Source organism: Myroides odoratus (assembly GCF_965118575.1).
Classification (GTDB): Bacteria; Bacteroidota; Bacteroidia; order Flavobacteriales; family Flavobacteriaceae; genus Flavobacterium; species Flavobacterium odoratum_B.
Window position 1 is genome coordinate 115,343 of sequence record NZ_CBCPHW010000004.1, and the last position, 57,671, is coordinate 173,013.

General features: G+C 34.6%; 54 protein-coding genes (2 of these 54 running past the window's edge). 34 read left to right on the top strand and 20 right to left on the bottom strand.

What is annotated here, in order from left to right; all coding sequences use genetic code 11:
- The 3 genes from ACMHJ2_RS04560 to ACMHJ2_RS04570 all read left to right on the top strand — a co-directional run.
- A protein-coding gene (locus ACMHJ2_RS04560) for an MFS transporter (RefSeq protein WP_413511778.1) crosses the window boundary here: on the top strand, positions 1 to 269 show its 3' portion. Its footprint begins 1,129 nt before the window's first position; 269 of the gene's 1,398 nt are visible here — the last part of the coding sequence; its start codon lies off the left edge, out of view; it ends in the stop codon at positions 267 to 269.
- A gap of 319 nt (positions 270 to 588) precedes the next feature.
- Positions 589 to 1,143, top strand: a complete 555-nt coding sequence (locus ACMHJ2_RS04565; RefSeq protein ID WP_413511779.1) for a Crp/Fnr family transcriptional regulator — start codon at positions 589 to 591, stop codon at positions 1,141 to 1,143.
- A gap of 64 nt (positions 1,144 to 1,207) precedes the next feature.
- The gene (locus tag ACMHJ2_RS04570; protein WP_413511780.1) at positions 1,208 to 2,428 is read left to right on the top strand and encodes an MFS transporter; all 1,221 of its coding nucleotides are present in this window, start codon (positions 1,208 to 1,210) and stop codon (positions 2,426 to 2,428) included.
- A 188-nt stretch (positions 2,429 to 2,616) separates the two neighbouring features.
- On the opposite strand, the gene ACMHJ2_RS04575 is transcribed toward ACMHJ2_RS04570, so the two are convergent.
- Positions 2,617 to 3,165, bottom strand: a complete 549-nt coding sequence (locus tag ACMHJ2_RS04575; RefSeq protein WP_413511781.1) for a dihydrofolate reductase family protein — start codon at positions 3,163 to 3,165, stop codon at positions 2,617 to 2,619.
- A 78-nt stretch (positions 3,166 to 3,243) separates the two neighbouring features.
- Here ACMHJ2_RS04575 and ACMHJ2_RS04580 point away from each other — a divergent pair, with 78 nt between their 5' ends.
- From ACMHJ2_RS04580 to ACMHJ2_RS04590, 3 genes are all read left to right on the top strand, one after another.
- Positions 3,244 to 3,372, top strand: coding sequence for a hypothetical protein (locus tag ACMHJ2_RS04580; protein ID WP_413511782.1), 129 nt, complete (start codon positions 3,244 to 3,246; stop codon positions 3,370 to 3,372).
- A 387-nt stretch (positions 3,373 to 3,759) separates the two neighbouring features.
- On the top strand, positions 3,760 to 4,437 hold the full coding sequence (locus ACMHJ2_RS04585) for a response regulator transcription factor (protein ID WP_413511783.1): 678 nt from the start codon (positions 3,760 to 3,762) through the stop codon (positions 4,435 to 4,437).
- Between the two features lies 1 nt (position 4,438).
- Positions 4,439 to 5,719 carry a sensor histidine kinase gene (locus tag ACMHJ2_RS04590; protein WP_413511784.1) on the top strand — a complete coding sequence of 427 codons (1,281 nt, stop codon included), beginning with the start codon at positions 4,439 to 4,441 and terminating at the stop codon, positions 5,717 to 5,719.
- Between the two features lie 105 nt (positions 5,720 to 5,824).
- Here the strand turns inward: ACMHJ2_RS04590 and ACMHJ2_RS04595 are convergent, their stop codons facing one another.
- Positions 5,825 to 6,259, bottom strand: coding sequence for a hypothetical protein (locus ACMHJ2_RS04595; RefSeq protein WP_413511785.1), 435 nt, complete (start codon positions 6,257 to 6,259; stop codon positions 5,825 to 5,827).
- Between the two features lie 302 nt (positions 6,260 to 6,561).
- On the opposite strand from ACMHJ2_RS04595, the gene ACMHJ2_RS04600 reads away from it, so the two are divergent.
- Positions 6,562 to 7,011: a PepSY-like domain-containing protein gene (locus ACMHJ2_RS04600; RefSeq protein WP_413511786.1), complete on the top strand. Its 450-nt coding sequence runs from the start codon at positions 6,562 to 6,564 to the stop codon at positions 7,009 to 7,011.
- A gap of 14 nt (positions 7,012 to 7,025) precedes the next feature.
- Positions 7,026 to 7,904, top strand: coding sequence for a PepSY-like domain-containing protein (locus ACMHJ2_RS04605; protein ID WP_413511787.1), 879 nt, complete (start codon positions 7,026 to 7,028; stop codon positions 7,902 to 7,904).
- Between the two features lie 146 nt (positions 7,905 to 8,050).
- On the opposite strand, the gene ACMHJ2_RS04610 is transcribed toward ACMHJ2_RS04605, so the two are convergent.
- On the bottom strand, positions 8,051 to 9,175 hold the full coding sequence (locus ACMHJ2_RS04610; protein WP_413511788.1) for a helix-turn-helix domain-containing protein: 1,125 nt from the start codon (positions 9,173 to 9,175) through the stop codon (positions 8,051 to 8,053).
- A gap of 112 nt (positions 9,176 to 9,287) precedes the next feature.
- Positions 9,288 to 10,028 carry an AraC family transcriptional regulator gene (locus ACMHJ2_RS04615; RefSeq protein WP_413511789.1) on the bottom strand — a complete coding sequence of 247 codons (741 nt, stop codon included), beginning with the start codon at positions 10,026 to 10,028 and terminating at the stop codon, positions 9,288 to 9,290.
- A 1,417-nt stretch (positions 10,029 to 11,445) separates the two neighbouring features.
- Between ACMHJ2_RS04615 and ACMHJ2_RS04620 the strand changes: the two genes are divergently transcribed.
- From ACMHJ2_RS04620 to ACMHJ2_RS04640, 5 genes are all read left to right on the top strand, one after another.
- Entirely contained in the window at positions 11,446 to 11,811 is a 366-nt protein-coding gene (locus ACMHJ2_RS04620; RefSeq protein WP_413511790.1) for a hypothetical protein, read from the top strand.
- Between the two features lie 123 nt (positions 11,812 to 11,934).
- Entirely contained in the window at positions 11,935 to 12,219 is a 285-nt protein-coding gene (locus ACMHJ2_RS04625) for a DUF3817 domain-containing protein (protein ID WP_413511791.1), read from the top strand.
- Between the two features lie 221 nt (positions 12,220 to 12,440).
- Entirely contained in the window at positions 12,441 to 13,658 is a 1,218-nt protein-coding gene (locus ACMHJ2_RS04630) for an OmpA family protein (RefSeq protein WP_413511792.1), read from the top strand.
- A gap of 90 nt (positions 13,659 to 13,748) precedes the next feature.
- On the top strand, positions 13,749 to 15,734 hold the full coding sequence (gene uvrB, locus ACMHJ2_RS04635) for an excinuclease ABC subunit UvrB (protein ID WP_413511793.1): 1,986 nt from the start codon (positions 13,749 to 13,751) through the stop codon (positions 15,732 to 15,734).
- Positions 15,735 to 15,742: 8 nt separating this feature from the next.
- Complete coding sequence (locus tag ACMHJ2_RS04640) at positions 15,743 to 16,168, top strand: DUF1456 family protein (RefSeq protein WP_413511794.1); 426 nt, start codon at positions 15,743 to 15,745, stop codon at positions 16,166 to 16,168.
- Between the two features lie 35 nt (positions 16,169 to 16,203).
- Here the strand turns inward: ACMHJ2_RS04640 and ACMHJ2_RS04645 are convergent, their stop codons facing one another.
- Positions 16,204 to 16,578, bottom strand: a complete 375-nt coding sequence (locus tag ACMHJ2_RS04645; protein WP_413511795.1) for a group III truncated hemoglobin — start codon at positions 16,576 to 16,578, stop codon at positions 16,204 to 16,206.
- Between the two features lie 58 nt (positions 16,579 to 16,636).
- On the opposite strand from ACMHJ2_RS04645, the gene ACMHJ2_RS04650 reads away from it, so the two are divergent.
- The 4 genes from ACMHJ2_RS04650 to ACMHJ2_RS04665 are packed head-to-tail and all read left to right on the top strand — an operon-like array spanning position 16,637 to position 19,047.
- Positions 16,637 to 17,383: a Rossmann-like and DUF2520 domain-containing protein gene (locus ACMHJ2_RS04650; protein WP_413511796.1), complete on the top strand. Its 747-nt coding sequence runs from the start codon at positions 16,637 to 16,639 to the stop codon at positions 17,381 to 17,383.
- Entirely contained in the window at positions 17,383 to 17,910 is a 528-nt protein-coding gene (locus ACMHJ2_RS04655; protein WP_413511797.1) for a KdsC family phosphatase, read from the top strand. The genes ACMHJ2_RS04650 and ACMHJ2_RS04655 overlap by 1 nt, the downstream gene beginning before the upstream one ends.
- A gap of 10 nt (positions 17,911 to 17,920) precedes the next feature.
- Positions 17,921 to 18,508 (top strand): Maf family nucleotide pyrophosphatase, encoded by a 588-nt coding sequence (locus ACMHJ2_RS04660; protein ID WP_413511798.1) that lies wholly within the window; start codon positions 17,921 to 17,923, stop codon positions 18,506 to 18,508.
- A gap of 2 nt (positions 18,509 to 18,510) precedes the next feature.
- Positions 18,511 to 19,047, top strand: a complete 537-nt coding sequence (locus tag ACMHJ2_RS04665) for a mechanosensitive ion channel domain-containing protein (protein WP_413511799.1) — start codon at positions 18,511 to 18,513, stop codon at positions 19,045 to 19,047.
- Positions 19,048 to 19,140: 93 nt separating this feature from the next.
- On the opposite strand, the gene ACMHJ2_RS04670 is transcribed toward ACMHJ2_RS04665, so the two are convergent.
- Together ACMHJ2_RS04670 and ACMHJ2_RS04675 are read right to left on the bottom strand one after the other, a co-directional pair.
- On the bottom strand, positions 19,141 to 19,764 hold the full coding sequence (locus ACMHJ2_RS04670; protein ID WP_413511800.1) for a trimeric intracellular cation channel family protein: 624 nt from the start codon (positions 19,762 to 19,764) through the stop codon (positions 19,141 to 19,143).
- 14 nt (positions 19,765 to 19,778) lie between these two features.
- Complete coding sequence (locus tag ACMHJ2_RS04675) at positions 19,779 to 20,522, bottom strand: RDD family protein (protein ID WP_413511801.1); 744 nt, start codon at positions 20,520 to 20,522, stop codon at positions 19,779 to 19,781.
- A 26-nt stretch (positions 20,523 to 20,548) separates the two neighbouring features.
- Between ACMHJ2_RS04675 and ACMHJ2_RS04680 the strand changes: the two genes are divergently transcribed.
- The 11 genes from ACMHJ2_RS04680 (at position 20,549) to ACMHJ2_RS04730 (ending at position 32,930) form a co-directional block, all read left to right on the top strand.
- Complete coding sequence (locus ACMHJ2_RS04680) at positions 20,549 to 21,514, top strand: stage II sporulation protein M (RefSeq protein WP_413511802.1); 966 nt, start codon at positions 20,549 to 20,551, stop codon at positions 21,512 to 21,514.
- Positions 21,515 to 21,523: 9 nt separating this feature from the next.
- On the top strand, positions 21,524 to 22,474 hold the full coding sequence (locus ACMHJ2_RS04685) for a hypothetical protein (protein WP_413511803.1): 951 nt from the start codon (positions 21,524 to 21,526) through the stop codon (positions 22,472 to 22,474).
- Positions 22,467 to 23,285: a hypothetical protein gene (locus ACMHJ2_RS04690; RefSeq protein WP_413511804.1), complete on the top strand. Its 819-nt coding sequence runs from the start codon at positions 22,467 to 22,469 to the stop codon at positions 23,283 to 23,285. Before ACMHJ2_RS04685 ends, ACMHJ2_RS04690 begins: the two co-directional genes overlap by 8 nt.
- Positions 23,282 to 24,496, top strand: a complete 1,215-nt coding sequence (locus ACMHJ2_RS04695) for a DUF4350 domain-containing protein (protein WP_413511805.1) — start codon at positions 23,282 to 23,284, stop codon at positions 24,494 to 24,496. Before ACMHJ2_RS04690 ends, ACMHJ2_RS04695 begins: the two co-directional genes overlap by 4 nt.
- A gap of 6 nt (positions 24,497 to 24,502) precedes the next feature.
- Complete coding sequence (locus ACMHJ2_RS04700; protein WP_413511806.1) at positions 24,503 to 25,513, top strand: AAA family ATPase; 1,011 nt, start codon at positions 24,503 to 24,505, stop codon at positions 25,511 to 25,513.
- A gap of 11 nt (positions 25,514 to 25,524) precedes the next feature.
- Positions 25,525 to 26,844 carry a DUF58 domain-containing protein gene (locus ACMHJ2_RS04705; protein WP_413511906.1) on the top strand — a complete coding sequence of 440 codons (1,320 nt, stop codon included), beginning with the start codon at positions 25,525 to 25,527 and terminating at the stop codon, positions 26,842 to 26,844.
- A gap of 3 nt (positions 26,845 to 26,847) precedes the next feature.
- A complete protein-coding gene (locus ACMHJ2_RS04710; protein ID WP_413511807.1) occupies positions 26,848 to 27,645 on the top strand; it encodes a TrmH family RNA methyltransferase in 798 nt (265 codons plus the stop codon).
- Positions 27,646 to 28,024: 379 nt separating this feature from the next.
- A complete protein-coding gene (locus ACMHJ2_RS04715; RefSeq protein WP_413511808.1) occupies positions 28,025 to 28,669 on the top strand; it encodes a hypothetical protein in 645 nt (214 codons plus the stop codon).
- Positions 28,670 to 28,849: 180 nt separating this feature from the next.
- Positions 28,850 to 31,066, top strand: a complete 2,217-nt coding sequence (locus ACMHJ2_RS04720) for a RelA/SpoT family protein (RefSeq protein ID WP_413511809.1) — start codon at positions 28,850 to 28,852, stop codon at positions 31,064 to 31,066.
- Positions 31,067 to 31,167: 101 nt separating this feature from the next.
- Positions 31,168 to 31,626 carry a Fur family transcriptional regulator gene (locus ACMHJ2_RS04725; protein ID WP_413511810.1) on the top strand — a complete coding sequence of 153 codons (459 nt, stop codon included), beginning with the start codon at positions 31,168 to 31,170 and terminating at the stop codon, positions 31,624 to 31,626.
- 32 nt (positions 31,627 to 31,658) lie between these two features.
- Positions 31,659 to 32,930 carry an adenylosuccinate synthase gene (locus tag ACMHJ2_RS04730; RefSeq protein WP_413511811.1) on the top strand — a complete coding sequence of 424 codons (1,272 nt, stop codon included), beginning with the start codon at positions 31,659 to 31,661 and terminating at the stop codon, positions 32,928 to 32,930.
- Between the two features lie 85 nt (positions 32,931 to 33,015).
- Here the strand turns inward: ACMHJ2_RS04730 and ACMHJ2_RS04735 are convergent, their stop codons facing one another.
- Positions 33,016 to 34,317 carry a T6SS phospholipase effector Tle1-like catalytic domain-containing protein gene (locus tag ACMHJ2_RS04735; RefSeq protein WP_413511812.1) on the bottom strand — a complete coding sequence of 434 codons (1,302 nt, stop codon included), beginning with the start codon at positions 34,315 to 34,317 and terminating at the stop codon, positions 33,016 to 33,018.
- 895 nt (positions 34,318 to 35,212) lie between these two features.
- Here ACMHJ2_RS04735 and ACMHJ2_RS04740 point away from each other — a divergent pair.
- The 5 genes from ACMHJ2_RS04740 (at position 35,213) to ACMHJ2_RS04760 (ending at position 42,329) form a co-directional block, all read left to right on the top strand.
- Complete coding sequence (locus ACMHJ2_RS04740) at positions 35,213 to 36,865, top strand: OstA-like protein (RefSeq protein ID WP_413511907.1); 1,653 nt, start codon at positions 35,213 to 35,215, stop codon at positions 36,863 to 36,865.
- A gap of 2 nt (positions 36,866 to 36,867) precedes the next feature.
- Positions 36,868 to 38,061, top strand: coding sequence for an aspartate aminotransferase family protein (locus ACMHJ2_RS04745; protein ID WP_413511813.1), 1,194 nt, complete (start codon positions 36,868 to 36,870; stop codon positions 38,059 to 38,061).
- A 28-nt stretch (positions 38,062 to 38,089) separates the two neighbouring features.
- Positions 38,090 to 39,487, top strand: a complete 1,398-nt coding sequence (locus tag ACMHJ2_RS04750; protein WP_413511814.1) for a tetratricopeptide repeat protein — start codon at positions 38,090 to 38,092, stop codon at positions 39,485 to 39,487.
- Between the two features lie 53 nt (positions 39,488 to 39,540).
- Entirely contained in the window at positions 39,541 to 40,296 is a 756-nt protein-coding gene (locus tag ACMHJ2_RS04755) for a shikimate dehydrogenase family protein (RefSeq protein ID WP_413511815.1), read from the top strand.
- A gap of 137 nt (positions 40,297 to 40,433) precedes the next feature.
- Complete coding sequence (locus tag ACMHJ2_RS04760; protein WP_413511816.1) at positions 40,434 to 42,329, top strand: DUF349 domain-containing protein; 1,896 nt, start codon at positions 40,434 to 40,436, stop codon at positions 42,327 to 42,329.
- A gap of 54 nt (positions 42,330 to 42,383) precedes the next feature.
- Here the strand turns inward: ACMHJ2_RS04760 and ACMHJ2_RS04765 are convergent, their stop codons facing one another.
- From ACMHJ2_RS04765 to ACMHJ2_RS04795, 7 genes are all read right to left on the bottom strand, one after another.
- On the bottom strand, positions 42,384 to 43,595 hold the full coding sequence (locus ACMHJ2_RS04765) for a hypothetical protein (protein ID WP_413511817.1): 1,212 nt from the start codon (positions 43,593 to 43,595) through the stop codon (positions 42,384 to 42,386).
- A 227-nt stretch (positions 43,596 to 43,822) separates the two neighbouring features.
- On the bottom strand, positions 43,823 to 44,848 hold the full coding sequence (locus ACMHJ2_RS04770; protein WP_413511818.1) for a YncE family protein: 1,026 nt from the start codon (positions 44,846 to 44,848) through the stop codon (positions 43,823 to 43,825).
- Between the two features lie 13 nt (positions 44,849 to 44,861).
- Positions 44,862 to 46,049 (bottom strand): alpha/beta hydrolase-fold protein, encoded by a 1,188-nt coding sequence (locus ACMHJ2_RS04775; RefSeq protein WP_413511819.1) that lies wholly within the window; start codon positions 46,047 to 46,049, stop codon positions 44,862 to 44,864.
- Positions 46,050 to 47,339, bottom strand: coding sequence for a hypothetical protein (locus ACMHJ2_RS04780; protein WP_413511820.1), 1,290 nt, complete (start codon positions 47,337 to 47,339; stop codon positions 46,050 to 46,052).
- Positions 47,340 to 47,342: 3 nt separating this feature from the next.
- Entirely contained in the window at positions 47,343 to 49,703 is a 2,361-nt protein-coding gene (locus tag ACMHJ2_RS04785) for a TonB-dependent receptor (protein WP_413511821.1), read from the bottom strand.
- Between the two features lie 154 nt (positions 49,704 to 49,857).
- Positions 49,858 to 50,589: a DUF6796 family protein gene (locus tag ACMHJ2_RS04790; protein WP_413511822.1), complete on the bottom strand. Its 732-nt coding sequence runs from the start codon at positions 50,587 to 50,589 to the stop codon at positions 49,858 to 49,860.
- A 55-nt stretch (positions 50,590 to 50,644) separates the two neighbouring features.
- Positions 50,645 to 52,003, bottom strand: coding sequence for an MATE family efflux transporter (locus ACMHJ2_RS04795; protein WP_413511823.1), 1,359 nt, complete (start codon positions 52,001 to 52,003; stop codon positions 50,645 to 50,647).
- A 210-nt stretch (positions 52,004 to 52,213) separates the two neighbouring features.
- Here ACMHJ2_RS04795 and ACMHJ2_RS04800 point away from each other — a divergent pair, with 210 nt between their 5' ends.
- Positions 52,214 to 53,197: a helix-turn-helix transcriptional regulator gene (locus ACMHJ2_RS04800; RefSeq protein ID WP_413511824.1), complete on the top strand. Its 984-nt coding sequence runs from the start codon at positions 52,214 to 52,216 to the stop codon at positions 53,195 to 53,197.
- A 128-nt stretch (positions 53,198 to 53,325) separates the two neighbouring features.
- Here the strand turns inward: ACMHJ2_RS04800 and ACMHJ2_RS04805 are convergent, their stop codons facing one another.
- The 5 genes from ACMHJ2_RS04805 to ACMHJ2_RS04825 form a co-directional block, all read right to left on the bottom strand.
- Positions 53,326 to 53,961, bottom strand: a complete 636-nt coding sequence (locus ACMHJ2_RS04805) for a helix-turn-helix domain-containing protein (protein ID WP_413511825.1) — start codon at positions 53,959 to 53,961, stop codon at positions 53,326 to 53,328.
- Positions 53,962 to 54,313: 352 nt separating this feature from the next.
- Positions 54,314 to 54,937 (bottom strand): carbonic anhydrase, encoded by a 624-nt coding sequence (locus ACMHJ2_RS04810; protein ID WP_413511826.1) that lies wholly within the window; start codon positions 54,935 to 54,937, stop codon positions 54,314 to 54,316.
- 2 nt (positions 54,938 to 54,939) lie between these two features.
- Complete coding sequence (locus ACMHJ2_RS04815; RefSeq protein WP_413511827.1) at positions 54,940 to 56,481, bottom strand: SulP family inorganic anion transporter; 1,542 nt, start codon at positions 56,479 to 56,481, stop codon at positions 54,940 to 54,942.
- 273 nt (positions 56,482 to 56,754) lie between these two features.
- Positions 56,755 to 57,060 carry a hypothetical protein gene (locus ACMHJ2_RS04820; protein ID WP_413511828.1) on the bottom strand — a complete coding sequence of 102 codons (306 nt, stop codon included), beginning with the start codon at positions 57,058 to 57,060 and terminating at the stop codon, positions 56,755 to 56,757.
- 104 nt (positions 57,061 to 57,164) lie between these two features.
- Positions 57,165 to 57,671, bottom strand: partial view of an NUDIX domain-containing protein gene (locus tag ACMHJ2_RS04825; protein WP_413511829.1) — the 3' portion only. It continues 366 nt past the right edge of the window; 507 of the gene's 873 nt are visible here — the last part of the coding sequence; its start codon lies off the right edge, out of view; its stop codon occupies positions 57,165 to 57,167.

Below are 57,671 nucleotides of genomic sequence, written 5' to 3' on the forward strand. Positions count from 1 at the left end.
GAATGGGATGGCCCCATCTGCTAACCCAAGTATTCTCCCTCGCACCAAAAGGAGAGGAAGACTTAACGGCTTCTTCAGTAACTACCATACAACTAATAGCCACATCTTTTGGTGCCGCTTTAGCTGGTCTAGTTGCCAACTTAGGAGGTATTACAGACACAACAACCTTAGAAGGTGTTACCAATGCTTCTATTTACTTATATTCTTGTTTTGCACTAGCTCCTTTACTAGCCCTTTTTGTCCTAATCCGCATGCGATATAAAAAATAAAACCATTCGAAGAGAGGAAGGAAAAGCTAGTCTCTTACTTCCTCTCTTTTCATAGCCCTGCTTATTCAAAATTTATTTCTCTTTACCTTGTTCCAACGTGATAAAACAACCTAAAATCTATATATTTACTACTCTTTTTTCAAAACACAGGCTATACCTCAACAAAACACAGAATATGAATTAAATAGATCAACAACAACTTAGAACTTAGCGGTACGAGAAGAAGCATTCAAGCAAAGCAAGTTCAAGGAAGCGTATCCCTTGAAAGGGAAACCGTTCCTCAAAACCAAGTTAGATTCCATAATCAATCCATTTTTACATGCATACTTTTATTTCTTTATTCTGTCAAAAATACACGATTGAAGAATCAGCACTTGTGCTTTTGCTTTCAAAAATGACTCTTGTGACTTTTGAAAATCGACAACTTGTCTTGGATCAAACCTATTCTAAATCTAACTATTACATCATCACCAAAGGGATTTGGAGAGCTTATAAGTTGATAGAAGGCAATGAAATCACCCTTTGGTTTGAGCGATATGGCGATATCATGTACAGTGAAATTACTCCCAATTATAGTATTGAATCAATAGGAGAAAGTGAAGCATATTGTATCGATAAAAAGGAACTCGACGAACTTTGTTTAACGTCCCATGAAATCTCTAACTTAATTCGCCTTTTAATTGAACGATTCTATTTTGATATTACGCGTATCTCTGTTGATTTTTCTCATCAATTAGCCAAAGAACGTTATCTTTCCATGTTGGAAAAAGATCCAGAACTCTTTCAATTAGTTCCGCAAAAACACATTGCTTCTTTTTTGGGCTTAACCCCTCAATCTTTAAGTCGTCTTCGAAGAAAAATTAGCAAGAAATAACCGAAATTACCATTTGGTAACGTCTCTCCCTTGGGAAACGTTTATTCTTGCAAAAAAAATAAGCATGACTCAGGTCAATGAATTACAAGATTGGAAGAAGAAATTTACTTTAATTTGGATAGGACAAACCTTTTCTATCTTAACTAGTTACATCGCGCAATTTGCATTTGTGTTGTGGATTGGTTTAGAAACAGGATCTGCTAAAGTATTGGCTTACGCGACAATAGCAGGGCTATTACCTCAAATTTTATTGGGCCCTTTTGCGGGTGTATTGGTTGATCGTTGGAACAAAAAGCGAACCATGATTGCCTCAGATAGCTTTGTAGCACTCTGTTCTGCTGTTATTGCCTTACTTTTCTATTTGGATCTACTAGCCCTTTGGTCTATTTATTTGCTTTTAGCCTTGCGTTCTATTGGCGGAGCCTTTCATTCTCCGGCCATGAAATCAACCGTTCCTGCATTAGCTCCTAAAGATCAGCTGGTGCGCATCGCCGGGATAAATGAAGTGATTCAATCTGTCTCCTTAATTAGTGGACCTGCTTTAGGTGCTTTCTTGTTGCTAAATTACAACATGAGTATTATCATGCTATTAGATGTGGCAGGCGCTTCTATCGCTTGTACAACCCTTCTTTTTGTACATATTCCCAAAACAAAAAAGAACGGCGAAACAACGAAATCAATCTATAAGGATATGCTAGAAGGTGGGGCGATAATTTTAAAGAACAAACCGACGACTTGGTTGCTTTTGTCAGAAATTATTGCGCGTTTCTTTATCTTCCCCGTTATAGCAGTAACCCCCTTACTTACACTCAACTATTATAAGGGAACCGCATATATGGTAAGCTTGGTGGAGATTCTTTTTGGCATTGGATTATTACTCGGTGGTGGGCTACTCGTAGTTTTAAATCACCGATTTAGAAAAATATCACTCGCTTGTGTTGGGTATATTACACTTGGACTTGCCCTGCTTATTTGTGGTTTATTAGCCCCGCATTTATTTGCCTTATACGCGACATTAGCCTTGGTTCAAGGGATTGCTGTCCCTTTATACGAAGGTTCGATCACCGCGCTTATTCAAACGCAATTTGACACCCAATACCTCGGTCGAATATTTGGATTAATTGGAAGCATCTGCCAAATACCCGCTATTATTGGCTTGCTATTTACAGCAGAATTAGCCGATCAATTAGGGGTACAAAATGTATATGTCGTTGCTGGAATTGCCCTCTGCTGCTGTGCAATACTCGTATTGAGCATAAAACAGGTACGACAACTTGAAAAATAAAAGAGAAAAGCCCTTGCACAGTTTGCAAGGGCTTTTCTCTTTTATTTTTCCATGTAAAGCTCGTATCATACCGAAATACAAACCGCTACTCGATTTGAAAATCTTGTGCCACTTGAAGGATTAGATAGTATCGCAATACTAATTTAATTCGACCTTTAAAAAAATACAACATCACCTAGTTGTTCAAGCTATTTTTTCTCTTTTCTTTTCGTATAAGTCAAAACAATTATTCCTGTTTTAAACGTTTTTTGATCAACAAGCTCCCAAGCAGAAGGTAAACTTGTCTCAGGAAATAATCGAATTCCCTCTCCTAATAGTTTTGGTGTAATTGACACAATCATTTGATCTAATAAATCCTCATTTAAGACAGTATGCACGAGTTGACCTCCTCCTACTAACCAAATATCACTTCCACTAGCTTCTTCCTTTAGCTGCTTAATCGTCTCAATGCTATTATCTGTTAGAACTTTCGTTTTGGGACTTTCTATAGTCAACTGCGGATTTGAAGTAATCACATACGTTTCTTGATCCTCATACGGCCACGGAATACCAAATCCAAGGATCGCTTTATAGGTATTACTCCCCATCAAACAGGTATCAATAGTCGAAATAAAATCTTGATAACCATAATCGCCTACTGTCTCATCGTGAAAGTCATCTAAAAAAGAAACACTCCCATCTGGTGTAGCAATATAGCCATCCAAGCTCATCGCAATATATAGTATAACTTGTCTCATTATTATGTATTATTATTTAGTATTTTGCAGTGTAGGCTTCCAATCATAAGGACACAAATCCTTAAGTGTTAAAACGGTATGAGAATAACCCATCACTTGTGTATTGTAATTAGCTGGTGTCCGCAGGGTGAGCAATTCTCTGCAACGGCAGCAGGTTCGGCACAGAATTCCATGGAACAGGCAGTACCTAAACTAACACCGAACTAAACATTCCCTTTAGCTGTTCAAAGAGCAGCTGCTACAGAGCCAAAGGTTATAAAACGATTGAGTTCAATTTCCTTTGCATAAGCACTTGCTCTTTCTTTTAATTCTTCAAACGCTATCCTATTTTTTAATTTTAGCAGGATACAAAATCCTCAACGGTAAAAATAAACAGATTTTTATAGGGAGATGAACTATTTACAAAAGAATTTATTTTTTTTAATTACAAGCGGGACAGATTAAAGGCAAACCCTCACAAAGCACCGCTTCTTCTTTTCCTTTATCTCCCATTTCTTCTTTTCCTTTATTTTAGCTAAATTTACATGAAGAAAGGGGGATTCCTATTTCTTTCTTAACTTGTAAAGAGGCACAATTCGGTTAAATAAAAATAAAATGAAGATTTTAGTCATTGAAGATGAAAAAGAACTGCAGGCTATCATGAAAGAGTCGCTAGAAAAAGAGCGCTATATCGTAGAAGTTGCAGCAAACTTTAAAAAGGGCCTTGAAAAGCTAATCGGTTATGACTATGATTGTATCTTATTGGATATCATGCTACCCGATGGTAATGGCATTGATTTATTGCGAGAAATTAAACAGATTGGCAAGGAAGACTCTGTTATTATTATTTCAGCCAAAGATTCTATTGACGATAAAGTATTGGGATTAGAACTTGGCGCGGATGATTATTTGACCAAGCCCTTTCATTTATCTGAGCTTTTAGCTAGAATAAAATCTGTACTCAGACGAAAAAATCAGCATGGTTTTCAGAGTATTAAATGGAATAATGTGGAGATATTTATAGATGAACGTACAGTAATCGTTGATGGAACGCCTCTAGCATTGAATAACAAAGAATTTGAACTACTTTATTATTTTGTTGTTAATGCCAATCGCTTAGTGACCAAATCGTCCCTAGTAGAACAAATTTGGGGAGACAATATGGATGAAGCAGATAGTTATGACTTCGTTTATTCTCAAGTAAAAAACCTGCGAAAAAAATTAAAAACACACCAGGCCGAGGTCAATATACAATCCGTTTACGGCATGGGATACAAACTTGTACAAGAATAAGATGAGACTTCACAATTATATGTTGGGCTATCTGTCCGTGGGAATTATTGTGGTTCTAACCGCATGGGTAGGCCTTTTTTATGCCTTTATTACTGAAGAAGTTTATGATAATATTGACGATGGTTTAAAAAACAGTAAAACAGAAATTGTAAAAAAAGCCTATACGAATCCCAAGGTGGAGAGTTTCTTATCTTTTGGAACAAGTGGTTTTCGCATTACGCCATTAGAACCTGGAGACTATTCCAAGAAAAATGTATTTACAACCAAAATGATTTACATGGATGTAGATGATAATGATGAACCGGTTCGAATGCTTACAACAACCTTTGTAGATCAAGATGGAGCAAACTATTTACTGGAAATACGCACCTCTACAATTGAAGCCGATGACCTACTTGGGGATTTTGGTCTCGCTGTTTTCATTTTGTATCTCGCTCTCCTTTTGAGCATATACTTAATTAATCACATCATCTTGCGCCGTGCGGTTTGGAATCCTTTCTACCGTTTATTAAACAATTTAAAGACCTATACATTAGGTCGAGATATAGTAACTCCTGATACCCAAACCCCCATTAAAGAATTTACAGATCTTCAGACTGAAATAAACAAAATGATTGGCCGTATTGAAGATATGGTTGAACAGCAAAAAACGTTCGTATCTAATGCTGCACATGAGTCTCAAACTCCTTTGGCTATTATCAATAATAAACTAGAATTATTAGTAGAAGCGGAAGAATTAAATGAAAATCAGATCAATCAAATTCAATCCATACACCACAGTTTGACGCGATTGATCAAGTTAAATAAATCACTTTTAATGTTGGCAAAAATTGAAAATAAACAATTTAGTCAATACCAAGAGGTCAACTTAAATCAAATCACCAAAGATATAGTCGAAGATTTTGAGGATTTATTTGCCTTTAAAAAACTAGAAATTACCCTAATGGGTACCGATGATCCTTTTGTTGTGATGATGGATAAAGGTCTCGCAATCACACTGGTACAAAACTTATTAAAAAATGCACTTGTACACAATATTCCTCAGGGAAAAATTGTAATTGATTTACAAGCCAACTCTTTTTCTATTAGCAATACAAGTATTGTAAACGCTGCCCTGAACGAAAAAATGATTTACAATCGCTTTTTTAGAAGTACCACCAATGAGGAATCAACTGGACTCGGGTTGTCTCTCGTACATACCATTATTAAAGTTACGGATGCCCTATCTATTCGATATGAATTCAATGGCTTACACTGTTTCACTGTATACCGTAAACTATAAACCGTCCACCGTAAACCAAAAAAACACCCGCTAGGAAGGTAATCTTCCTAGCGGGTGTTTAAAATAACATTACATAAAATTGATAACAAATAGTTAAAAATAAACTTATTTTGCATACTGTTTTTCTCCATTGATGTATAGAACTACCTCTTTAGCATCAAACTTATAAATATCGTTCTCATAACTATCTACTGCTTTTTTATCCAATATAATAGAAGTAACCTCCTCTTGAGGTAAGAACACTTCTACCTTGGATTGATCCTTATTAAACACCACAAATGCACTAATTATAGCCTCACCTTCAGTGTTAATCGGATCTAATCTTAGTCCTTCTTCAAATACCCTCAAACAAGTTTGTCTTAACTCACTCCATGTTTCACCTGTTGCACTTATACAACCGTGATCATCTTTTTCCCCTCCTATAGCTTTGGTCTGTTCCTTTTGGTTCTGCTGTTCCTCAATACTTCCATCAGTTGTTTTAGTCTTATTACAAGCCACACAAATAAACGAAAGCAAGGTTAAAAACATTATTTTTTTCATCTTCTTTTTATTTTTTTTACTCTTCTGCTATTCCTCTATAAATATCAAAAACAAGAACTACAAATCCTCTTCTTTTTTATACTATAGACCTCTTTTTTAATACATTACAAGATACAACAAATAATTAACTTAGCTGCTATCTAATGAATAACCTTAATAAATAATTAGCATTGCTTTGTAGGTGATGAATGATGCCCCTTCACCTTCACACTTCCTTCACCTTTCACCCTTCATCAAATTCCCAATTCTTTCCAGATTCTCCTTTTACATTTGTACTATATAAACAAGTAAACATTAAAGCTATGAGAAAATTTAGAGCCCTATTAGTAGGAATTTTTAGTGTATTCGCTTTATTAACAAGTGGATCTGTGAATGCAAAAGATGTGCTAATTACCAAAAGTGAATTACCACAAAAAGCGATTGTCTTTTTAGATAATCATTTTAAAAACAAACAAATACTAACCGTTGAAAAAGACAGTGATTTCTTATCTTTATCTTATAAAGTAACGTTTACAGATAACATAGAAGTTGAATTTGACAAATCTGGAGATTGGGATGAAATAGATGGCAATAGAAATGCACTACCGACAACGTTTATTTTAGAGCCTATTGTAAGCTATATATCAACCAATTACAAAGGAGCAACAATTACAAAAATTGATAAGGAAAGTAGAATTTATGAAGTTAAATTAAATAATGGATTAGAACTTGAATTTTCTACTTCAGGTGTATTTAAAAGAATTGACAACTAAAAAAAACAATCCCTATGAAAAAGAAAATAATGGCATTAGCCCTATGCCTCAGTATAACGTTAGGTATAACTGCATGTAGCAATGATGATGATTCTAAGTCAACTGGATTAGAGCAAGTATCCCTAAATCAATTACCTAAAAATACACAACAATTTATACAGGGTACTTTTCCAAATACAACGTTGTTACAAGCCAATAAACTAACAAAATCTAATTATTACGGTTCCATTTATAAAATTAAATTAAACAATAACGTAGCAATTGATTTTGACCAGGAGGGAAACTGGACCGAAATTGAAACTAGTGATTATACTGAATTACCAGCCAATTTCTTAGCTCAAGAGGTCCCAGTAATACAAGCATATGTATTAGAAAACTTTAAAGGAAAATATATCATAGAAATAGACAAGAATCGCAAAGGATATGAAGTCAAATTAAATAACCAGCAAGAGTTAATTTTCAATGCCCGTCAAGAGTTTGTAGGTATTGATATTGATGTAGATCAAGAAGAGCAGTTAATTGGGTATGATCAATTACCTACAGCAGTTCAATCCTTCTTAACGTCTTATTTTGCCACTTCTGAAATAGTATTCATTAAACAAGAAGTAGATAAAGGAGGGACAACGTATAAAATATACTTAGCTGATGGATTTAAAATTGAATTCAATCATTTAGGCGAGTGGGAAGAAATCGAAACCAAACAAAACCAAATTATTCCTTCTGTACTCTTACCCACACCGTTAATCGCTTATATAGAAACCAACTACAAAGGCTATCAATTGGTTAGTATAGAGAAAAAAAGTAGCGTGTTTGAAGTGGAATTAAAAAGAGGTCAACAAGAAGTAGCGCTCATTTTTGATCGAGAAGGGAATTTCTTACAACTTGATAATTAACCTATTCGCATCAAAAACAAGTTTTTCAAGTTTAGGAGCTATCTGCTAGCAGGTGGCTCCTATTTTTATTTTTGCACAACCTGCTACCTGTATTCCGGCAAAATCTCCAGCACTATTCTTGCTAGCTTTGGGAACTTCGTTAAAGGTTAACTCAAAATTTCGGAGGGAGCAAAACCAAAAACATTAACAAAAGCTCTGTAAAAGGACAAACGCGTATTAAATCCACAAAGTAAACTTAGTTCTTCAACCGTATAATTCTCTTCCCTTTCTCTTATCAACAAGACCGCATATTCGACCTTCAATCGATTGATATATTGTTTATAGGTTGCAGCATGTGATGCTTTAAAAAAAGCAATCAGATCCGTCTTCGAAAATTGCAAGATTTCTCCTAATTGCTCTAAATTTAAAGTAGGATTTAAAAACAAGCGCGTTTCAATCAATTGCTCTGTAATACTCTGGCTTATTTCAGTTATCTTCTTCTTCATATCAATCTCAAAAACGGTGAACGCATCGGAGGGATTCGCAGGAAAAGGTATAGTTTTAAATTCACGACTCAATCTTCTAACTCTCTCACTTTGTGGCAAAGAAATATCAAGTAAAATCTCCTGAAACAATCGATTCGCATTTTGTTCTAGGTTAGCAGCAATCATCTTTGTTGGAGCCCGATATCTAAAATAGATCAACAGGCTCATTTCATAGAAAAATGCACCAATTAACAAACCAAAGCTAAGTAATAAAAACATGAAATTTAAATGTTCTATAAGAGATACACTAGAAAATCGCACAATTAAAAAAGAGATTGAAATACAATAAAGTACAACAATATAAAAAGAAACAAATGGTCTTAAGGTTTTATGCATAGCGTTTTTTATCAAACACCAATAGCCATAGGTAGCATACAAAAAAGACAGTATACTTACACTAAGGAACAATATATTATTTAAGATAATTACACTTACTGCATCCTTGTTAATTACAATAAAATTTAAATAAAACAAGGTAAAAATAGCGATTGGATAAGAATGAAAGTTTTGATTTTTACCTTTTACTTGTATTAAGTGAGTTAGGCCAAGTCCACCAAACAAAAACAATAAAGCGCCCAAGCTAAAACAAATTGTCTTGTCATATAACCATTCAAACAAATAAAGGATACTCGTTAGAAAAACAAGGAAACTACTCAAATAAAGCACTTTTTTTTGCCCCGAAGACTTCTTTCTAGTTATTCTATATACTACACCATAACCTACAAAAACAAGCAATATCCAATACATAATTAAAGCCTTTTTCTATCAATAAACATACGATACTCAACTGGGCTTAATCCAATAAAAAACCTAAAGTATTTATTAAATGTATTAACAGATTTAAAACCGCAACTCTCTGCTATGCAGCAAGTGTCCAACTTGATTTTTCTATTAATAAATCTAAAGCATACATAATCCGGTAATAGGCTACAAGCTTATAAAAAGTTGTATTCATATACTTATTAATCACTAAACTAATAACCTGCTCATTGCTATTTGGAACATACTTGCTCAATATTTCTAAAGAAAATTCACTCTTTAAATACACTTTTTCTGTTTCGAAAAAATCTAATATTTGCTCTATGATTGTTTGATTTTTATACTTTAGTAAAAAACGTTTCCCCTCCTGTTTTTGATTAAATACCTCTAAATCTGATTTCATTATATTTCTACCTAAATAGTTATCAAAAGAAAAAAAAGTCTCAAAATCGCTAACCTTTATTCCTTTGATATAAAGGAAACAGCTCAATAAAGTAAGAATAAGTAATAGTCCTTGCACCCCTACTTGCATATAGTAAAGCAATAGTACAAAATCCTTCAAATTATGGTTCCCAAAATAAATTTGTAAATTAAGTGTTAAAAGATAAGTAACAAAAAGCAGATGAATTGTAAAGATATAAGACCGAAAAAGCTTGTATTCTTTTCCACTTTTTATCCAAAACAAGTAAAAAAAACCAAAATAAAGAATAGCAAAAAAATTATTAATAGAGACAACAATCCAAAGTGGCATCGGACAAAAGCAGAGAACAAGGATGAACACCGATAAACTAAACAAATGAAAAACGTGCTTTTTCAAAGTGACCTCTCCCGCTTTTTCCATGAAATAGAATAAGTTTAGACTAAAAATTATGGCGAAAAAATTGATTATACTACTTGTTCTAAATACGATTAAAGCATGATAGCAATTAACTACTAACAGAAAAACAAAACCGATAAAAAACAAATAGTAGTATCGCTGTATTTGAATACCTACATTCCAAGAATACAATTTCATTCTCTAAGCTTTTTAAAATCAACCCCTTTTTTGCATCTTGCAAACATTTACTCCTCGAATCTAATCCTATTACAAAATACAATAAAGGATAAAGAAAATTTCTACTGATTATTCCTTTCTAACTAAGTTTATGGACTCTATAAATAACAAAAAGAAAGAAAATTTACATTGGCCTTAAAAAACTTAATTATCAATTTTATGGTATTTTTAATGCATTTTTCACAAAATTCATTTAAACAAATTTACCTTTCAAAATGTTAATTAATGTATCAAAACTCCGATAACTTGCTCAAAAGAATTTAATGAAACAGTCTTTAACTACATATTAACATTTATTGAATTTTTAATATGTTTTTTACCAAAAAAAGAAAATATCTAAAAAAAACAACTCTAAAAAAGAAGTTAAAATACATTAGTATGAAAAAAACTATTTATTCCATCTTTTCACACGTACCCAATAAAAATATAAAAAATTAGTTTTCTGAAAAAAGAAAATATAGACTACTTGTTAAAAAGTTAGCTACTAAAACTATTTTGCTAATTTCCATTAATCTCAAAAAAAAAACACTTTAAAAATAGGTTAAAACACTGAGATACACCGAGCTATAATTCTTCAATATTTACATACAATTCACAGGAAAGACCCCACTACTAAAAGATAAGGAACAAAACCAAAAGGATAAAACAAGTAGCTATTTAGAATTTGAAACCTAAAATCGATCTTAATCAAACCGAAAAATACGTTCACAAAAAGTAATCTTCTTTTTCCTTGCACTGAATTTAATATTCAAGCAAGAATAAACCCGCATCAGAAAACAAATGAATTCTCTTACGTTACAGAAGTAAAAAAAGCCTCCTTGTTATTGCCCTAAATTACTTTCAAAAACTAAAAGACCTTTCCCTCATCCTATCCTACTCTTAAACTTTTACAGGCAAACTAAGAATCTACGGTTATCAGGCTATAATCTTCAGCAACAAAAGCAAATCGCCGACAAAACTAGAAACAGTAAAGTAGGTTGCACTTGCTACTAATTATTTCATTACTCCTAAGTATCAGATCCCAGGTCGAAATACCTACTTCAATAGCTATTTAAAAAAATAAAAAACGCTCTACCTCCTTGTAAGAGAGATAGAACAAGCTAAAAAGCGTTAAAGGGAAAAAATTAAATGAACTTTTCTATTTGGAAAACTATTAAAAAGTTTATTTTTGTGCTACAATTAATAATACCCAAAATTTAATACTGTGGAAAACGCAAACGCAATTAAACTAATTAAGTTAATACAATCTGATTTAGTTACAAATGGTCTTGTTGTGGATCAAATCGTTCCAAACCTTAAGAAATTAAGAGAATATGCCTTACTAGAAGAAGTTCCTACTTTAGTAAAAGCGATTAGACTTACGTATGAACACATTGAAAATAACAATGGTTTTTTCATTGCTATTCCAAATGACGAGCCGATTGAAGAATTGGAATCAACGGAAGATGCTTCTGTTCAAGTACAAAATGATATTGAAAGTTTACAATACTTATTGTCTCTTTTCAAAGATCCAACGAATAAACACAATCTTTCAGATTTAAAAGAATATAACGCTAAACTTTTAGCGTAACACTTAAGGCCTAGTTGAACTAGGCCTTTTTTTATGATTATTTTAGCATTAATCCTACCTTAATTATTTGAAATAATCGACATTAACCCTATTTTAGCTCCTTCAAATTTAAGACTCAAAATTATGGTTAACCTATTTAGGATTACAGCTTTCTTAGAAGGAGTATCACTACTTCTCTTATTGTTTATTGCAATGCCACTAAAGTATATTTGGGACAGTCCTTTCCTGGTTCAAAAAGTGGGTATGGCACATGGAATACTATTCATCGCTTATATCGTTATTGCCTTTTTGATTAAAAATGACTTAAAATGGTCGAACAAAACCTTGCTTTTTGTGTGTATTGCGTCAATAATCCCATTCGGAACATTTGTTATAGAGAAAAAATTAAAAAAAGGAATTAGTTACTAAATGAGTCAAAAAATAAATTTTTTGCAATCTTAACAGAAAAATACAATAGTAATATAAATATTAAACGGAACTGATTGATTTTATACAATTCAGTATTAGTATAAAATACTGGATTTTTTGTGCAAAAAATGCATATTTAAAAACTTTATAGTATATTTGCCTCGTAAACGAAACAATAATAGCTATTTCGATAGCTGACAAGTGAAAGTAAAAATTAAATTATGAAAAAAATCACATTATCTTTATTAGCGCTTACAGTAGGTTTTTGTGCTAGTGCTCAAGACAAACCTTACAATAAGTGGTCAGTTGATTTAAATGCAGGTCTTGCGAAACCAGCGAGAACATTAAGTTCAGGATATAGTGCTGAAACATTCGAAAACTTACATTTAGATGGTGGTGTTAGATATAGCATCAACAACAAAATAGGTGTTAAAGCTTCGTTTGGTTATGATAAAATCGATAGCTGGACAAATAGCAATTTAAAAGCTGAAAGTGATTATTACAGAACAAGTTTAGAAGGAGTTATCAACTTAGGTAGAGTTCTAAGCTTTGAAAACTGGACAAACACCTTTGGATTACAAGTTCACGCAGGTGGAGGGTACTCTTGGTTAAACGGAGATAATTTCTCTGGTTCTGACAAAATGGGTCACTTAATGGCTGGTTTAACAGGACAAGTTAAATTACACTCTAGAGTAGCTTTAAATGCTGACTTTACAGTAATTCAAAATACACAACAAGATAGAACATGGGATGGTGCTTCTGCAACAAACCGTGCTGTATTCCAAGGAACAATGTTCAATGCATCGATGGGTATCTCTATTTATTTAGGGAAACACGGTCAACATGCTGACTGGTATTCTGAAGAATCTCAATCTAAAAATGAAATCAATGCTTTAGCTAACAGATTAGATCAAATCGAATCTATGTTAGTTGATTCTGACAACGACGGAGTAGCAGATTATTTAGACTTAGAGCCTAATACACCTGCTGGAGCTTTAGTTGATTCAAGAGGAAGAAACATTGATAAAAATAACAATGGTATCGCGGATAACATCGAGGCTTATTTCCAAGAAAAATATGGAAATACAGAGAAAATGACTGCTGACGACGCTGCATTGGTTAAAGAATTAATCAACAAAGGGTACGTAGCTGTTAATTTTGACTTCGATAAAGCAGAACCTACAACTTTAGAAGGTGTTAACTTCATCGTATCTTACATGAAAAACTTCCCTTCAGCTTCATTAGAAGTTAGCGGATATGCTGATTCAACAGGAAACAAAGACTATAACCAAAAATTATCTCAAAAACGTGCAAATGCAGTAAGAGATCTTTTAATTAAAGCTGGAATTCCTGCAGGTAAAATTACTGCTAAAGGTAATGGTATCGATGCATCACAAGCTAAAAATGTTGCTAGAAGAGCAATATTCAAAGTAAACTAATTAGATTTTACTAATTATATTAAAAAGCACAAGCTTATGCTTGTGCTTTTTTTTGTTTAAATAGGTACCTTTGTGTTTAAATAAGTATGTATGAAATTTGATTTAAAATCTGATTATAGTCCTACCGGCGATCAACCCCAGGCAATTAGCCAATTGACACAAGGTATATTGGACAATCAGAAATATCAAACTCTTGTAGGAGTTACTGGATCGGGTAAAACATTTACGGTTGCTAATGTAATTCAAGAAGTGCAAAAACCTACTTTAGTTCTAGCGCATAACAAAACTTTAGCCGCTCAATTATACTCTGAATTCAAAAGTTTTTTTCCTAATAATGCGGTAGAATATTTCGTTTCTTATTATGATTATTACCAACCAGAGGCCTTTATTCCTGTTACAGGACAATATATTGAAAAAGATTTATCCATTAATGAAGAACTAGAAAAACTGCGTTTAAGCACGTCTTCTACACTACTTTCGGGTCGTCGGGATGTTTTAGTTGTCGCTTCCGTTTCCTGTTTATACGGGATTGGAAACCCCGTTGAATTTCAAAAGAATGTAATTGAGCTTGAGCTTGATCAACAAATCAGCCGAACCCAAGTACTCCATCGCTTAGTTCAAAGTTTGTATGCGAGAACAGAAGCGGACTTTTCACCTGGATCTTTTAGAATCAAAGGAGATACAATTGAAGTTTTTCCAAGTTATGCTGATAATCCGTATCGCATTCACTTTTTTGGAGACGAGATTGAAGCTATTGAGGTTTTTGATCCAACAACAGCACAAGTCCTAGAAAAATTTACTCGATTAAATATATACCCCGCTAATATGTTTGTAACATCCCCCGATGTATTAAACAATGCAATCTGGGAAATACAACAAGATTTAGAGAAGCAAATTACCTATTTCAAAGAAATCGGCAAACATCTCGAAGCAAAACGATTAGAAGAAAGAACAAATTTTGATTTGGAAATGATGAAAGAATTGGGCTATTGTTCTGGAATTGAGAACTATTCTCGTTATTTAGATGGTAGAGCTCCAGGAACCCGTCCTTTTTGTCTTCTAGATTATTTTGCTGATGATTACCTAATGATCGTAGATGAAAGTCACGTTACTATTTCTCAAGTTCATGCCATGTATGGTGGTGACCGATCGAGAAAGGAAAATTTAGTAGAATACGGCTTTAGACTTCCCGCTGCCATGGATAACCGTCCGTTAAAGTTTGAGGAATTTGAAACCATGCAAAATCAAGTTATCTATGTATCGGCTACTCCTGCGGATTATGAGTTACAAAAAAGTGAGGGAGTTATCGTAGAACAATTAATTCGACCGACTGGCTTATTAGACCCTATCATTGAAGTGCGTCCTACTGAAAATCAAATTGACGATCTAATTGAAGAAATTCAACAACGTGTGGATGTCGATGAACGAACGTTAGTGACTACCTTAACCAAAAGAATGGCGGAAGAACTAGCTAAATATTTCACTAAAATGGCTATTCGTTGTCGCTATATTCACTCGGATGTTGATACACTTGAACGCGTAGAAATCATGCAAGATTTGAGAAAGGGATTATTCGATGTACTTATTGGTGTGAATCTTCTACGTGAAGGATTAGATTTACCTGAAGTTTCTCTTGTTGCTATTTTAGATGCAGATAAAGAAGGTTTTCTACGTAGCCATCGTTCCCTTACCCAAACGGTAGGTAGAGCCGCTAGAAACGTTAATGGTAAGGCTATTATGTATGGAGATAAGATTACCGCTAGCATGCAAAAAACCATCGATGAGACCAATTACAGACGCAGTAAACAAATCAGTTACAATACGAAGCACCATATTACACCTACAGGATTAAATAAAAAAATAGGCAATGAACTAGTCAAACCTTCCTATAATGAACTACTCGCTGAACAAGGTAAAAAAGTAGCTGAAGAGCAAGTAAAATACCGCTCTAAAGAAGAAATTCAAAAGCTAATCAACACCAAACGCAAAGAAATGGAAAAGGCAGCTATGGATTTAAATTTTATGTTAGCCGCCCAATTACGAGATGAAATCAAAATATTAAAAGATAAATTATAAGTTTTCACATGACAAATAACGATATTTTAAAGAAACTGAGAGTTGCTTTACAACTAAGAGACGAACAAATCGTAGAGATTCTAGAATTAGTAGATTTTAGAATTTCCAAAGGGGAATTGGGCAACTTTTTTAGAACTGAAGACCACCCTAAATACATGGAATGTGGCGATCAAATTTTGAGAAACTTTTTGAATGGACTCGTAATTTATCTTAGAGGAACCAAAGAAGAGCCTAAAAATCCAATGGATATTTTACAAAAAAACAAAGAAAACTTTGTACCAAAAGTCAAAACTGACGGACCCAAAGAGCAAAAAAAATATACAAGCAAACCAAAACCAGCAGGATCTGGTGCTAGTAAAAAACCCTTTTCTAAAAGTGACAAACCTAAGAACATACTTGGGAATGTCAAGTTTAACAACGGAAAGAAAAAGTAGAGAATGGTGAGAAGTGAATGGTGAGAAGTCACTTCTCACCTCTCACCTCTAAAATACTCGATTTTACTTAAAAAAAGAGTAGCCATTCGCTCCGCACGCCATTTGGCATCCGCTGCTATTTTTCCTTCAAATAGCTCATCAACCGTTTGATTAAAAATACTTTTCCAACGTTCAAAATGACTCGCATCAACTGGAAGTTGGGCATGGGGAGGAAAAGGCCTTCCTGAATACGTATGTTCTTCCAATAAAACCGTTTGCCAAAAGGCATACATTTTCTCTAGGTGCATGTCCCATTTGCCTTCTAAGCGCTCGTTAAATAGGGGACCTATTAAATCATCCTGTTGTACTCTTCCATAAAACGTATTGACCAATAATTGAATATCTTCTAAATGCTCTATATCTTTACTCATGGTAATTATTTCTTTTTAAATCCCAAGGCTTTACCGCTAAAATCTTTATCTTTACCTTATGGTTACAATAACAATTTTAGGCTCAGGAAAGGTTGCCCATCATCTGATATTAAACATATTAGAGAGTGACCAGTTAAAACTACAGCAAATATACGCAAGAAATACCAATTCAGTTCTAGACGTGGTTCCGGATAGTATGGTTGTAAATGATATCAAAAAATTACAACCCGCGGATATTTTTATTATTGCAGTAAGTGACCTTGCTATTGAAGAAGTTTCAAAGGCCATTCAAATTCCCAATCAATTTGTTGTGCACACGTCTGGAACCCTACCCATGTCTGCTATTAACCTACAGCGACGTGGTGTAATGTATATGCTACAATCTTTTTCTAAAGATAAAGAGGTGGACTTCTCCTCTATTCCCTTCTGTATTGAAGCGAATAATTGGGATGACTTTCAACTGCTAGAAAAATTTGCCATTGGTTTCTCTGAACGCGTTTACAAAATTTCATCAGAACAACGAAAAGCAATTCATTTAGCCGCTGTATTTGTCAATAATTTTTCCAATCACCTGTTTACCCTTGGAGAAGATATTTGCAAAGAATACCAAGTGCCTTTTGAGATTTTAAAACCCTTAATTCTGGAAACGGCTAATAAAATCATGCATTTATCTCCCTTAGATGCCCAAACAGGACCTGCATCACGTGGAGATCAAAATACAATCCAGCAACATCTGGATATGTTAACCGATTCAACTAAAAAAGAAATCTATCAACTTATTACACAATCAATACAAAATAGATAATGTCTAAACACTTTAAAGAAATAATGAACGATATCACTACATTTATTTTTGATGTAGATGGTGTGTTAACCGATGGGAAAGTTCATGTTACCAATAACGGAGATTTATTAAGAATCATGAGCATTAAAGATGGATATGCTATCAAAGCTGCTTTAGAAAACGGATATCGAGTATGTATCATTTCTGGAGGAAGTAATGAAGGAGTCAAAACCCGATTAATGAATCTAGGGGTAAAAGATATTTATTTGAGCGTTTCTAATAAAGTGGAGATATTTAAAAAATACTGTGCGGATCACCAGCTTCAAGCAGACGAAATTCTATACATGGGGGATGATATTCCGGACTATCACGTGATGCAACAAGTAGGTCTTCCTACGGCTCCTCAAGATGCGTCACCAGAAATTAAGGGTATTTCAAGATATATCTCCCATAAAAATGGCGGTGAAGGTGCAGTTAGAGAAGTAATTGAACAAGTGATGAAAACCCAACAAAAATGGTTTCAACATTTTGATGCTAAATTCGACTAAGAGAGAAACTATGCCCTATCCAGTATTAAACGAATACGACCTCATATTAGGTTCTAATTCTCCTCGAAGAAAGCAATTTTTGACTGATTTAGGTCTATCTTTTGTGGTTAGAGCTTCTGATATTGAAGAAATCTATCCAAGTGAACTCCAAAGAGAACAAATCACAGATTACATTGCTAAACTAAAAGCGTCTTCTATTGTGTTAACACACGATAAAGAAATTTTAATCACTAGTGATACCACAGTTTGGAACGAAGGAAAATCACTAGGCAAGCCTGCAGATAGACAAGAAGCGATAGAAATGCTTCAAAGCTTATCGGGCAAGATGCACGAAGTTATTACTTCTATTTGCCTTAAAACAACACAAAAAGAGCATGTTTTTCACGCGATAACCGAAGTGCATTTCAACGTATTAACTACAGAAGAGATTAGTTATTACATCGATACTTATAAACCCTACGACAAAGCAGGTGCGTATGGAATTCAAGAATGGATTGGCCTTGTGGGAATTAAAAAGATCAACGGATCGTATACCAATATTGTTGGCTTACCAACTACCGAATTAATGGAAGAATTAATACAGTTTATTAACGAATGAAAATGCCTGAAGGATATTTGTTACAAGTTGCAATTACAGTTATTGCAGTACTTATTTATTTTATAGCACGCAAGATTACGACCAGTATCATCCATTCTTTTTCTAAGAAATCAGAAATGAAAGAAGGACGAGAAGCTGTAGTCATACGCTTGTTCAATTTACTTTTAATTATCCTTTTATTGGTAATCATCTTCACCATATGGGGGGTTGAAAAAGACAATGTATTGCTGACGTTAACTTCAGTTTTTACAGTTATCGGTGTAGCTATGTTTGCGCAGTGGTCTTTGCTGAGTAATATTACAGCAGGCATCCTCCTCTTCTTCTCTTTTCCTTTTAGAATTGGAGACATCATTCGCATTCAAGATAAAGATTTTCCTACAGAAGCAAGGATTATGGATATCAAAGCTTTTTATATTTTATTAAGTACGAAGGATGGCGAGCAGATTTCCTATCCCAATAACCTTCTCTTGCAAAAGGGAATCGTTATTCTCAGTCCCGATCACTTTGATACTCATACTAAAAATACACTACAAGAATAAGGAAAAGAGGAAGTTTTCAATAGGTTGAAAACTTCCTCTTTTTAGTTAGAAATACTGTACCACAACAGATACATTAAATAGCCATATTATTTTCTATTCTTTACCTTCACCGTCATGGGCAAAAGGCAAACTCCATTTGTATCGTACAGCAAACAAACGAATAACAATAATGATTCCCGCTGTAGTGATGTACATCACTTCTTTATTCACCTGGAAATGATGCAAGACATAATAAACACTTCCTCCAAAAATACACGCCGTTGCATAGATTTCCTTCTTGAAGATAATCGGTATTTGGTTTGCTAAAATATCGCGAATAACCCCACCAAAACAAGCCGTAATTGTACCCAAGGTAACGCAAAATACAGGGTGTAGGCCTACAGCCATCCCCTTCTCTATACCGATTAAAGTAAACACAGCAATACCAATGGTATCAAATAGAAATAAGGAATAGCGCAAAAAATTGAAGCGTTTATAAAATACAAGAGCCAGAATAACGCCTAAAAAAGTGACATAAAAATAATTGAGATTTGTCAACCAAGTGACCGGACTGATGCCAATCATGACATCGCGTATAGTACCACCTCCGATAGCTGTAGCAAATGCCAAGATAACCATCCCAAATAAATCTAACTTGCGTTCGCGCCCTGCTAATGCTCCGGAAATGGCAAAGGCCAAGGTTCCGAGCAAATCTAAAATCTCAAAAAAACTAAACATGAAAAAAAACTAAATTATTCTTTGCCTGTATAATGGCTGTAATCCTTTAAAACTAATTCAACAAATTCTTGATTGTTCAACGCTAGATTCCTTCGGTCTATTCCCATTTCGGTTTCTAATTTATGCGCTAACGCTTTGATCAAAGAAAAGTCTTTACTCCCTCTGTATCTTAAGTAAACCTCTTTTACAACACCTATATCAGCATCTGATAAGCGAATAACTTGAGGCAATAAGGGAATATATTCTTGTTCCACTTCTTGAAAGATAGTGGTAGATAAGCTCATTTTATTCTTTGTGGAAATAACGGTCGTTCCAGCAAAAATATCGCCTAATCGCTGGCTATTTTGGGTAAAAATGATACTAAACACCGCAATGATTCCACTGCCAACCATAATATCGAGAACACGGAGAATCCAACGTACAAAATAATCCACCACTGTGGCTTGGTACCCATCAATTTTAATCACCTTAATTCCCAAGATTTTTTTCCCAGGAGATGATCCTTGCAAAACAATTTCAAAAAATAAGCTATAAAAGATAATTGGGATAAAAACTAAAATCCAAAAGGCATTGATAGACCACAAATCACTCGTAAAATGTTTAGCGATATGAAGTATGCTATCTATATAATAAAATACAAGGAGATAGAGAATTTTAAATATCATATCTAAGCCAAAAGCTAAAATACGCTCACCCAAAGAGGCCGCTTTAAATTCTATTTCTATGTTTTGTGTCGTATTTATTGTTAATTTAGCCATATCTATATTTATTAACTAATCACATAATGAGAGAAGTTGCATTTATCAAAAAAAACAAAGCGCTCTGGCTTTCTTACGAAAAGGCCCTTTATGCTTCTCAAATGCAAAAACCAGATTATCTTGCTGAATTGTATATGCAAATTATGAACGATTTAGCATATGCCAAAACTTTTTATCCAAACAGCAAAATTACACAATATTTAAACAGTTTGGCGATTCAAACGTACCAAAAAATATATAAAACAAAACGAATTGAAGAAAGCAAAATCAAACGCTTTTTTCTCTGGGATGTTCCTTTGACCGTTCACCGGCATAAACGCAAATTAAATTTTACACTCCTCGTCTTTTTTATCTTCGTGGCTATTGGCATTCTTTCCACGCATTATGACCCTGATTTTACGCGTAATGTACTGGGAGATCACTATGTCAACTCAACGCTTACCAACATTAAAAATGACGATGCTATGGCTATTTATAAATCGGGAAGCAATTGGGGAAGTTTTATTGGCATTACTGCGAATAACCTCTACGTTGGTTTGCGTTTCTTTTTATTTGGTTTAACAGCTGGCTTGGGAACCTTGCTCTTTCTTTTGTACAATGGAATTATGTTGGGTACCTTTCAGTACCTCTTCGTCAATGAAAATGCTTTTATGGATAGTGTGAGAGGTATTTGGTTACACGGTGCGCTAGAAATAACAGCGATGATCGTAGAGGCTTTTGCCGGATTTATCTTAGGCGCAAGTTTACTCTTCCCACAAACACTTTCTCGTATGAATTCGCTTAAAATTGGTTTTAAAGATGCTTTAACCATATTTATTGCAACCATACCCTTTACTATTTTTGCCGGATTTATAGAAGGATATATTACTAGATATGCCAAAGAAATGCCCGATGTCGTGAATTACCTGATTATCTTAAGCACCTTCAGTCTTATCTTTTTTTATTTCTTCATCTATCCGAAGCGACTTGCTAAAAAATTAAATCTTACCTAAACAATTGCTATGTTTTTATTATTTCAAAAACGCGACTTTAGTTCACTAGTTAGTGACACCTTTACCTTCTTAAAATTAGAAGGGAAGAACTATTTCAAACACTTCTTTAAGTTGTGTGGAATTCCCCTATTTTTAGTGCTTATTTTTATTTATCTCCTTGCAGATATGGGGATTTCAACCGCTGTATCTGCGAATTATCAAAGAGTAACTGATCCTGATCTAATCTTTAAAACACTATTTGAAGAGCATTTAGGCCTAGCTATACTAGCCCTATTGGGTATTTTTGTAGTGGGTATAATCCTGGGAATCGTCTGTTATTCCTTTCCTGCCCTCTACTTGAAGAATATGGCAGAGACTGAACCTGGTCAGGCAGATCAGAGTACAATAGGCAAACAAATCATGGAAAAATTAGGAGCTATCATCGTATTTGGGTTAGGCACAACCTTTTTGATTTTACCTCTTATTCTAATTTTGGCCTTCGTATCAACTCTCTTAGTCTTTATACTGATAGGGATCCCTATTTTACTATTAATGATACCAACTATGTATGCTGTATTAACTTTGGCTTACTATGAATATCTGACAAAAAATGTAGGTTTCTTTCAAGCCTATGGGACTGCAATCCGCTTTGTACGCTATAATTTTTGGTCTATCATTGGAAATACTTTTATCTTTTATATGGTTACTACCCTTATCACTTTAATTCCTTCTATGCTTATTCAATTCGTTATTCTAGGTGGAAGTGTTTTATTTGATACTGAAAACCTAGAAAATTCGATGATGGTTTCTGCAATTACTTGGGGGGTTGTTTTACTCTACTTTGTGTATATTCTATTGGCCACATTTGCTCAAAACATCATGTTTATCAACCAAGGAATTATCTATTATAGCGAAAGAGAAAAAGTTGAAAACCGTTTTACTAAAAGCAAAATTGACAGTATTGGGTCAAATAATGAATAAACACCGCACTTTTGTGTACTTCCTATTACTGTTCATTATCACGTCAAACCTACAAGCACAAGAAGCAACAGAAGAAGACGATGATACGCTCGAAATAGAAGTAAGTTCATCTGAAACAGCTGTAAAAGTTGTTGCAGCAGATGCGCTGTATCTTTTACAAGATACTGAAAGTGAAGTTCACAATAGAAAATTCGAAACAAAATTTAAAGATAAATACAAAGGAAAAGAAGGCTTTGTCTATGAAGAAGTTCAACAAAAAACAGGCCTTTTTCAAAACATTAAACAAGCCATAAATGAATGGTTCCGGCGCAACTTTACGCAGAAAATAGGCGAAGAATTAGATCATTTTTATTATGTGATCCTTTTGCGTGTACTTGGATTTCTTTTGTTTGGGTTTATTGCTTTTTATCTGATTAAAGCTTTTATCCAAAAAGACATCTATTGGCTTGTCAAAAAGAAAGGAAAAAAAATCCAAGCTTTTGAAGAACTTACTGTTGAAGATTTTAAAACAACTGACTTTGAATCAATTATAAACAATTCAATTGCTCAAAAACAATATCGCCTTGCCATTCGCATGTATTATTTATGGTTGTTACAACGCCTTCACGAACAGGATAAAATACTCTGGACACCTGAAAAAACAAATGCAGATTATAGTTATGAGCTCAAAGAGAAAAATGAAAAGGAAGACTTTTCCTATCTTTCTTATCTATATAACAACATTTGGTATGGCGAATATGAGCTAACCGAAGTCGATTTTTTTAAAGCGAAAAACGCTTTCGATTTAAAACTAAAACCAAGTAAATCATGAACAATTCTTTCAAAAAGTTTGGCCTTGCCTTATTGGTTTTAGTAACGTTCGTTTTCATATATGAAAGTGGAAAGGAAAAACCTGTCAGTTGGTATGAAAGCTATAATAACAAAGACAAGAATCCATACGGTCTATACATTCTAGATCAAGAAATAGGCCCAGTAATAGGCACGGATACGATTACGCGTTTCTCCAATTCGCTGTACAATTTTTTATCGAATAAAAACTATGATACTCTTCAACCGAGTACACTTATTTTACTAACTGCAGATTATGCAGATTTGGATCAGTATACGGCTGATTATCTCAAAGTGTATTTGGAAGCAGGAAATACGGCTCTAATCTTAACTGCCAGTTCAACTGATCCATTTTTAGAGGTTTTTGGTTTAAAAAATGAACCTTATCTTTTTGATTTTGCCTTTACTCCTGAACCAAATACCGTTTTAGAACTCACAAACCCAAAGTTGACGAAGCAGAAATTTAGGATAAAAAATGAACCTTATCCTACAGGGCTTGAAATTATAGATAGTTTAAAAAACAACCTTGAGATATTAGGTTATAAAACAGTTGAAGATACGTTAAAACAAGTAAATTTAGTTCGAGTAAAACAAGGCAAAGGTCAATTAATATATGGTACTACCCCTATTATTTTTACCAATTACTATTTGCTAAAAAGCAACAATCACTTGTATGCGGAGAGTGTTTTTTCCTATTTACCCGAAAAACAACAAACGTATCTACATGTCGCCTCTTTAAACCCCAGCAAAGAAAGCAATTCTATCTTGCGTTTTGTTTTTAGCCATGCTGCCTTAACCTGGGCTTGGTATTTCTTTTTACTAGGTTTGTTGATATTTGCTTTATTTACTGCAAAACGAAAACAACGCATCATTCCCTTGATTAAACCCCTAAAAAATACGACAGTACAATTTACGAAAACGGTAGCTAACTTATATATTCAAACCAAAGATTATAACGATTTAATGCATAAGAGTATTATTTATACCTTAGAAAAAATGAGAAGAGAATATCATATAGATACTGCAGTATTAGATGAAAACTTTGTGCATAACTATCATGTAAAAACCCATAAAAACAAAGAAGATATTCTCGCTTTTGTCAACATGGTCAATGCGTTTAGAAAATCAACCTTTTTAGCAACACAGGAAGACTTGGTCAAACTACACCAAGTAACACAGAAAATATTAGATTAAAATACGATGGAAAATACAACAGAAAACACACCTTTGTCTACGGATAATTTAGCTTTTGAATCTAGATTGGATTTAGCTCCTTTAATCGAAAAAATAGCTGCTATAAAGCAAGAAATAAACAAAGTAATTGTAGGACAACACAAAACCATTGATCAATTACTAGTTGCACTTTTAGCCAATGGACATATCCTCTTAGAAGGGGTTCCTGGTGTTGCTAAAACACTAACGGCAAAAGTTTTATCTCAAACGATTGATACGACCTATAGTCGCATTCAATTCACACCTGATTTAATGCCTTCTGATATATTGGGGACTTCCATTTTAAATAGTCAGACTTCGGCTTTTGAATTTAAGAAAGGACCTATTTTTGCCAATCTCGTTCTCATAGATGAAATCAATCGAGCACCTGCAAAAACCCAAGCAGCTTTGTTTGAAGTGATGGAAGAAAGACAAATTACTATTGATAACCTACAGTTTCAAATGGATTTCCCTTTTTTGGTTATTGCTACTCAAAATCCAATTGAACAAGAGGGTACCTATCGTTTGCCTGAAGCTCAATTAGATCGTTTTTTATTCAAAATTGAAGTGGAATATCCTACACTAGAAGAAGAAATTCATATTTTGGAAAAAGAACATACCTTTTTAGGGCAGAAAAAAACCGAACAGATTGAAAAAGTGATTACACCTAGTGAGATTGTCGCTTTTCAAAAATTGATCAAACAAATTGTTGTAGAGGAAAAAGTGATGGAATACATCGCAAAAATTGTTCACAATACCCGTACAAATCCGTTGCTTTATTTAGGAGCTTCTCCACGTGCGTCCATTGCGATTTTAAATGCAGCTAAAGGATATGCAGCGCTTAACAATCGCGATTTCGTTACACCCGAAGATATTAAAGAAGCCATCTATCCTGTATTAATCCACCGAGTTATTGTAGCTCCAGAACGTGAAATGGAAGGGGTTACTGCCAAAGATATTATTCAACAAATCGTAGAAACGATAGATATTCCGAGATAAAAAAGATTATGATGAGACCTCTTTTTCTACTCCAACGCGTATATTATGGATTCGGTATAGTGATTGTACTGTTTATCCTGTCCTTCTTATTCCCTAGTTTGTACTTGATTACTTGGGCGATTGTAGGATTTGGACTTATCCTATTCCTTACCGATTTTTTCGTTTTATTTTGGGGCAAAAACAAACTGGTAGCACAACGACATTTACCTGAAAAATTATCCAATGGAGATGCGAACAACATTGAAATTCAACTCAAAAACAACTATCCTTTTGTCCTAACCTGTGAAATCATTGACGAAATTCCTTTTCAATTTCAGAAACGCGATTTTTCACTTCAAAAACAACTAAAGGCTGAAGAAGAAGTTCACTTAAGTTATGCACTCACCCCAAAAAAAAGAGGCGAATACAGTTTTGGTAAACTCAATGTATATGTAAATTCTCCTTTAGGGTTAGTAGCCAAACGCTATGTTTTTTCGGAAGGACAAATGCTCCCTTGTTATCCTTCTTTCATGCAAATGAGAAACTATGACTTGATTGCCTTTGCTAAAAACAAATATGCTTTTGGCTTAAAGAAATTACGCAAGATTGGCAATACAACAGAGTTTGAACAAATCAAGGAGTACGTTTCTGGAGATGATATACGCACGATCAATTGGAAGGCTACAGCCAAAAAGAATCAAGTAATGGTCAATCAATTTCTCGATGAAAATACAGAAACAGTCTATGCTATTCTCGACAAAGGTCGCTTAATGCAAATGCCTTTTGAAGGGATGACTTTACTCGATTATGCTATCAATTCATCCTTGGCTATTTCAAATGTCGTTCTAAAGAAAAATGACCGTGTCGGCATGCTTTCTTTTTCAAAAAAAGTAGAAAATGTAGTAGCTGCTTCTAATAAAAGAACCCATTTGCAAAAAATAGTCTCTACGCTTTATAAGCTACAAACTAATTTTAGTGAAAGTGACTTTGGTCATCTGTATAGTGCTGTAAAACAAACCATCACTCATCGTAGTTTATTGTTAGTATACACCAATTTTGAGTCGCTTTCAAGTTTACATCGACAACTCCCTTATTTACGTGCATTAGCGAAAAATCACGTTTTAGTAGTCATCTTCTTTGAAAATACTGAACTCAAACAACTGACACAAAAGCAAGTAAAAAATACTGATGCTATTATAGATAAAATTATTGCGGAAAAATTTAACTTTGAAAAGCGTTTAATCGCTAGTGAATTAACGAAATACGGGATACAAAGTATTCTTACTACCCCACAAAATTTATCGATTGACACGATTAATATGTATTTAAAAATCAAGGCAAAAGGTTTCTAAACTATGAATATAAAAAAAATAGAAAGCACACAAAATCCACTTATAAAATCAGTTCTTCAATTACAAGATAAAGCACGAGCTCGAAAAAAAGAGGGCTTATTTCTCATTGAAGGGTTACGTGAAATTGAACTCGCTCATGCAGGGGGATATCAATTAGAAACCCTGTTATTTTGTTCGGATATACTCCCCTTCGAAAACGTAGTTTCCTATATAGGTTCACAAACCCAATGCATTGAAATTACCCGAGAGATCTATCAAAAACTGGCCTATCGCGATTCAACAGAAGGTGTTATCGCTTTAGCTCAAATGAAGACGCATCACTTGGATCAACTTCAACTACCTGCTAATCCCCTTATTTTAGTAGCCGAAGCTACAGAAAAACCAGGCAATATAGGGGCTATGTTACGCACCGCTGATGCAGCACATATTGATGCAGTCATCATCGCTAATCCCAAAACAGATTTATACAACCCCAATATCATACGATCTAGTGTAGGCTGCTTGTTTACCAATCAGATTGCAATAGCCACAACCGAAGAGACAATTGCTTTTTTACAGCAAAAAAACATTCATACCTATGCGGCTACACTACAAAATTCTTGCAGTTACCACACCCAAGATTACACTACCCCAACCGCTTTTATTGTTGGAACAGAATCTACAGGATTAACTGAAGCCTGGCGACTAGGTAGTACACAAAATATTATTATTCCCATGAGTGGAACTATAGACTCCATCAATGTTTCTGTAGCTGCTTCTATTTTATTATTTGAAGCAAAGAGACAGCGTGATTTTAAATAACAAATAAAATGTAGTTCTTTTGATTTCTTTTGCATCTAGGAATTCACTTTTAAATTAGACCAATCTGACTAACGATTTAAAAGGTTACCTCGCATTCCAAGGGTATGACAGAACAAGAAAAGGATATCCGAAAGAACATCCATTTGAGTAGAAACGATTCCGCTCTACTTTTGTTTTCCTGGCTCAATTTTAGCGTATTCTTTAATCATTTACAGATTCATAGCTAAATTTTATTTGATTTTGATACAATAATTACAGGTTAACAAGAGTTTTATAGGAATAATTAAAATGTTAATCTCGCTTGTAGAACACATTTTTTATTTATATTTGAATTTCATTAATTTTTCCTTAACATTTAAACTTAAACAAAATAAGAGATATGAAAAGAAGCAACCCATTATTCAAATTATTAGCCCTTACTCTACTTCTTTCCTTTTCTAACGGTGCCTTGGCTCAATTCAAGCCAAAATACAACTACGATGAACGTCTTCATTACAATTATCCGTGGAAAGTAAATATTCAAATGAGTATGATTAACAATAATTTTGAATGGGATGATCCAGCTAATTTTGATGAATTAAAAGCCGCTTCTTTACCTAAATTGTCTATTGAATACTATGCAGGTAAAAACGTAAGCTTTAAGTTAGGACTTGTATCTAGCGAAGTAAAAGCAAAAGATATTGTTAATGGAAGAGTGGCAAATGATAAATTTAGTGTACTTGCAGTTGATGCTACTCTTGTATATAGCTTAGGTGGTTTATTGAATATTCCAATTGTGGACCCTTATGTTGAAACTGGATTGGGTTATACCCATTTCAATAAAGATGACAAAGCCATGTTTAACCTTGGTGGAGGAGTCAACATCTGGTTATCGGATACGAATCTTTTTAAAACGGGACAATTCAACCGAGATTTATTATTGAACCGCTTTGGTCTTAATTTAGAAATTCTAGGTAAAAAGAATCTAAGTGGCGGACCTGGAAGCAATCTTCAAATCAATGGAGGTGTATTCTTTGTATTCTAATAAAACAAACCAAAACATACAAGGGCGAATAGTGGACATACTATTCGCCCTTGCCCTTTTATCTCACTTACACAAATCCACTAAAAACCTCTTTATTTCAACTAATACAAAGAGCCTAACACTTGTATCTAAAGGCTTTTTTTAGTAACTTTAATCTATCCTTATTTGACCAATAGTAGTATGACAGAAGCAGAAATTGAATTAGAAAATAAAGCAATAGCAAAAGAGTATAAAGAGTTACTGAAAATCAGTTATCAAACTTTATCTGATGCAGACAAAAAATTAATTAGAAAAGCATTTGATGTTGCCGTTGATGCTCACAAAGATCAACGCAGAAAATCCGGGGAAGCTTATATTTTTCACCCGATTGCTGTAGCCAAAATTGTCGCTTCTGAAATTGGATTAGGTGCTACTTCAATTGCAGCGGCCTTAATGCATGATATCGTTGAAGATACCGCTATTACAGTTCAACAAATAGAAGAGTGGTTTAATCCTAAAATAGCTAAAATTGTCGAAGGTTTAACCAAAATGGCCTTGCTAGAACCCGATTCTCATATTTCTATGCAGGCGGAGAATTACCGCAAAATGTTGCTTACCCTCAATGACGATGTACGTGTAATTCTCATTAAAATTGCCGATCGTTTGCACAATATGCAAACCATGGAAAGTATGGCGGATTACAAGCAAGCCAAAATCGCTTCGGAAACACTATACATTTATGCGCCATTGGCTCATCGCTTGGGGCTCTTCAACATAAAGACAAAATTGGAAGACTTAGGTCTGAAGTATACTGAACCTGAAGTATACCAAGACATTGTCAATAAAATGAAGGAAACAAAAGAAGAACAAGCGGTTTATATTAAATCTGTTTCCGACATTTTACGCCAATCTTTAGACGAGGAACATATCCAGTATTCGATGAAAGGTCGTCCTAAATCTATTTATTCCATCCGACGCAAAATGAAGGCTCAGAATGTGACCTTTGATGAAGTATATGACAAATTTGCTTTGCGAATTATTTACAAATCAACGCCACATGAAGAAAAATTCATTGCTTGGAAGATTTATTCCATTGTTACGGATCACTTCCGTCCTAGCCCTAGTCGATTAAGAGATTGGATTTCTTCTCCTAAATCTACAGGCTACGAAGCCTTGCACATCACCGTGATGGGTCCAAAAGGCCGTTGGGTAGAAATCCAAATCCGCAGTGAACGCATGGACGAAATTGCAGAACAAGGGTATGCAGCGCATTACAAATACAAACAAGGGGTTACAGAAGAAAATAGCCTCGATCTTTGGTTAAATCAATTAAAAGAAGCCCTAGAAAATGCGGAAACAAATGCCGTTGATTTTGTAGAAGACTTCAAACTAAGTTTATATGCCAAAGAAATTTATGTCTTTACTCCTAAAGGAGAAATTAAATCCCTGCCTAAAGGAGCAACTGCTTTAGACTTTGCTTTTTCCATTCACTCTGAAATTGGATTAAAAACAAGAGGCACTCGTGTAAATGGGCGATTAGTGCCCTTAAATCACGTTTTGGCTAGTGGTGATCAAGTAGAAATCATAACTTCTGAAAATAAGAAACCCAACGTAAACTGGCTGGATTATGTAACAACCAGTAGAGCACGCAATAAGATTAAAAGCTCCTTAAATGAAAACACCAAGAAAATTGCGGATGAGGGGAAAGAACAATTACAACGCAAGCTGAAACACTTAAAAATAAATCTGGATGAAAATACAATTAATGAAATGGTTAACCATTTCAAGCTAAAAACCAGTCAAGATTTATTTTATCGCGTGGGTGCAGGTTTAATTGACAATACACAATTAAAAGATTACGCTTCAAAACGCAACAATACCCTCTTTAATTTCTTTAAGAAAAGCATCAAACGCGCCCCTTCTACGCCTGTACACCAAGAAGCAGAAGACAAGAATGCCTTGGATTTGCTCGTTTTTGGAAAAGACAAAGAAAAACTAGATTACAAACTAGCGACTTGCTGCAATCCTATTCCGGGAGATAATGTATTTGGATTTGTTACGATTAATGAAGGGATAAAAGTACATAAGATGGACTGTCCTAATGCAATCAGTATGCGTTCTAATTACGCGTATCGCGTTATGCAAGCGCATTGGGTAGCTTCTTCTACTTCCTTTAATTTTGAAGCGACAATCAATATCACTGGGTTGGATTCTGCAGGATTGACAACCGAAATTACCAAGATTATCATGGAAAGTAAAGCGGTGAATATCCGAAGTATTTCTCTAAGTGAAAATGCTGGTTTATTTAAAGGATCTATTACCGTAATCGTACCAAACAATGATATTTTGAAAAAAATGATTACCAACATTAAAAAAATTGAAGGCGTAGATAAAGTTACTCGGGTAAATACCAATTAATCCTGGTTAATTTATTGTACCTTTAATTTATAAAACATAAACAATCAATTAATTTTCTCACTCGAGAAAATACATCTATATTTGCATTTTAGTATTTAGTTATGGGAAGCGAGAATAATCAAGAGATAGTAAAAAACGTTTTTACTAAATTTTTAGAAGACAGAGGGCATCGAAAAACACCGGAACGATACGCTATTTTACAAGAAATTTACGATAGTGAAGAGCATTTTGATATTGAATCTTTATATATCAAAATGAAAAATAAAAACTATAGAGTAAGTAGAGCAACACTGTACAATACGATTGAAATTTTATTAGAGTGTGGCTTAGTTCGAAGACACCAATTTGGACAAAACCAAGCCCATTACGAGAAATCATATTTTGACAAACAACACGATCACATCATTTTAACTGATACGGGTGAAGTAATCGAATTCTGTGATCCTCGTATTCAAATCATAAAAAAAACAATAGAAGATATTTTTAATATTGAGATTCACAATCACTCGTTGTATTTCTATGGAACGAGAAAGACCAATGAAGAAGAATCTGAATCCTAACACACTAATTTAAAACTTTAACAACACAAAGAATGGCAGTAGATTTACTACTTGGCTTGCAATGGGGTGATGAAGGTAAAGGAAAAATCGTGGATGTCCTTACTTCAAAATACGACATTATTGCACGCTTTCAAGGAGGTCCAAATGCAGGACACACCTTAGAATTTGACGGAATTAAACATGTACTTCGAACAATCCCTTCAGGTATTTTTCATAAAAATGCAATCAACATCATTGGTAATGGTGTGGTAATTGATCCTGTAGTTTTTATGAAAGAAATTGAAGGTCTAGAGCAATTCAAAATCGATTTTGTAAATCGTTTATTGATTTCTAGAAAAGCACATTTAATTCTTCCTACGCACCGTTTACTTGATGCTGCTTCTGAAACTGCAAAGGGCAAAGCAAAAATTGGTTCTACTTTAAAGGGAATCGGTCCAACGTATATGGACAAAACAGGTAGAAATGGACTTCGTGTTGGTGATATTGAATTAGTAGATTTTGAGCAAAGATATCGCGCATTAGCGGACAAGCATGAATCGATGATTAAATTTCACGATGTAGACATGCAATATAACTTGACTGAATTAGAAGAAGAATTCTTCCAAGCAGTTAACGAATTACAAAAATTAAAATTCATTGATAGTGAAGAATACTTGAACCGCGCTTTAAAAGACGGGAAAACTATTCTTGCAGAAGGAGCACAAGGATCTTTATTAGATATTGATTTTGGTACGTATCCTTTTGTTACGTCTTCAAACACAACGGCAGCAGGTGCTTGTACTGGTTTAGGTATTGCTCCGAACCGCGTTAAACAAGTTTTTGGTATTTTCAAAGCGTATACAACACGCGTTGGAAGTGGGCCTTTCCCAACGGAGTTACACGATGAAGCAGGAGCTACGATGGCTAGTGTTGGTAAAGAATTTGGTTCAGTAACAGGTCGTGCTAGACGATGTGGATGGTTAGATTTAGTTGCCTTAAAATACGCTGTAGAAGTAAATGGAGTTACAGAACTTTATATGATGAAAGCCGATGTATTATCTGGTTTTCAAACTTTAAAAGTTTGTACGAAATACACGTATAAAGGAGAAACAATCGATTATCTTCCGTACAATATTGAACCTGAAAATGTGGAACCAATCTATGAAGAAATGAAAGGTTGGAACGCTGACTTAACAGGAATGACTGCCTACGATCAATTGCCAACAGAACTACAAGATTATATTCAATTTATTGAAAACTACCTTGAGGTTCCAGTTAAAATTGTTTCTGTAGGTCCAGATAGAAAACAAACCATTGTAAAATAAAGAAATGAAAAACCACTTCCTAGGAAGTGGTTTTTTTGTATAATCAACCGTTTAAAAAAACGACTTTCTTCTTTTAAAACCTTATTTATCCATAAATAACCTTGCGATGCCATTGTCCATTACTCGGTATATTGACAAGGCTCGTCCCCATATCAAACGTTTCAAATATAGCATTCTCTCGTTCCATTTCTAGATTGCTCCCAGGGTTTTCTTCTTTTATCTTTTGCATTTCAAGTAATAAAAGGACAGGATCAAATGTATTCAATGTTGCATTGGTATCCGCTTTATCAACCGTGCCATAATTAGCAGAAATATGCGTATAGTCTGCAAAATCACGATAACCATAACAAGCTCCTTTTAGAGGAACATTTGAATTTAAGTATTGTATTAAATCATCTCTTAATTTCACGAGAACACTAACCCCGATTGCAGCTTTGTATTCAAAAATATTCGTTTTACAGAATGTATTTGAAACAGAGGCCATCACTTCGAAATAGGCTCTACACATCTCAATGCTAACTTTTGCTCGCTCTGAAACTAGATTATAACCGACGTTAAGGGGCTGAAAACTGACATTCTCATCCAATAGGCAGAACCAAATCAGTTGGGGATTAGCACATGAAAAATTATCTTTTACCGTACTTCTGATTACTGAAAGATCCTTTACTAAAGAATCATGTGAGCCTCTTACCTGGTTTAGATATACCTTTTCTGCACCAACCGTATACCCCCCTCCCACATCAGCATGGGCACCTGGTACAAAAATTTCTTTCACCTTAGCCGTATAATAATTTTCTAGATTTACTAAATCTTTACTCCCGTTTTTATTTTGAATACTCGTTAAAGGAAAATAGTCACGAGTTTCATTAACGGCACAGATATGCGTAATTTGATCTATTTTTTCCAGTTCCTCTGCCGTAAAGTGAATGATTGGTGTGACCGTTAACAAAGAAACAACGGTATCAAAAACACCTAAATACTTTATTCTAACCTTGGGAAAATTCAATGCATTTTTGGCAAAATTACGCGCTAAAGTAGCCCCTCTGCTAAAACCATATATCAATATATTTAGGGTTTCATTTGGGTGCTGTTCACTATACGTCTTTAAAAAACTTATCCCTTTATCCAGCTTATCAAGATACGAATAACCACTATATCCTAGTGGATTATTACCCGTCGCTTTTGCATATACTGAATCTTCCATCTGATCTCGTGTACCCACGCCTTCGATATATACTTTATCTGTCAGAGTGCAAGCATCAAATAATTGAGCGATGTTTGTTAGATTTCCATATTTTACTGGATCCTTTTGGGAATTCGTCATATTATTTCCCGTGCCATCGAAAAATAAAGCAATACTCGTTTCATTTGTTTGTTCCGTTTTCATAATAATATAATTTAAATAACTGATACTAAAGCAACTATTGCCTTAGAACACCATATCTTCACAAATAGTCACAGACAATTTTTATACTATAATCTAGGTGGAGAAGAAATTATTAGTCAAAATAATTCTACCGAGAACTATATTAAATATAGGAATAACTATTGGTGAAAGATATTCACCTTTCCAAGGACGTGAGCAGAAAAAAAATCAAAACCAGAAGGATAAACTAACGACTAGTACACTAGAGTATCTTTCGCATACAGGCTTTAAATTTCATTTGCTGAGCTAGCCCATGGGATTCTTCATACTTTATTATTTTTGTGTCTTGATTACCTTAAAGCAATTCGATTTTACTCCACTTCAATTTGAATCATCGTCATCTAAACAAGCCCCCCCAACTGTGCACGTTAACAGGTTTGTTTTAAAAAGAACAATCTCTTCTAAAATATAAAAACGTTGCTTTCCTTGTTTGTAGTAAAATCACATTCAATCCATCCATACCAAACTGGAGTACAGTTTCTTATTCTAACATCAAGCTTAAAAATTCCTGTGCTTCTTTCGCCACTTCCAGTACCTAGTGAACTAAATCAATACATTGATTGCACCTAAAAATAATACCGCAAAATTCCTTCCTTTTTTATATTAACTATTGAAAACCTACATCCTTTCCTCTTTTATATTTGAAAAATTCATTGAATTTTTAGCTCAAACAAACTGAATCACAAATAACGAGGTACTAAAATTCACAGTCACTTCGTTACATCGCTAAGTACCCAACACCAAACAGGGAGATAAAAAAATAAAATCACCCTCCTCCCCTTTTATTCCCTATAATTTCTTCTTAACTCAAATCGAACTTCGCATATTTTGTTTAAATTTGAAAAAAAATATAGACTTGAGAACACTCTATTTCTTTATCCTATTTTCCTTATTTAGTACGTCTAGTTTTAGCCAAGATAAAAACAAGATTATCATTCATCATGCTGATTTATCCGATCGAAATCAAGCTGAATTACCAGATGCAACGCTATTGAGAGGGAATATTACCGCAGAACACAACGGAATTATCCTTAACTGTAATAAAGCCTATTACTTTGAGAAAGAAAATTACATCAAACTTTTGGGTGATGTACGCATGAATCAAGGGGATACTTTATTTTTAAATAGCAAATATGCCGAATACAACGCGATAAACGGCTTCGCCTATGCAGAAGGTGATGTATTGGTGCGCTCTCCCGATTCCACTATAGAAACAGATACTTTGCGCTTTAACCGCAACGAAAATTTAATCTATTACAATACACCAGGTACCATTGTAAACAAGGGTAATATTTTAAAAAGTAAATCAGGCAAATACTTCATGGCTGAAAAGAAATTTCAATTCTTTACAGCCGTTACCATTACAACAACACAAGGAACAATTGTAAAATCCAATCACTTAGATTTTTATGAAGTTCCCGAACATGCCTATGTTTTTGGACCTTCTACCATTACCAATGAAGACGATTATATTTATACTGAAAATGGCTATTACGACGTCAAGCAAGACTTGGGTAAAATGGTCAAAAATTCCTATATCTGGTATGACAAGCGCAAAATAGAAGGCGATTCTATTTACTATAATAAACGCAATGAATTTGCCTCAGCTACCAATCATGTTCGCATCACGGATACGATTAATAAGTCGAGAATTACGGGACATTATGCCGAGCTTTATAAGTTGAAAGACTCCATGTTTGTTACGCAAAAGGCATTAGTTAGTATGCTGACAGAAGAAGGGGATTCCGCCTACTTTCACGCCAAGCGTATCCTCTTGACAGGCCCTGAAAAAGATCGGGTTATTCGAGGTTACTATGACGCTCGCATCTTTAGAGATAGCATGAGCGGAAAAGCAGATTCCATCCATTGGAGTGAAAAACTAGGTTTAACCCAGATGATTCGCCGTCCTGTATTGTGGAATGGAGACAGTCAAGTTACAGGTGACCTTATGCATCTACTCAGCGACTTAAAAACGGGTCAAATGGATTCAATCAAAGTACTGAACAATGCCTTTATCATTGAAAAAGACACCTTAGGTACTGGATATAATCAAGTCAAAGGAGTGAATCTGTATGGGAAATTTCAAGAAAATAAACTCAGTGAACTCGATTTAGTCAAGAATGCAGAGATGATTTATTATGCCTACAACGAAAAAAATGAATTTATAGGAATTGACAAAGGGATATGCAGTCATATTAACGTAGGTTTTAGTGCCAATGAAATTAGTACGGTAACCCTATTTGTTTCGCCAGAAAGTCAACTCTATCCCGATCAGATGCTACCTGAAAATGCGAGATACTTAAAAGATTTTATTTGGCGGGGAGATGAAAAAATAAATTCCCTCGAAGAAATCTTCAGTGACGAAGAGATTCAAGATGAAAAAGACAAAAGTGAAGAACGCGCTCAAAAACAAAAAGAGGCTGAAGAACCGATAGAGATTCAAAAAGAAACTTTAAATGCTCATACGGCCCCTCAACCAAATACAAAAGCGAAAAAGACCTCTAAATAGAAATGAAAGAAGATTTTTTTAAATACCAAGCTCAAACATCACCTAATCCATTAGCGATGGAAATATCCCACGCGAAAGGCTCTTACATATACGACAAAAACGGAAAAGCCTATTTAGACTTCGTAGCGGGTGTTTCTGCTTGTACATTAGGTCATCAAAACCCTAAAGTAAACCAGGCAATCAAAGACCAATTGGACAAATACTCTCACGTTATGGTATATGGAGAATACATTCAAGATCCTGCGGTAGAATTTTGTAAAATTTTAGCAGAAAATATTCCTGCCCCCCTATCTAAAACCTATTTAGTAAATTCAGGGACAGAAGCAACCGAAGGGGCTTTAAAATTAGCAAGACGCGTAACGGGTAGGAGTCAACTTATATCTTGTTTTAATGCCTACCACGGCAATACGATGGGATCTATGAGTGTCATGGGGTTTGAAGATCGAAAAAGAGCCTTCCGTCCGCTTCTACCAGATGTCGATTTTATTCACTTTAACAACGTAGAAGATTTAGAAAAAATCACCACCAAAACCGCAGGTATTATCTTGGAAACCATTCAAGGTGGTGCTGGATTTGTTGAGCCTTTCGATGGTTTCTTAACCAAAGTAAGAAAGCGCTGTGATGAAGTAGGTGCTTTACTGATTGTCGATGAAATTCAACCTGGATTTGGTCGTACAGGGAAATTATTTGGCTTTCAAAATTACGATGTCGTGCCAGATGTCATTGTTATGGGTAAAGGCATGGGCGGTGGAATGCCCGTAGGCGCATTTACTGCAAGTGAGGAACATATGGATCAGTTATATGACAATCCTAAATTTGGTCATATAACCACATTTGGTGGACATCCCGTTATTGCAGCAGCTAGTTTAGCTACACTAAAAGAATTGGTTGAAACGGATATTATGGCACAAACTTTGGAGAAAGAAACCTTGTTTAGAAGTTTACTGGTTCACCCCTTAATTACAGAAATTAGAGGAAGAGGACTTATGATTGCCCCTATGACTCCAAATAGCGATATTACTAACCGCGTTATATTAAAATGTCAAGAAAAAGGATTAATTTTGTTCTGGCTTTTATTTGAAGGAAAAGCAATCCGTATTACGCCACCGCTAACCATTAGCGAAACAGAAATTAAAGAAGGGTGTGCTATCCTTATAGAAGCCTTAAATGAGGTTCAAAAAGAGTTAGGTTTATAACTTTTAATTAACACACTAATAAAAAGCAATGGATTTCAATAAAAACGAAGAAGAAGAAAACAATTTATCACTTGCTCGTTTTGAGTCAATGCTCAAAACGAATAAGGTTTTGTTTTTTGATTCGGAAGAGTTTGAAAATATCATACTTCATTACCTAGATTCAGGTAAAATCAATTTGGCCAAAAAAGCATTAAAATTAGCTTTGGACCAACATCCTACTTCTATTGGTTTAAAACTAGTTGAAGTAGAAATATTAATTTTTCAAAATAAATTAGAAGCAGCCGATCGACTGTTAGATGAGATAGAACATGTAGAACCTCATAATGACGAGGTTTATATTCACAGAGCGAGTATTTACTCCAAAAAAGGCAATCACGTAGAAGCTATAAAAGCGTTAGAAAAAGCCTTGGTTATTACGGAAGATTTAGCAGATATCTATTCCCTTTTGGGTATGGAGTATTTGTTTATTGATGAAATTGAAAAAGCAAAACAAAGTTTTATTCAATGTTTAGAAAACGACGATGAAGATCAATCCACCCTCTACAATATCATTTATTGTTTTGATTTCTTAAATGAAATAGAAGAAGCTATTAGCTACTTAGATTCATTTATTGATAAAAATCCATATAGTGAAATTGCTTGGCATCAGTTAGGAAGGCAATATTTTGCCTTAAAGAACTATGAAAAAGCAGTTTGGGCCTTCAACTTTGCGACCTTAATTGATGAACAGTTCTTAGGAGCTTATTTAGAAAAGGGGAAATCACTTGAAAAATTAAAACAATACCAAGAGGCGATTGACAATTATATGATTACACTGGAGCTTGATGCACCTTCTTCTTATGTTCTGCTTCGAATTGGTATCTGCTACGAGGCGCTCAATAATTTTCCTCTTGCCATCCAGTATTACAAAAAAACAGTGCATGAGGATCCTATGTTAGACAAAGGATGGATTGCCTTAACCGATATTTACATCAAAGAAAATCAATTTGATAAAGCCTTAGTTACCCTTCAAAAAGCCATTCATATTGATGAATTAAACGAAAGATATTGGATTAGATACGCCGTTTTAAATCGCAATCTACTTCAATTTAAAGAAGCCGAAGTCGGTTACCGAAAAGCAACTGAATTGGGTGAATATATTTTAGATTACTGGATTGATTGGGCTGATATTTTATACTTGTTGGAGGAATATGAAAGTGCAATAGAAAAGCTCGTGCAGATTGAAGAAACACATCCTCATGCGGTAGAGATTTATTACCGCTTAGCGGTGTATTATTTAGCTTCAGATCAAAATGAAAAAGCCTTATTTTGGCTTGACAAAGGATTTAAAACAGACGTTAACAAAGTATCAATCATTGAGAATTTGTTTCAGGCTCAATGGGAAAATCCGATTTTACAAAATGCCCTTAAAAATTACACAAAATAAAAGAATAGCTATTCACTACCCTGAATAGCTGTTTCATTTTAACACCTTGCGCTATGATTAAGAAACAATATGGGTTAATTGGAAAAGACATCACTTATTCTTTCTCACAAAATTACTTTACGCAGAAATTCAAACAACTCCATCTCACCGATAGTAGTTATAGCAACTTTGATATCGATAAAATAAGCGAGTTTAGTGACATTTTAGAGCGTTTTGATAACCTAAAAGGCCTGAACGTTACTATTCCATACAAACAGGCTGTTATCCCCTATTTAGATAGTCTATCTAAGAAAGCTACTCAAATTGGTGCAGTTAACACCATTCGCATTACAAAGAAGAATAAATTAAAAGGGTATAACACGGATTGGTATGGTTTTTATCATTCTTTAAAACCTCTTTTAAAGAAGCAGCATACGCATGCTCTAATCTTAGGAACAGGAGGGGCAAGTAAAGCGATCGAATATGTTCTTCAAAAATTGGGAATCGCCTATAAATTTGTTAGTCGAACGAAACTCGATAATGAATTGACATATGAAGACCTGAATCAAGAAATCATTACACAGTATACACTGATCATCAATACAACCCCTTTAGGGACTTTTCCAAATGTGGAAGAAAAACCACACATTCCCTACCAATACATTAGCAATCAGCACCTTGTATATGATTTAATTTACAATCCAGAAAAAACCGAATTTTTGCGCTTGGCTGAGCAAAATCAAGCCACAATTAAAAACGGGCATGAAATGCTAGTTCTTCAAGCTGAAAAAGCATATAGAATATGGTCTAAGCGATTTCAACAAGATTAAAATTATAAAATCCAGGTACTTTATTGCGTATTAATCCGCATAATTGCTTTTACTTTAGATATTTTTTACTAAATTTGAGAATATTAGAATCCTCTTAATCAAGGATTATTGTTGTTAATTATAAGATTTTTATACCTATGTTAGAAGAAAAGAATGAAAACCTGCACGAGCTAGCAGATGGACAAAACCCGGAATCAAATACACCTAATTCTGCACATCTTGCTGAAAGAGAAAAAGCTCTAGATTCTATTACTGCATCCAATGCTGAGGAAAGTGAAGACAATGCTTTACATGAAAAAAATGACATCACAATCCTTGACTATGAGAAGCTAGATATGGAACAGCTTGCGAATGAGTTACAGAAACTTATTCAGGGCTATAAGATTACCAACATCAAAGATTTAGTAGAAGACATCAAAAAAGAATTCTACAGACAGTATACGGATTTTATCGATGAGAAGAGAGAAACTTTCTTAGAAGAAAATCCAGATGCAAATGCAAATGATTTTGAGTATATTCTGCCTGTAAAAGCAGCCTTTGATGAATCTTACAATGAATTCAGAGCGAAAAAAAATGCGTATTTCAAAGAATTACAAAATAATTTAACCGCTAACCTAAATAAGCGTTTACACATTATTGAGCAAATCAAAGATTTAGTAGATGCAAGTGAAAATAAATCAGATGCACTTAAAACATTAGGAGACTTAAGGGATGAATGGAAAAATGCTGGAGCTATTCCGAAAGACAAATACAATCACGTTTGGAATAACTATCACTTTCACCTTGAACGTTTCTATGATCAATTGCATTTAGACAGAGAATCTAGAGACTTAGACTTCAAATACAATCTAGATCAAAAACAAAAAATAATTTTACGAGCTGAAGAATTACAACAAGAAAATGATGTAATCAAAGCTTTTAGAGAACTTCAGACGTTACACCGTATCTGGAGAGAAGAAATAGGTCCTGTTGATCGTGAAATCCGCGAGGAGATTTGGGAAAAATTCAGTGATTTAACCAAGCAACTGCATGATAAACGCGAGCTTTTATTTGAAAATTTAAGAGTTGGGGAAAAAGAGAATCTGGGATTAAAAGTGCATGTTATCAGTCAAATTGATTTGTTATCAAGACAAGAGATTACTTCACATACCCAATGGCAGAAAGAGATCAAAAAAGTAGAAGAACTTCGCAATCACTTCTTCTCGATTGGTAAAGTACCCCAAGACAATAACGAAGAAGTATGGGCTTTATTCAAATTAGCAACGAGAAACTTCAATGCAAATAAGAATAGATTCTACAAAGATTTGAAGCGTATTCAACAAAAGAATTACAACGACAAGCTTGCTTTAATTGAAAAAGCTTTACAGTATAAAGACAGTGAGGATTACGATAATGTAACACCTATCATGAAGCAAATTCAAGAAGATTGGAAAAAGATTGGACACGTACCAAGAAAATATTCTGATCAACTTTGGAAAGACTTCAAAGATGCTTGTAACCATTATTTTGATCGTTTACATGCCGTTAGAAATACTGAAAACCAAGAGGGTAATGAAAATTACACCAAGAAAAAAGATTTCTTAGAAGAACTAAAATCTTTCACACTTGTTGGTGATCATAAAACGGACTTAGAAGCCATTAAAGAGAAAATCAATACGTGGAAAAACCTTGGAAATGTTCCGCATAATAAGCGTTTCATTGAAGGCAAATTCAATAAAATATTAGATGTTCTATTTGATAAATTAAGTTTGAGTAAAAGAGAAACGGAAGCGATGAAATTCTCAAATAAATTGGACGATTTATTAGGATCGAATGATAAGAGAAAACTACAACAAGAAGCTCTTTTTATTCAACGTAAAATCGAAGAGATTTCAAGCGGGGTTTTACAGTTAGAGAATAACTTAGCCTATGTTTCTAATGCTACAAAAGATAATCCATTAGTAAAAGAAGTGCATAAAAGCATTGAAAAATACAAAGATGAATTAAAAATTTGGAAAGACAAACTACAACAAATTAGAAGTTTAGATTCATAAATATAGAAAAGCTGGTATCCTACCAGCTTTTTTTTTGTGCTTTATCGTATAACCTCAACGTTTATCTTTTTGTAGATAACTGCCAAAAAAACAACTAATACTTAGGGGTAAAAATACTGAAAACCAAAATAAAAGAGTCCAAGTAGTCGTACTTTCTATTGCCGTAAAGCCAACTAACAATTGTACGCCCTGTACAAATAATAGTCCTTCTGTGAATAGAAACCCAATAACTAAGCTAATAATTCCTGCTTTAACAAGTGAATTCATTCTCATCTTCCCTTGATGTATCAGCAACCACAAACCAAATGCAGTAAGGATTCCCAACATATTTAAATGAATAAATCCTACAATCCAACTTCTCAACCCTTTTAAATCTATGGTTATTTGTTCTGATAGGACTATGAATTGCGTCCCTATTCGCAAAAGCATACAACTGCCTGCCAAAAGCAATAATAGGGTCGTAAAAGGGCTAGATTCTTGTTTTAATGTATTAAATCTGTATAGTAAAGGTTTAATCCAATATAAAACTGCTACTCCTTGTAATACCACGGCTAAGCTATTGATATAGTACAAAAAGGGAGCTTGTATATACCAACTGACAGGCAGTGCATAGCTTAGCAAAACAGAAACTATCCAAAGCATATAAAAATGCTGGAAGTGCTGTTTATTCATCGCCTCTCGAAACACTTGCGTATATAAAAGTGCAAGAAAGACAGTAAGAAACCATCCATCAAACTGGAAATGCAAGAAAAATTGAATACACAATTGATAAAAAGGACTAGTTTTTCCCATCATCCCAACAGCTGGTCCTAAAAACCAAACCCCAATTGTAGAAAGCAACATAAAAAACAAAGCTGTTTTTACCAAAAGTGCCAATTGCTTATTTACCAACGTATTATATCTCCAAATCCGGTAAACAAAGAGATAAGAGCAAATAATATGAAGTGTTGAAAAGAAAATAGAAGGCGCGGCATAGCCTTGAAAAGGAAAAGTTACAGCCATCCCCATAACCGAGACTTGCGTCACCCAAAATAACCGTTGATAAAACTTTTCTTCTTTTGGATTTTTAACTGCAAATTTCTCTACCAATAACACATAAACCAACATATACAACCATCCCAATAAAGCAAGATGAGAATGCGCATGCAAAACGTACAAAAAGGTCATTCCTTCTATTGGAAACACATAAAAACTTCGCAGTAATACACCTAATAAAGCTGCAATCAAAAAATTGGCAAATGGAATACTATAATAAATAGGTTTCATCAATAATGAGCTAAAAAATAATACTTTACTAAGTTAGGGTACTTCTTTTTGAAGTAAAAGTTTTCCGCTTTATTTCTTTTCAAACTTGCAAAAAATTTGGACATCAAACTTCTGTTTCCTTTCAAATGATAGCTTAAAGATTCCCAACGTTTTTACGGTTCGTATTTCAATAAAAAAAGGCTGTCTTTACAACAGCCTTTTTTACAATTTAAAACTAACATTTCAACTTACAATTGAATTTTACTAACTATATCCCCATTGGTATCCACCTGTGGTTCTTTGCCTTCTTCTTTAGGCATGCGCTTGGTTTTATTCGTTACATAAGCAATACCTAATTTTGTGTTTACAGCCACTGTATTCGGATGAGATCCTGTTTCCAATTCGGTTACTACTTCATAACTTTTCCCATCTACAATTGCTGTTTTACCACTCTCTCTATTTGCTAAAACAATTTTATTTGCTGTCGGTGCATATTTTACACCTAAAGAGCCTCCTTTAAATTTCACAACTTTTAGAAGTTCTCCTGAATCTGCATTAAGGATTGTTAATCCCGTAGATGAATTGGTAACAAATAATCTTCTTCCTGATGCATCAAGAGCTACATTAATTGGGCTTTCACCTCCAGATGCAAATTTTTTAATTACTTTTTTTGTTTTTGGATCGATAATAGCTACTTCATTCGTACCCATATTTGTTGCGTATAACTTATTTGTTTTTGTATCAAACACTAAGCCTGCTGTGAAGATTCCCGTATTTTCGATATAACCTTCTAAGACATCGTTATCGCCATTAATAATCCAGATTCTACCTTCTTCTTGCGTATCTGATGCATAAATTGTATTGGTTTTTTCATCGATGGCAATTTCTCTATTATGTCCATTCTCAAGTGTTCCAGGAATAACTTTTACCTGACCTGATTTTAAATCAACTACTGTAATGGCATTGGTAATGGTATTTGTTCCGTACAATTTTTGTGTTTTTTCGTTGATTGCAATGCCGAAAACAGGATTTCCTTGTACATTGATTTCTTTTTCAACAGCTAATGTATTTCCATTCAATTTGTAGATAATTCCTTCTTTATTTTTAAAATCCACTACAGAAGCTACATATACGCCATTATCTCCACTGTTGTAGGTTAATTCATACAGACCTTTTCCAACTTTTTCACTTTTATCAATGGTTTGTGCATAAGTTGTGGTTGATACAGCCAATAAACAGGCTCCTGCTAAGGTAATTTGTTTTGTGTATTTCATAATTAATTGGTATTTAATGATTACTATCTAATTCGATCATCCAAGAGAAAGCTTGTTGCCAATACCATGCTCCATGTTTCCCCATGGGATCAATTTTTACTTTATTATTTATTTGAAATTGCGCCTCGACCTGCTTGACAAAAGCCAAAACATCTTGATCCATATGAACCACTTGTCCCCCACCAATCTTTCTATTTTCTCTACCGCCCGCGTAAAAGAAATAATGTTGTTCTTGAATTTGTTCGATCTGCTGAAGTGAAAAAGAAGCCAAATACGCTTGTACATTTTGGTTGTCTTGCCACAAAGAAGGTGAAAAAACGCCTATTTTCCCGAATACCTCCGGATAAGTTAATCCACCATATAACGAGATTAATCCTCCCAAAGAGCCTCCTGCTATCCCCGTATTTTCCTTATCACTTGAAGTCCGATAGTTCGCATCTATATACGGCTTTAGTGTATTGACAATAAAGGCCATATATTGTTTTCCCTCCACGATAGGTGTTTGACTGGTTGGAAAAAAGGAATACTCTTTTTCTCTTCTATTTTTCTCGTATTCATGATCAATTCCCACGATAATATAGTTATCTCCTAAACGTTCAATGGTTTCATCCACCTCCCATTCTACAGGTCCTAATCGGCCTTCTGATATGGCTTCATCAAATAGATCTTGCCCATCGTGCATATACCAAACTGGATATTGACGTTGAGAAGTAGCATAATTTTTGGGTAAATAAATTCGAATAGCTCGTGTTCTATTGAGTTCAGGAATAACAAAATTCTCTAATACAATTAAGTCTACAGGAGCTGTAGAAGCAGGATATTGATCGCGCCACGCTTGAATCGTATTCTCAATAGTAGCCTCTTTATTAACGCTGTAATCATGTAAGTTAATTAAACGTCCCTTCGTTGAACATTCCAAGGTTTGCCAAGATCCTCTTGTAAATTTGTATTCTAAAACTCCCGTTGGAATATTTTCTAATTGTATACTATATTTCCCTTCTTCTTGAGAATTAGGTCTCAGTATATATTGAGCATCTTGGGGATTCCATGCATTGAAATTCCCTGTAATATAAATAGCTTCTTTTAGATAAGCTGGGGTATCAACTTGCACGTTGATTACTACCGTATTGCCTTTTTGTGCCTCTACATTCATCGTAATTAATCCTATTAGTAACATTCCTATTACCTTAATAATCTTCATTTACTTTCTGTTCACTTTAAATAATCCTTGCGGTTTTCCTCCTTTTCCAATTGAAATTGCCGGTTTTGCACGCAACAAGTCGCTTGACAATTCGTAAAACCCAAGTTTACTTTCACTTACAACGCGAATAAATCGCTTGCCATCAATTTTAGATACCCCTAAAGCCGCCGCAGGGGTTTCTACTAGGGTTACCCCTTCTATTTGAATTGGCGTTATCGCTTTGTTTTGAATATCGATAACTACATATTTCCAAATTGGTGTTAAATTAATGGTTTGAGGATCTGTTAAAGCGACCTCATTCACTAACGTAACTATTTTTCCCTTTTCCACATAAATCGTTGAGAACTTACCGGATGAGACAGTACTAAATAAGGTATTAAAGTCCAATTCCCAAGAAGCATCTACCAGATTTGATCCGTTCTTAATTCTCGATATTTTAGATTTATCACCTAATCCTCCAGTTTTAACCCCTTGAGTAATAAAGTATAAATCCCTATTTTCATCGAAATAATACAGTGGATTTTCATCTACAAAAGCAATATTTCCTGTATTTTTTACAGCAGTATGAGCGAGCCATTCACCAGATTTCAAATCAATAACGGCTAAATGAACATCTGTTGAAACGCCATCAAACATACCTCCTTGTGCCCCCTGATTTTTTCCAAATGTGATATCCGCATATAGTTTATCACCAGTAACCACTAATAAATGCTGTCCTAGGGCTCTAAAATTCACTCCTGTTAGTTGCAATTCTTCTTCTACTTGTTGGATCGCCGCAGTATAGTCACCTAATTTGCCTTTTTTCACCATATTAATAGGGTCAAAAATTTGAATTTCCATTGGCGTAGCTCCTTCAAAGTAGTACCCCGTATTTCCGTCCTCAGTTAGTGTAAAGTTTCCTGATCCAGCAATTTTCGGTTCTACTGCAATCGCTTTTGTTGAATAGAATCCCTGATTATCAAATACAAATTGGCCTAAACTTCTTGCATTATTATCATCAAACATGCGATAAACTCGATTTCCATATTGGCGATAACCCCCCATGCCACCTGAAGCCGTTGTATTTCCTGTAGCATTATCAATCAATCCTGTTGGGAATTCTTGATATCCTTTTAAAAAACCATTTTTAATAGGCCCTTTTCCTTCTGACAAAGTCATCACAAAGTACATACTTTCCGCACCAATTGGCGGTTCTGGGTCCTTGCCTTTTGTATTATCGTCCGAAGAGCATCCTGTTATAACTAAAGGCAGAATAAAAGCCAAGGATAAAATTCGTTTCATTGTTTTCATAGATTAATTGAGTTTATAATTGAACTTCAGATAGCAACTTCTACCTGCTTTTTGAATTTTATAATAATCATATACGTCTTGGTTCAATACATTTCTTATTTCAATCCCTAAAGACCAGCCTTTTTCAGGCCATTCATAAACCGTACCTAACGTCAATGAGGTTTGATCAGGAACGATATTCTTTACATCTCCTTTACTACTTCCAAAAAGCCCTAGAAATCCACTTGGTTCCATAGATTTATCAATGGGTTGTATGTAAAATTCTCTAACAAAATTGAGGTGAGTATACAAAGTCAAAACATCTTGGGTCGTAAAGATTTTCTTCCATTGGCTTTCTGCACCTATATTGGCAAAGAAATAAGGAGTATTAGGTACGCGATTTCCTTTCAACCACTGATCGGCTATATTTTCAAAACGACCATAGCGTATGCTTTGCCAGGTAAAATTGTTGTATAATTTAATTTGATTGAAGAGTTTAAAATTGAAATCTCCTTCAAAACCGTAACCTACAGCACGTTCTTTATTAATAAAAAGTGACAAAGGAGGATTTCCTGCGGCAAGGACGATAATATCTTTCGTGCGACGATAGAAAGTATTAAAGCTGTATTCAAATCGCCCTTCTTGTTTATCGAATCCCAAATTAAAATTCACGCTTTGTTCGGGTTTCAAATCAAAATTAGAGGCAATAAATAAATTATCACCAAACAATTCACTATATCCTGGTAAACGTCGAGCATTCTCGACAGAAAAACGCAAGTTTATTTTTTCATTGACTTGATATTTAGTCGCCATTGCCCAGCCCCAAGCAGTATTTGAAGTTGTATGCAAATCCGCTGTTCTCAAATCTACATTATACGCTGTGTTTAATCCTTCACTTGAATAAATGTAGTTTTTTACAAGTAAATTCGTTTCTAATTTATTGGAAAACCACTGACTTGTTAATCCTAAAGCTATCGTATTTTTTTTGTAATAAGAGGGGATTTCAATACTTAGCTGCTGGGTATCTTCGATTTTTTTACCATACGTATCTGTTCCTACTCTTTTGGTATAGTTGTAGGTCGAATTAAGCCATACCTGTTGGGTATTACTCCATTGGAATCCAAGTAGTGTTCGGCTTGTAAAGAAGGTCATATCAATAGCTGCATCCATGGGATGATCTCCTTCTCCTCTATACCCTCGAGGCGAAAATTCACCCAGCCAATTGTACCGCCCTTGTAGGGTATCGATTGCATTTGATTTGACTACATTATAAGCTAAAAATTGATCCATAGACCATCGATCTTGAAAAAGCTTTTTCTTATATCGTAAGGAAGGGATTAAGCTGTGTTGTTGATCTTCAATTCCTCCATACGGGGTTGCCATTGTGGTAGGACTGTGTTGAATTTGTTTGTCTAGGGTGTAATAACTAAAATCCAATTGAAGTAAATCAGCTGCCTTCAAATTGGTTACACCCAAATAAATAGTAGAGTAATACTGTCGGTATCTATTGTGAAAAAGGCGAACTTTAGCTTCAGTAGAAGCTAATGCTAAATCCGGTGTTTTAATTTTGTAATCATTATCCGAATAATTAGAGAAGAATTCTCCGCCTATATAAAAATTAGTATTGAGGTTATAATGACCTCGTACTGCACTTCGAAAGGTATTGAAAGAGCCATATTCTAAAGAAGCTCTCAAGGTATTTGTTTGTGTAGTATTCGAAACAAAATTAACAGCTCCGCCCAAAACATCACTCGCTAAGTGAACGGGTATAACCCCTTTGTAGACCTCAACCTTACTCAAAAGATCCATAGGAATAGTGGAAATACTATAGGCATTACCTAAATAATTTAAGGGAATACCATCTTTGAAATAGCGAATCGCATGACCTTGAAAACCATTTAGACTAACATTCGTTTCACCACCTAACCCTCCGCTTTGCCTCACGCGTATACCTGTTGTGCGATTCATTAAATCACTTAAAGACGTTGGACGCACAACTTGACTTTTCGTATCTATGTTTACGGCCCGAATAATTCCTCGATGGACTTCTGAGGCTTCTGAGTTTTTGGTTATTTTGATATCCGCTAGTATCGTAAGATTTTTATTCAGTGTTAATAAATGCGTATCCCCTTTCGACAAATTTAGCACTTGTTGTAGCGTTTGATAACCTTCTGCTAAAACAAGAACTTCATAGGTTCCCTCTCTTTTTAACTCCAAGTTCAAATGCCCTAAGGAGTCAGCGGGATAAGCTTCTTGATCTAAATACAATACTGCTTGCCGAAGCACTTGTTTTTCCTGATTCTCAAAATTAAAAAAAACGGTATTTTGAGCGAAGAGACTGCTCGCTGTAAGAAGAAAACCAATGAATAGGGATTTGCTTACCACTTCGTTATTTATATTTAGTTTAAATAAAAACAAAAGTATAGTAAAAAATCACATTAACAAGAATAATTCTAAATAATATTGGATTGGTTCGTTTTATTCCCTGTTTAGAATTGTAAACAGGGAATAGAGAGGTGTTCAGTTAATCGTTACCCGTTCACTTAACACCTTCTTCTTTTAAAACAAGTTTTCTAAAGCGAATAGCGAGTATAACAAAAAAGATCAGATAAGCAATATTAAATCCAGCGGCACTTATCCAGGCCTTTAGAAGAGAATCAGGCAAAAGAATCTTTATCGGTTGTAGATACAGTGTAATAAACACAGGAGAAATCAAACCTGCCCATTTAGGTAGAATTGTTTTACCACAAAATACACCTATTGAAAATAACAACCAGCCCAATAGCAGAACGGCAATTGCTGTTCCCCACGCAATATAAAGTACGCGCGTAAAACCTGTGGCTACTTCTAATAAATAAGGATGTGCAATAGGATCCGTATGATATATCGCTTTAAATATTTCGCCATTATAATAAAAAACAGCATGGCCTAAGGGCATCAACACAACACTAAGGATTAATATAAAATACGTAATCCAAGCATACGATTTCGCTTTATCTTTAAAATATTGATACGCCAACCACACGGCAGGCAAAAACAAAAAAGCAGACATAGAAGCAATTAGTGCCCCAAACATAAGGCGTTGAGAAGACCCTTCTATCATTAAAAGCGCTAGCGTTGTGTCGAGTTCTTCCGCATACGTTTGTGTAAATAAGGGATATTTAGAGGGGTCTACCTGAAAACCTACAATTAAAATATCGCCAATTACCCAAAGGATGGAAGCAATAATACTTGAAACAAAGGACCACTTAATTTTTGTTGAATAATTCATGTTTAATTCGATTAGTTTTAAAATGTTTATAATTCGATTTTTTATTTTCTTTCACTTACAACTTCACCTGTTTTGTTTTTATTTTCAATTTCTTTGCGCTCTTAACAATGGCATAGATTACCATAGCAAATACAAACCAATCAATCGCTGCGCTAGCCCAATAAATGCTGCTTATTCCATATATTCCAGGTATAAAAAGCATAATTGGAATATAAAAGACTACTTGTCGAAGGATACTGATGATCGTTGCGGGTTTAGCATCTTCGATTGCGGGAAACCAAACCATAGCCATAAATACAAAAGGCAATACCAGCAATACACTCATATAAATGCGAAAGTCTGCAAGTTGATGGGTAAGAAATTCCACATGAGGAATCATCACAGACAATACACCAGAAGGAAAAAGCATAACAAACAACCAGAATGGAAGTAATATAGCCAAGCCTACCAGCGAGAATAAACGATAGGATTTGATGCTTCTGGCATAATTTTGAGCACCATAATTCATCCCAGCCACAGGTTGTAAAGCGCGCATTAGTCCCCATAAAGGGGTATTCAATAAGATATAGAAACGGTTAACTGCAGTAAAAAAGGTGATATCTCCATCCGTACCATATTTAGCCAAGGCATTGAAAACTACAATATTTTGAATAACAATCATGACCATCATAACGAATCCGGGCATTCCAAGAGATAAAGCCTCTTTTACAATAGCTGTGTCTCGTTTTAGAGACCAAAATTTTGTTTGAAACGAAGATTTACCCTTGGCGTAATATCTTATCCCAAGCAAGGTATAAATAAGCATGGAAGCATTGGTTGCCCAAGCGGCACCAGCTACTCCCCATCCAAATACATCAATAAACACGGGTTTTAAGATTAAATCTACGAGTAATCCTACAGCAATCATCCAAGCTGCCGTTTTCATTCGACCCTCTGCTCGGATAATCATATTCAACGCCAAACCGTGAATCCAAAAAAAACTTCCCAAAATCGTGACCTGAAAATATTCTACGCCTAAGGTTAAAATCTCTCCACGTCCGCCCATCATATACACTAATTCTTCCGCAAAAAAGTAACAAGGAAAGGTTAATACAAGAGAAAAAACAAGTGTTAAATAATTGACCGTACCCATAGACTTTTTAAGTTTGTCCGTATCCTTTGAACCAATCCAAATACTAATAGCAGAACCAATTCCCGTACCAATTAATGTGCCGAAACCTTGCGCAAATTGCGCTAAAGGATACGCAATACCTACGGCCGCTAAAGCTGTATTACTAATAAGATGACCGACAAAAATTCCATCTAAAAAATTGTTCAAACCATATAAAACCATTGCAACAACAGCTGGCCAAGCCAAATGCCACATAACTTTCGGCAGCTTGCCTTCTAAAATTAATTGTGTTTGTTTATCCATATCTTTTCGCTTTGATTTAGATAGAATAGAGTCTCTTACCTACTCCTTTTCACTTTTTTAAAGACGGCTGCTTTACCAAAAAAAGACAGCATCTATTAAGATTCATTCTAAATAATTAATATATTTGCGCAAAGATAGGAGCTCCATTGTTTCCTGATGTCCCAAATACGGATTAAAAAGTCCGTCAAAAAAAAATCAAAATTCACAGCTATGACCGTACGATTATACGATAGTAAGCACAAGTATCTCTTGGTAGAAAAGGAATACCCTACCGACTTGTTTGAAACCAAAAAAGATGTAGTAAAAGAATCTACTACCTATTTAAATTCGTTTATTGGTCAAGGTACTTATAAAGAAATCTATTTTGATGGTGTTCATATAGGGTTTGGTGATGTTCGATTGGCAAATAAGCTAGTCTTGGGATTTGAAAGTGATTTTGAAACCATTGAAATGCACTTTACAATGAAAGGGAGATCCACCGCACATACGAGTCAATTTGACAAGTCTATTAGTTTTCATGCCCATTCCCACAATATTTTGTACACGAATGGCATAGGGGGTCAAATGCAATGGGAGAATGAGCCCTTTCAACTCTGTGAAATTAATTTAAGCCCTTCGTTTTTCACTCGTTTCTTGCCTTCTGACAATCAATTCTTTGACAAATTCAGAAATGCTATTGAGAAGGGACAATCTAGTTTATTACAACCCCAACATTATCGGATTAATCATCAGATGTATCAACTCATTGAGCAAATCATCACCTGTGATAAAAAGGGAATTTTTAAGCGTTTATTCTTAGAAGCAAAAGTCATTGAGTTATTGCTTTTGCAATTAGAACAGTTTTATGAAGAACTACCCTATCAAGGGTCTTTAAAAAAACAAGATATCGACAAAATATATGCCGTTAAGGATTTTATGATTCAAAATTTAGATAGTACCTCTTCTCTAGCTGATTTGGCTCATCAAGTAGGAACGAATGAATTTATCCTTAAAAAAGGCTTTAAAGAGTTATTTGGAACTACCGTTTTCAATTTCTGGGCCCATGAAAAAATGGAATATGCCAAGCAATTATTAACGACACAAATGCTACATATAAGCGAAGTTTCGGATTGTATAGGGTATAAAAATCAACGTCATTTTTCTACCGCTTTCAAGAAAAAGTACGGTATTTCTCCAAGTTCACTCTATAAATAAAAGAACTCGTTCTCTACTTCATACCAAATGATCCTTAAGAAAATAACTTACGAGGGCTTATTCTACTACTACCCTATATAGCTTCGCTTCTTAGAAACTAGAGGACAGTCTATGCTGTTTTTCTATTACTAAACGACGAGGTTTTTTATATTGGGCAAGAATATGCCACGAATACAAAATACTTCTCTAATCTCTTCTGGTTTCACTGTTAATCCCTCAAAGGTATCATTATCACTTACAAATACTAATTCCTTATTTTCCAATTTGCGTTTAAAGCGATAAAACAAAATACCTTTATTTTCCACAACTAGTATATAAATATGCCAGGGTTTCATTTCTTCCATATCAATCTTCATGGCTAAGACATAAGAACTCAATTTAATAGTAGGAAACATATTCTCTACCCCAATTTGAAAGCCTATATGAACTTCCTCCTCTGTCGGAAATACACAAGTTGACGAAGTTGCTAAGCATTTTTCGGGATTAATAAAATATTCAATGTGATTATTCACTGAAATCATTTTTACTACTCTATGTTCTAGATCGATATTATACACCGAATTTGGATGCACTAAAAAAACTTCATTTAAGTCTATTTTATATTGCTTACAAACCTCAATAATTTTATCATAACGCAACGTCTCTCTTATTTTCCAAGAGGATAAGGTATTGGGTTTTATTTCCAATAAATTTGCGAGTTCCAAATCTGTTTTAAGACCTAACAATTGCTTCAGTCTTTTGATAATGTCATTTGTTTCTAACATAGTTTCGTTTTTTAAGTAATTTCCTGTTTTTACATTCCTCCACTAGAACAGATTGTTAAACACTTTATCGATAAACAATCCAAACTAAGCTTTAAAGACAAAAACCAATACTATAAAATAATTTATTCTTGTAACCGTATAAAAAACAACCTTTACTTAGTATTACTTCAATTTATTAACAAATAATACTTTTCCCTAAATATACAAATTAATCGCAAATATTGATTTATGATTATAATAAAAATCTCATTATAAGTATCTTATACTTTTACGGATGTAAACCGATTCTTTGTAAAACAAAAAAAAGCCCCAAATACTGGGGCCTCTTCACGTTAACAAAGGTTCCTCAACCTTAACAGATCAACTCCACTTTACCGCTTACAACATCGTAGTATCCGCCTACAACGCCTATTTGTTCTTCAGCAATCAACTTAGTCAAAGAGGGGCTTATGTGCTGGAGTTGTGCGACAATTGAACGTACATTCTCCATCGTAACTAATTCCACCAATTCAGCTTGACTTAAATTGACCTCTTTATTTTGCTCACGTACTATATCTACAATAGGGTGAATGCGTTCTAAAATGGTATCTAATTTTCCTAAACTTGTATGATTACAAGCTCCTGTTACCGCGCCACAACGGCTATGCCCTAGTACTAAAATCAATTTACTTCCCACCACATTACACGCATATTCCATGCTTCCAATCACCTCATCTGTCAATACATTTCCTGCAATTCGCAAGCTAAAAATATCTCCAATTCCTTGATCTAAAACGTGTTCTAATGGAGCCCTACTATCCATACAACTCAAGATTACAGCATGTGGATGCTGTCCGTCTTTCGTTTCTTGCAATTGGTGTAAGAAATTTCGATTAAACTTTAAATTGTTAACAAAGCGGTTATTTCCTTCTAATAATAAATCTAAACTTTGTGCTGGTGTTGTATTGGCTAATATTTCTTTTGTAAATGAATTCATGGTTATATTGTTTTTCTATGTGATAAAATAATGTTGTGTTGTCCTTCTGCTATATATACCGATTTGTGAAATCCAGTAGTTGTGATTAATATATTTTTTTCTTTAGCTTTTTCATTGATAAAGGTCTGTATCAACTCAATGACATCGATATGGATATACCCCATCTGTTTCGCATTGATAGCTAAATGACAATTATCGGGTAACTGATGTAGTTTGTTTTTAATCGCTGTTTTATTTAAAAACGATACTTCCTGTGCAAGTGTCAAGGTATAGACTAGTTGTTCGTCCTTTACGCTATGTTGCATTGAAAAAGCCTTACGCACATTTCCAAGCAATAAAAAGACAATACTCACGGCCATTCCGGCTAGTACACCCATTAATAGATCTGTAACAACCACCATAACAAAAGTGACTATAAAAGGAGTAAACTGCGTATAGCCTTTATGCCAAAAATGGAGGAGTACAGTAGGTTTAGCTAAGTTATAACCAACTAAAATAAGCACCGCAGCTAAAGAGGCCAAAGGAATCATATTCAATACCAAAGGCAATAGGATTACAGCTAAAAATAAAAATACCCCGTGTATAATGGCTGATGCCTTATACAAACCACCTGCATTGACATTCGCAGAAGAGCGCACTACAACCGAAGTCATGGGTAAACCTCCTAAAAAAGAACTAATAATATTTCCAATTCCTTGTACTTTTAACTCTCTATTGGTATTTGTATGGCGTTTTAAGGGATCTAAACGATCTGTAGCCTCAATACACAATAGCGTTTCGATGGAAGCAACAATGGCAATAGTTCCTGCTACAACCCATACTGTAGGGTTTGTAAAACCAGACCAATCAGGTAGAATAAAAATTGAACTAATATCCGACAAACCATTTAATAAAGGGATAGACACCAACTGAGAGGTATTTATCGCCCATGAGCTACCCGAATTAATCCAAAATTGATTAATTAGGATACCAAGTACCACCACTACTAATGCAGCAGGCAGGAATGTTATTTTTTTAAGTACTTTGATTTTACTCCATCCTATTAGAATAAGCAAAGAGAGTAAAGTAATCAGTAAAGTTCCCTTGTGAATAGAAGCTATACCCGAAATATCACTTAGTGCATCAACACCAAAGGCTAAAGGCAATTGCTTCATCAAAATTACCAATCCGATTCCTGCTAACATACCTTCAATAACGCTAGAAGGGAAAAAATTAGCAATAGCTCCTAGACGCAAAAGACCTAAGATTAACTGGATAACTCCGGCAATAATTCCCGCAGTTAAAAGAAGTTGAAAAGATCCTAATTCGCTAATAGCGGCTAATATAATGGCGGCTAAACCAGCGGCTGGACCACTAACACTCACATTGGAATTACTCAAAAAACCAACGATAATTCCTCCAATCACTCCCGAAATAATTCCAGAAATAGGGGGAGCACCGGAGGCTAATGCAATTCCCAAACAAAGCGGAAGTGCAACTAAAAAGACCACAAGGCCTGGAGCTACACTTTTTTTAAGTGTTGCTATATTCATATTATATTTCATTTTTTTGTTTACTAAAGAATTAATTTTACTTGAACTCCCCATCAAATGAACACCATTAAAAAGGCATGGAATAAATGAATTTATTCACAACAAAGTTTTAATTTTGGCGATAAAGAAGGGAGATTCAAATGAAAAGATGACTTTATACGTCGCTACTTGCCATTTAGGCCTAGGACTATAAATCGAGTAAGAATACAAATACAAGGAACCCTTCGGCTGTATGAAAACACACCGAAACAGATTAACAGGTAGATGAGTTCTAACTATTTTTCTTTAAGAAACAAAAAATTCAGGAGGGGGTGATAAGACGTCGAATTCTTGCGATTCGTATACCATTTTTAACTGAGCGAAATGAAAGCCAGATTCTTCTCTATCTTGAAAAAGAAGGTCATCTTGAAAAGCATGAAAGTCGTAGAAATGCCCTTTCTCTTCCTCTTCCGCATTCGTAATTGGTTTTTTATTTTCTTCAGAGATGGTAATCATAGGTATGTCCAACTCAATGCCTGCTAACACCGCAATAGTTGGCGTAGCAATAAAATTGACAAAGAAAAACAATACGACTAAGGATAAGTATCTCATAGAAGCAAAAGTATTTTTTTTTCGAAAGATATAATAATCTGGGGTGTTAATTTTACTATAAATAATACGTGCTTATTTTTTAAATTTTGTTGGCAATTGTTTGTTTAAAAATTGCTTTTACTTTCTAAATACTCAAAAACTTTGAGAACACCAGGCACAGGTATCTCATGCTGAAGGTATTCTTCTTTGGTAAAATAGTGTATACCTCCAATTTCATTGGCTATGGCAATCTTTTCATCGGTTAATTCATATTTATAACAAACTTGCTGCATTAAAACATTCTTCTTTTCTCCATAAGCAGGCGCAACAATATGAGTCAGATAAGACAGTCGTTCAGGGTTTAATACGACAGATAATTCTTCTTCAATCTCTCGAATTAAGGCGTCATGGCTCTCTTCTTCTGTATCTATTTTCCCTCCTGGTAAATACCATGCTTTTTTGTTATTGCTATAGGCTAAAAGCAATGTATTGCCTTCTACACAAACTAGCCCTACTGTTGAAAGATCCATCCACGGTTCATCGACTACAGTTAAATAGTATTCGATGAAACAAGGTTCTGCTGTGCCTAGTTGCTTAGTTAACGAGACTCTACCCCCAACTTTTTTATAAAA

Excerpts from the sequence above, each read along its gene's own strand:
- ACMHJ2_RS04565 (WP_413511779.1), top strand. The coding sequence starts at position 589 with ATGCATACTTTTATTTCTTTATTCTGTCAAAAATACACGATTGAAGAA.
- ACMHJ2_RS04570 (WP_413511780.1), top strand. The coding sequence starts at position 1,208 with ATGACTCAGGTCAATGAATTACAAGATTGGAAGAAGAAATTTACTTTA.
- ACMHJ2_RS04575 (WP_413511781.1), bottom strand. The coding sequence starts at position 3,165 with ATGAGACAAGTTATACTATATATTGCGATGAGCTTGGATGGCTATATT.
- ACMHJ2_RS04580 (WP_413511782.1), top strand. The coding sequence starts at position 3,244 with ATGAGAATAACCCATCACTTGTGTATTGTAATTAGCTGGTGTCCGCAG.
- ACMHJ2_RS04585 (WP_413511783.1), top strand. The coding sequence starts at position 3,760 with ATGAAGATTTTAGTCATTGAAGATGAAAAAGAACTGCAGGCTATCATG.
- ACMHJ2_RS04590 (WP_413511784.1), top strand. The coding sequence starts at position 4,439 with ATGAGACTTCACAATTATATGTTGGGCTATCTGTCCGTGGGAATTATT.
- ACMHJ2_RS04595 (WP_413511785.1), bottom strand. The coding sequence starts at position 6,259 with ATGAAAAAAATAATGTTTTTAACCTTGCTTTCGTTTATTTGTGTGGCT.
- ACMHJ2_RS04600 (WP_413511786.1), top strand. The coding sequence starts at position 6,562 with ATGAGAAAATTTAGAGCCCTATTAGTAGGAATTTTTAGTGTATTCGCT.
- ACMHJ2_RS04605 (WP_413511787.1), top strand. The coding sequence starts at position 7,026 with ATGAAAAAGAAAATAATGGCATTAGCCCTATGCCTCAGTATAACGTTA.
- ACMHJ2_RS04610 (WP_413511788.1), bottom strand. The coding sequence starts at position 9,175 with ATGTATTGGATATTGCTTGTTTTTGTAGGTTATGGTGTAGTATATAGA.
- ACMHJ2_RS04615 (WP_413511789.1), bottom strand. The coding sequence starts at position 10,028 with ATGGAAAAAGCGGGAGAGGTCACTTTGAAAAAGCACGTTTTTCATTTG.
- ACMHJ2_RS04625 (WP_413511791.1), top strand. The coding sequence starts at position 11,935 with ATGGTTAACCTATTTAGGATTACAGCTTTCTTAGAAGGAGTATCACTA.
- ACMHJ2_RS04630 (WP_413511792.1), top strand. The coding sequence starts at position 12,441 with ATGAAAAAAATCACATTATCTTTATTAGCGCTTACAGTAGGTTTTTGT.
- uvrB (WP_413511793.1), top strand. The coding sequence starts at position 13,749 with ATGAAATTTGATTTAAAATCTGATTATAGTCCTACCGGCGATCAACCC.
- ACMHJ2_RS04640 (WP_413511794.1), top strand. The coding sequence starts at position 15,743 with ATGACAAATAACGATATTTTAAAGAAACTGAGAGTTGCTTTACAACTA.
- ACMHJ2_RS04645 (WP_413511795.1), bottom strand. The coding sequence starts at position 16,578 with ATGAGTAAAGATATAGAGCATTTAGAAGATATTCAATTATTGGTCAAT.
- ACMHJ2_RS04650 (WP_413511796.1), top strand. The coding sequence starts at position 16,637 with ATGGTTACAATAACAATTTTAGGCTCAGGAAAGGTTGCCCATCATCTG.
- ACMHJ2_RS04655 (WP_413511797.1), top strand. The coding sequence starts at position 17,383 with ATGTCTAAACACTTTAAAGAAATAATGAACGATATCACTACATTTATT.
- ACMHJ2_RS04660 (WP_413511798.1), top strand. The coding sequence starts at position 17,921 with ATGCCCTATCCAGTATTAAACGAATACGACCTCATATTAGGTTCTAAT.
- ACMHJ2_RS04665 (WP_413511799.1), top strand. The coding sequence starts at position 18,511 with ATGCCTGAAGGATATTTGTTACAAGTTGCAATTACAGTTATTGCAGTA.
- ACMHJ2_RS04670 (WP_413511800.1), bottom strand. The coding sequence starts at position 19,764 with ATGTTTAGTTTTTTTGAGATTTTAGATTTGCTCGGAACCTTGGCCTTT.
- ACMHJ2_RS04675 (WP_413511801.1), bottom strand. The coding sequence starts at position 20,522 with ATGGCTAAATTAACAATAAATACGACACAAAACATAGAAATAGAATTT.
- ACMHJ2_RS04680 (WP_413511802.1), top strand. The coding sequence starts at position 20,549 with ATGAGAGAAGTTGCATTTATCAAAAAAAACAAAGCGCTCTGGCTTTCT.
- ACMHJ2_RS04685 (WP_413511803.1), top strand. The coding sequence starts at position 21,524 with ATGTTTTTATTATTTCAAAAACGCGACTTTAGTTCACTAGTTAGTGAC.
- ACMHJ2_RS04690 (WP_413511804.1), top strand. The coding sequence starts at position 22,467 with ATGAATAAACACCGCACTTTTGTGTACTTCCTATTACTGTTCATTATC.
- ACMHJ2_RS04695 (WP_413511805.1), top strand. The coding sequence starts at position 23,282 with ATGAACAATTCTTTCAAAAAGTTTGGCCTTGCCTTATTGGTTTTAGTA.
- ACMHJ2_RS04700 (WP_413511806.1), top strand. The coding sequence starts at position 24,503 with ATGGAAAATACAACAGAAAACACACCTTTGTCTACGGATAATTTAGCT.
- ACMHJ2_RS04705 (WP_413511906.1), top strand. The coding sequence starts at position 25,525 with ATGAGACCTCTTTTTCTACTCCAACGCGTATATTATGGATTCGGTATA.
- ACMHJ2_RS04710 (WP_413511807.1), top strand. The coding sequence starts at position 26,848 with ATGAATATAAAAAAAATAGAAAGCACACAAAATCCACTTATAAAATCA.
- ACMHJ2_RS04715 (WP_413511808.1), top strand. The coding sequence starts at position 28,025 with ATGAAAAGAAGCAACCCATTATTCAAATTATTAGCCCTTACTCTACTT.
- ACMHJ2_RS04720 (WP_413511809.1), top strand. The coding sequence starts at position 28,850 with ATGACAGAAGCAGAAATTGAATTAGAAAATAAAGCAATAGCAAAAGAG.
- ACMHJ2_RS04725 (WP_413511810.1), top strand. The coding sequence starts at position 31,168 with ATGGGAAGCGAGAATAATCAAGAGATAGTAAAAAACGTTTTTACTAAA.
- ACMHJ2_RS04730 (WP_413511811.1), top strand. The coding sequence starts at position 31,659 with ATGGCAGTAGATTTACTACTTGGCTTGCAATGGGGTGATGAAGGTAAA.
- ACMHJ2_RS04735 (WP_413511812.1), bottom strand. The coding sequence starts at position 34,317 with ATGAAAACGGAACAAACAAATGAAACGAGTATTGCTTTATTTTTCGAT.
- ACMHJ2_RS04745 (WP_413511813.1), top strand. The coding sequence starts at position 36,868 with ATGAAAGAAGATTTTTTTAAATACCAAGCTCAAACATCACCTAATCCA.
- ACMHJ2_RS04750 (WP_413511814.1), top strand. The coding sequence starts at position 38,090 with ATGGATTTCAATAAAAACGAAGAAGAAGAAAACAATTTATCACTTGCT.
- ACMHJ2_RS04755 (WP_413511815.1), top strand. The coding sequence starts at position 39,541 with ATGATTAAGAAACAATATGGGTTAATTGGAAAAGACATCACTTATTCT.
- ACMHJ2_RS04760 (WP_413511816.1), top strand. The coding sequence starts at position 40,434 with ATGTTAGAAGAAAAGAATGAAAACCTGCACGAGCTAGCAGATGGACAA.
- ACMHJ2_RS04765 (WP_413511817.1), bottom strand. The coding sequence starts at position 43,595 with ATGAAACCTATTTATTATAGTATTCCATTTGCCAATTTTTTGATTGCA.
- ACMHJ2_RS04770 (WP_413511818.1), bottom strand. The coding sequence starts at position 44,848 with ATGAAATACACAAAACAAATTACCTTAGCAGGAGCCTGTTTATTGGCT.
- ACMHJ2_RS04775 (WP_413511819.1), bottom strand. The coding sequence starts at position 46,049 with ATGAAGATTATTAAGGTAATAGGAATGTTACTAATAGGATTAATTACG.
- ACMHJ2_RS04780 (WP_413511820.1), bottom strand. The coding sequence starts at position 47,339 with ATGAAAACAATGAAACGAATTTTATCCTTGGCTTTTATTCTGCCTTTA.
- ACMHJ2_RS04790 (WP_413511822.1), bottom strand. The coding sequence starts at position 50,589 with ATGAATTATTCAACAAAAATTAAGTGGTCCTTTGTTTCAAGTATTATT.
- ACMHJ2_RS04795 (WP_413511823.1), bottom strand. The coding sequence starts at position 52,003 with ATGGATAAACAAACACAATTAATTTTAGAAGGCAAGCTGCCGAAAGTT.
- ACMHJ2_RS04800 (WP_413511824.1), top strand. The coding sequence starts at position 52,214 with ATGACCGTACGATTATACGATAGTAAGCACAAGTATCTCTTGGTAGAA.
- ACMHJ2_RS04805 (WP_413511825.1), bottom strand. The coding sequence starts at position 53,961 with ATGTTAGAAACAAATGACATTATCAAAAGACTGAAGCAATTGTTAGGT.
- ACMHJ2_RS04810 (WP_413511826.1), bottom strand. The coding sequence starts at position 54,937 with ATGAATTCATTTACAAAAGAAATATTAGCCAATACAACACCAGCACAA.
- ACMHJ2_RS04815 (WP_413511827.1), bottom strand. The coding sequence starts at position 56,481 with ATGAAATATAATATGAATATAGCAACACTTAAAAAAAGTGTAGCTCCA.
- ACMHJ2_RS04820 (WP_413511828.1), bottom strand. The coding sequence starts at position 57,060 with ATGAGATACTTATCCTTAGTCGTATTGTTTTTCTTTGTCAATTTTATT.